Source organism: Roseomonas sp. CECT 9278, from assembly GCF_918698155.1.
GTDB lineage: Bacteria > Pseudomonadota > Alphaproteobacteria > Acetobacterales > Acetobacteraceae > Neoroseomonas.
This window is the reverse complement of record NZ_CAKKLX010000034.1, coordinates 1-54,554: the sequence shown is the minus strand read 5'-3', so window position 1 is coordinate 54,554 and position 54,554 is coordinate 1. Positions and strand designations below refer to the sequence as shown.

The 54,554-nt window shown below is 72.9% G+C and carries 40 protein-coding genes, 1 tRNA gene and 1 pseudogene; 16 read left to right on the top strand and 26 right to left on the bottom strand.

Annotated features, from left to right (window positions below; genetic code table 11):
* The 3 genes and pseudogenes from LQ222_RS19055 to LQ222_RS19045 all read right to left on the bottom strand — a co-directional run.
* Positions 1–642, bottom strand: a pseudogene (locus LQ222_RS19055) (O-antigen ligase domain-containing protein); the annotation flags it as partial.
* Between the two features lie 247 nt (positions 643–889).
* Positions 890–1,819, bottom strand: coding sequence for a hypothetical protein (locus LQ222_RS19050; RefSeq protein WP_230168427.1), 930 nt, complete (start codon positions 1,817–1,819; stop codon positions 890–892).
* On the bottom strand, positions 1,819–3,597 hold the full coding sequence (locus LQ222_RS19045; RefSeq protein WP_230168426.1) for a heparinase II/III family protein: 1,779 nt from the start codon (positions 3,595–3,597) through the stop codon (positions 1,819–1,821). Before LQ222_RS19045 ends, LQ222_RS19050 begins: the two co-directional genes overlap by 1 nt.
* Before the next feature lie 104 nt (positions 3,598–3,701).
* Between LQ222_RS19045 and LQ222_RS19040 the strand changes: the two genes are divergently transcribed.
* Positions 3,702–6,395, top strand: coding sequence for an SLBB domain-containing protein (locus tag LQ222_RS19040; protein WP_230168425.1), 2,694 nt, complete (start codon positions 3,702–3,704; stop codon positions 6,393–6,395).
* A gap of 219 nt (positions 6,396–6,614) precedes the next feature.
* Complete coding sequence (locus tag LQ222_RS19035; RefSeq protein ID WP_230168428.1) at positions 6,615–8,726, top strand: YjbH domain-containing protein; 2,112 nt, start codon at positions 6,615–6,617, stop codon at positions 8,724–8,726.
* A 116-nt stretch (positions 8,727–8,842) separates the two neighbouring features.
* Here the strand turns inward: LQ222_RS19035 and LQ222_RS19030 are convergent, their stop codons facing one another.
* Together LQ222_RS19030 and rsmI are read right to left on the bottom strand one after the other, a co-directional pair.
* Positions 8,843–9,703, bottom strand: coding sequence for a calcium-binding protein (locus LQ222_RS19030; protein ID WP_230168424.1), 861 nt, complete (start codon positions 9,701–9,703; stop codon positions 8,843–8,845).
* Positions 9,704–9,908: 205 nt separating this feature from the next.
* Positions 9,909–10,754, bottom strand: coding sequence for a 16S rRNA (cytidine(1402)-2'-O)-methyltransferase (gene rsmI, locus LQ222_RS19025; RefSeq protein WP_230168423.1), 846 nt, complete (start codon positions 10,752–10,754; stop codon positions 9,909–9,911).
* A 29-nt stretch (positions 10,755–10,783) separates the two neighbouring features.
* Between rsmI and LQ222_RS19020 the strand changes: the two genes are divergently transcribed.
* From LQ222_RS19020 to LQ222_RS19010, 3 genes are read left to right on the top strand one after another with little or no spacing between them, the layout of a single operon-like run.
* On the top strand, positions 10,784–11,932 hold the full coding sequence (locus LQ222_RS19020) for a penicillin-binding protein activator (protein ID WP_230168422.1): 1,149 nt from the start codon (positions 10,784–10,786) through the stop codon (positions 11,930–11,932).
* 23 nt (positions 11,933–11,955) lie between these two features.
* The gene (locus tag LQ222_RS19015) at positions 11,956–13,353 is read left to right on the top strand and encodes an ATP-binding protein (RefSeq protein ID WP_230168421.1); all 1,398 of its coding nucleotides are present in this window, start codon (positions 11,956–11,958) and stop codon (positions 13,351–13,353) included.
* Between the two features lie 49 nt (positions 13,354–13,402).
* A complete protein-coding gene (locus LQ222_RS19010) occupies positions 13,403–13,867 on the top strand; it encodes a GNAT family N-acetyltransferase (protein ID WP_230168420.1) in 465 nt (154 codons plus the stop codon).
* A 93-nt stretch (positions 13,868–13,960) separates the two neighbouring features.
* Here the strand turns inward: LQ222_RS19010 and LQ222_RS19005 are convergent, their stop codons facing one another.
* From LQ222_RS19005 to LQ222_RS18995, 3 genes are all read right to left on the bottom strand, one after another.
* Positions 13,961–15,304: an LLM class flavin-dependent oxidoreductase gene (locus LQ222_RS19005; RefSeq protein ID WP_230168419.1), complete on the bottom strand. Its 1,344-nt coding sequence runs from the start codon at positions 15,302–15,304 to the stop codon at positions 13,961–13,963.
* Positions 15,301–16,884, bottom strand: a complete 1,584-nt coding sequence (locus LQ222_RS19000) for an ABC transporter substrate-binding protein (protein WP_230168418.1) — start codon at positions 16,882–16,884, stop codon at positions 15,301–15,303. The genes LQ222_RS19005 and LQ222_RS19000 overlap by 4 nt, the downstream gene beginning before the upstream one ends.
* A 105-nt stretch (positions 16,885–16,989) precedes the next feature.
* A complete protein-coding gene (locus LQ222_RS18995; protein WP_230168417.1) occupies positions 16,990–20,685 on the bottom strand; it encodes an ExeM/NucH family extracellular endonuclease in 3,696 nt (1,231 codons plus the stop codon).
* A gap of 126 nt (positions 20,686–20,811) precedes the next feature.
* Between LQ222_RS18995 and LQ222_RS18990 the strand changes: the two genes are divergently transcribed.
* Complete coding sequence (locus LQ222_RS18990) at positions 20,812–22,173, top strand: LLM class flavin-dependent oxidoreductase (protein WP_230168416.1); 1,362 nt, start codon at positions 20,812–20,814, stop codon at positions 22,171–22,173.
* Positions 22,174–22,233: 60 nt separating this feature from the next.
* On the top strand, positions 22,234–23,214 hold the full coding sequence (locus LQ222_RS18985) for an adenosine kinase (protein ID WP_230168415.1): 981 nt from the start codon (positions 22,234–22,236) through the stop codon (positions 23,212–23,214).
* Positions 23,215–23,276: 62 nt separating this feature from the next.
* Here the strand turns inward: LQ222_RS18985 and LQ222_RS18980 are convergent, their stop codons facing one another.
* Positions 23,277–23,801: a GNAT family N-acetyltransferase gene (locus LQ222_RS18980; protein ID WP_230168414.1), complete on the bottom strand. Its 525-nt coding sequence runs from the start codon at positions 23,799–23,801 to the stop codon at positions 23,277–23,279.
* An 82-nt stretch (positions 23,802–23,883) separates the two neighbouring features.
* Complete coding sequence (gene ettA, locus LQ222_RS18975) at positions 23,884–25,563, bottom strand: energy-dependent translational throttle protein EttA (protein WP_230168413.1); 1,680 nt, start codon at positions 25,561–25,563, stop codon at positions 23,884–23,886.
* Between the two features lie 96 nt (positions 25,564–25,659).
* Between ettA and LQ222_RS18970 the strand changes: the two genes are divergently transcribed.
* Together LQ222_RS18970 and LQ222_RS18965 are read left to right on the top strand one after the other, a co-directional pair.
* Complete coding sequence (locus LQ222_RS18970) at positions 25,660–26,097, top strand: hypothetical protein (protein ID WP_230168412.1); 438 nt, start codon at positions 25,660–25,662, stop codon at positions 26,095–26,097.
* Positions 26,098–26,199: 102 nt separating this feature from the next.
* Complete coding sequence (locus LQ222_RS18965; protein ID WP_230168411.1) at positions 26,200–28,230, top strand: calcium-binding protein; 2,031 nt, start codon at positions 26,200–26,202, stop codon at positions 28,228–28,230.
* A 10-nt stretch (positions 28,231–28,240) separates the two neighbouring features.
* Here the strand turns inward: LQ222_RS18965 and LQ222_RS18960 are convergent.
* Positions 28,241–28,313, bottom strand: a tRNA-Ile gene (locus LQ222_RS18960).
* A 20-nt stretch (positions 28,314–28,333) separates the two neighbouring features.
* Positions 28,334–29,587, bottom strand: coding sequence for a M20/M25/M40 family metallo-hydrolase (locus LQ222_RS18955; protein ID WP_230168410.1), 1,254 nt, complete (start codon positions 29,585–29,587; stop codon positions 28,334–28,336).
* Between the two features lie 193 nt (positions 29,588–29,780).
* Here LQ222_RS18955 and ppa point away from each other — a divergent pair, with 193 nt between their 5' ends.
* The 3 genes from ppa (at position 29,781) to LQ222_RS18940 (ending at position 33,360) form a co-directional block, all read left to right on the top strand.
* Entirely contained in the window at positions 29,781–30,308 is a 528-nt protein-coding gene (ppa, locus tag LQ222_RS18950; protein ID WP_230168409.1) for an inorganic diphosphatase, read from the top strand.
* The gene (gene blaOXA / locus LQ222_RS18945; RefSeq protein WP_230168408.1) at positions 30,308–31,102 is read left to right on the top strand and encodes a class D beta-lactamase; all 795 of its coding nucleotides are present in this window, start codon (positions 30,308–30,310) and stop codon (positions 31,100–31,102) included. Before ppa ends, blaOXA begins: the two co-directional genes overlap by 1 nt.
* Before the next feature lie 137 nt (positions 31,103–31,239).
* Positions 31,240–33,360 carry a sodium-translocating pyrophosphatase gene (locus tag LQ222_RS18940; RefSeq protein ID WP_374202176.1) on the top strand — a complete coding sequence of 707 codons (2,121 nt, stop codon included), beginning with the start codon at positions 31,240–31,242 and terminating at the stop codon, positions 33,358–33,360.
* Positions 33,361–33,549: 189 nt separating this feature from the next.
* Here the strand turns inward: LQ222_RS18940 and LQ222_RS18935 are convergent, their stop codons facing one another.
* The 3 genes from LQ222_RS18935 to LQ222_RS18925 are packed head-to-tail and all read right to left on the bottom strand — an operon-like array spanning position 33,550 to position 34,998.
* On the bottom strand, positions 33,550–34,389 hold the full coding sequence (locus LQ222_RS18935; protein ID WP_230168406.1) for a hypothetical protein: 840 nt from the start codon (positions 34,387–34,389) through the stop codon (positions 33,550–33,552).
* A 49-nt stretch (positions 34,390–34,438) separates the two neighbouring features.
* On the bottom strand, positions 34,439–34,810 hold the full coding sequence (locus LQ222_RS18930) for a type II toxin-antitoxin system VapC family toxin (protein WP_230168405.1): 372 nt from the start codon (positions 34,808–34,810) through the stop codon (positions 34,439–34,441).
* A complete protein-coding gene (locus LQ222_RS18925; protein ID WP_230168404.1) occupies positions 34,807–34,998 on the bottom strand; it encodes a type II toxin-antitoxin system VapB family antitoxin in 192 nt (63 codons plus the stop codon). Before LQ222_RS18925 ends, LQ222_RS18930 begins: the two co-directional genes overlap by 4 nt.
* Before the next feature lie 209 nt (positions 34,999–35,207).
* Between LQ222_RS18925 and LQ222_RS18920 the strand changes: the two genes are divergently transcribed.
* Together LQ222_RS18920 and LQ222_RS18915 are read left to right on the top strand one after the other, a co-directional pair.
* A complete protein-coding gene (locus LQ222_RS18920) occupies positions 35,208–37,253 on the top strand; it encodes a protein-disulfide reductase DsbD (protein WP_230168403.1) in 2,046 nt (681 codons plus the stop codon).
* A 236-nt stretch (positions 37,254–37,489) separates the two neighbouring features.
* Positions 37,490–38,101: a FecR domain-containing protein gene (locus LQ222_RS18915; protein WP_230168402.1), complete on the top strand. Its 612-nt coding sequence runs from the start codon at positions 37,490–37,492 to the stop codon at positions 38,099–38,101.
* A 65-nt stretch (positions 38,102–38,166) separates the two neighbouring features.
* Here LQ222_RS18915 and LQ222_RS18910 read toward each other — a convergent pair whose 3' ends face one another.
* The 7 genes from LQ222_RS18910 to LQ222_RS18880 form a co-directional block, all read right to left on the bottom strand.
* Positions 38,167–39,420 carry a pitrilysin family protein gene (locus LQ222_RS18910; protein ID WP_230168401.1) on the bottom strand — a complete coding sequence of 418 codons (1,254 nt, stop codon included), beginning with the start codon at positions 39,418–39,420 and terminating at the stop codon, positions 38,167–38,169.
* Entirely contained in the window at positions 39,420–40,808 is a 1,389-nt protein-coding gene (locus LQ222_RS18905; protein WP_230168400.1) for a pitrilysin family protein, read from the bottom strand. Before LQ222_RS18905 ends, LQ222_RS18910 begins: the two co-directional genes overlap by 1 nt.
* A gap of 288 nt (positions 40,809–41,096) precedes the next feature.
* A complete protein-coding gene (locus tag LQ222_RS18900; protein WP_230168399.1) occupies positions 41,097–41,666 on the bottom strand; it encodes a DUF3035 domain-containing protein in 570 nt (189 codons plus the stop codon).
* Positions 41,663–42,160, bottom strand: coding sequence for a signal peptidase II (gene lspA, locus LQ222_RS18895; protein ID WP_230168398.1), 498 nt, complete (start codon positions 42,158–42,160; stop codon positions 41,663–41,665). Before lspA ends, LQ222_RS18900 begins: the two co-directional genes overlap by 4 nt.
* Before the next feature lie 127 nt (positions 42,161–42,287).
* Positions 42,288–45,182 (bottom strand): isoleucine--tRNA ligase, encoded by a 2,895-nt coding sequence (gene ileS / locus LQ222_RS18890; protein ID WP_230168397.1) that lies wholly within the window; start codon positions 45,180–45,182, stop codon positions 42,288–42,290.
* 313 nt (positions 45,183–45,495) lie between these two features.
* Positions 45,496–46,782 carry a hypothetical protein gene (locus tag LQ222_RS18885; protein ID WP_230168396.1) on the bottom strand — a complete coding sequence of 429 codons (1,287 nt, stop codon included), beginning with the start codon at positions 46,780–46,782 and terminating at the stop codon, positions 45,496–45,498.
* Positions 46,783–46,920: 138 nt separating this feature from the next.
* Positions 46,921–47,562 carry a hypothetical protein gene (locus LQ222_RS18880; protein WP_230168395.1) on the bottom strand — a complete coding sequence of 214 codons (642 nt, stop codon included), beginning with the start codon at positions 47,560–47,562 and terminating at the stop codon, positions 46,921–46,923.
* A 75-nt stretch (positions 47,563–47,637) separates the two neighbouring features.
* Between LQ222_RS18880 and pgi the strand changes: the two genes are divergently transcribed.
* Entirely contained in the window at positions 47,638–49,233 is a 1,596-nt protein-coding gene (gene pgi, locus LQ222_RS18875; protein WP_230168394.1) for a glucose-6-phosphate isomerase, read from the top strand.
* Positions 49,234–49,249: 16 nt separating this feature from the next.
* Here pgi and LQ222_RS18870 read toward each other — a convergent pair whose 3' ends face one another.
* The 3 genes from LQ222_RS18870 to LQ222_RS18860 are packed head-to-tail and all read right to left on the bottom strand — an operon-like array spanning position 49,250 to position 51,581.
* On the bottom strand, positions 49,250–49,966 hold the full coding sequence (locus LQ222_RS18870) for a lysophospholipid acyltransferase family protein (RefSeq protein ID WP_230168393.1): 717 nt from the start codon (positions 49,964–49,966) through the stop codon (positions 49,250–49,252).
* Positions 49,966–50,943: a phosphatidate cytidylyltransferase gene (locus LQ222_RS18865; RefSeq protein ID WP_230168392.1), complete on the bottom strand. Its 978-nt coding sequence runs from the start codon at positions 50,941–50,943 to the stop codon at positions 49,966–49,968. Before LQ222_RS18865 ends, LQ222_RS18870 begins: the two co-directional genes overlap by 1 nt.
* Complete coding sequence (locus LQ222_RS18860; protein ID WP_230168391.1) at positions 50,940–51,581, bottom strand: CDP-alcohol phosphatidyltransferase family protein; 642 nt, start codon at positions 51,579–51,581, stop codon at positions 50,940–50,942. Before LQ222_RS18860 ends, LQ222_RS18865 begins: the two co-directional genes overlap by 4 nt.
* A 108-nt stretch (positions 51,582–51,689) precedes the next feature.
* Here LQ222_RS18860 and mutL point away from each other — a divergent pair, with 108 nt between their 5' ends.
* A complete protein-coding gene (gene mutL, locus LQ222_RS18855; RefSeq protein WP_230168390.1) occupies positions 51,690–53,702 on the top strand; it encodes a DNA mismatch repair endonuclease MutL in 2,013 nt (670 codons plus the stop codon).
* 7 nt (positions 53,703–53,709) lie between these two features.
* Here the strand turns inward: mutL and rsmD are convergent, their stop codons facing one another.
* Positions 53,710–54,276, bottom strand: a complete 567-nt coding sequence (rsmD, locus tag LQ222_RS18850; protein WP_230168389.1) for a 16S rRNA (guanine(966)-N(2))-methyltransferase RsmD — start codon at positions 54,274–54,276, stop codon at positions 53,710–53,712.
* Positions 54,277–54,554: the final 278 nt, after the last annotated feature.

Below are 54,554 nucleotides of genomic sequence, written 5' to 3'. Positions count from 1 at the left end.
CGCCAGCGCCGCCAGCGCCGCGCGCCCGCCGGGCAGCAGGGCGGCGGCGCCGAGCAGCGCGACCAGCGCCAGCCACGCCAGGCGCGGCAGCATGGCCGGCGACTCGGTCGCGCGCACCGCCGCCAGCGCCGCGGCCGAGGCGATCGCCAGCCCGGCGATCTGGTATTGCACGCGCACCAGGTCGGGATGCGCGCCGGGCGCGCCGCCCAGCACCACGCGGTCGGTCGCGATGCCCCAGGCGATGGCCACCGCGACGAACACGCCGATGGCCAGCGCCGCGTCGCTCAGCGCGCGCAGCGCCCGCGCATCGCCGGCCACCATGGCGCCCACCGCCAGCATCGCCGGCCCCAGCAGCACCGCATCCACCAGCTTGGCGCGCAGGATGGCGTCGGAGGGGCTCCAGGCCCCGGCCAGCACCAGCCACAGCCACAGCAGCCCGCAGCCTGCGACCGGCACCGCCAACGCGCGGTCCATCCGCCAGCTGCGCGCCGCCGCGAAGACCGGCAGCAACGCCAGCAGCCCGAGCGCCGCCGCCGCCGTCAGGTCGAAGGGCAGGCCCGCCAGCAGCGGCGCGGATTTCAGCGCGCCGGCGAAGTGCAGGATGGCGGCCAGCACGCCCACCGCGGTCGCGAAGGCGGTCACGCGGCGATATCCGGCCGCGGCGCGGATACCGTGCCGCGCCGGCACGTCGCGCCGCGTGCGGCGGTGGCCGGCGCGCCGCGGGGCGGCATGATGCCGCCGCCGGCCGCCCGCGCGATGCGCCCTGGCGCCCCGCCGGCGATGGCGATGCCGGCCCCATGGTCGCCGCACGCCGGCGGCACCATGGCCATGCCTCCGCCCACGGCGCCGATACGGCGCGCGGTTGCGTCGCGCAACGCCACCATCCGCATCATTCGCCCGGCACCGGCGGCAATACCGGCGGGCGGTCGGGCACGCGGCGCGCCAGCATCGGTTCGCGGCGCGCCGGCGCGGCCGCGGCCGCCACCACCGCCACCGGGTCATGGCGCAGCAGCAGCAGCGCCGCGCCCAGCATCAGCACGGCCGCCGGCACCGCCAGCGCGAGCAGCACCAGCAGCAGCGGCCGGTTCGGCAGGGAGGGCCGCGCCTCGACCATCGGCGCGGAGACCAGCCGCGCGGCCACCGCCTCGTCTGCCGCCACCACCAGCCCGGCGCGCTGCTGCTGCGCCAGCAATTCGTACAGGCTGTTGCGCAGGAAGATGTCGCTCTCGCGCGTCAGGCGGCGTTCCAGCGCGGCGACGCGGCGCGCCGCCTGTTCCGCCAGGTCGGACCGCACCTTGGCCTCGGCGAAGCCGTGCAGGCGGCGCAGCATGTCCAGCGCCAGCGCCGGGTCGCCATGCGCCAGCTCCAGCGTCCAGGTCACCGAGGCGAGGGATTGCGTCACCGCCAGGTTGCGTTCCAGCCAGCCCAGCACGTCGTCCGCATCGGCCGGCCGGTCGCCCAGCAGCGCGCGCACCAGGCTGCCCAGGCCCTCGCGCCGGCGGGCGTCGATCCAGGCCGGCAGCGCCGTCTCGCGCGCCAGCATCACCGCCGCCTCGGGGCTGCGCATGGCACCGAGGTAGATCGCGAAATTGCCGGTCGGCCGCGTGTCCAGCAGCCCGCCCGGCGCGAAGGGCGAGGGCGACAGCAGCGACGACACCGCGAAGGAGGTGGTCTCGGCTGGCGCGACGACGGCCTGCGCCACATGCGCGCGCGGCATCGCCAGCACCACCGCCGCCCCGCCCGCCCAGGCCAGCAGCACGGCCAGCACCAGCCCCCGCCGCCACCCCCACAACCCGCGCAGCAGCAGGCCCAGCGGCACTACGGCACCTCCAGCATCGTGGTGATGCGCGTGACCGGCGCGCGCAGCGCGACCTCCAGCACCGGCGCGGGCACCACCACGCCATAGGCGGGGCTCTCCCAGCCCTGCGCCAGGCGCAGGCGCAGCGGCGCATCGGCGGCGATGGCGATGCGCGCCTGCGCGCCGTCCGCACCGGTCGGCGTCAGGGTCCAGTCGCCCGGGGCCAGGCGCCAGCGCAGCGTGAGCGCGGCGAAGCGGCCGGCGACACGGTCCTCCACGCGCAGGCCGCGGTCGCCCAGCGCGAAGCGCCGTTCGTGCCGCCGCCCGCGCCAGTCGCGCAGCGCCGCGCCATCCGGCAGCGCGCGGCAGCGCGGCCAATGGGCGAACAGGAAGCGCGAGACGCGCGGCATCTGCTCCTCCCCATCGAACATGATGGTGTTGTGGCCGGCAGTGCCGGCCAGCGCCTCGGTCCACCAGGCGCAGCCAGGGGGCGGGTTGTAGGCGCCGGTGCCGCCATCGCGCAGCAGCGCGGTCTCGCCGTGGCGCAATTCCAGGTGCAGCAGGTCCGCCTGCGCGGGGCGGAAGCGCAGCGGCGCGCCGGTGCGCAGCAGCACGGCCAGCGCGCCGCGGGTCTCGCCCCGCCAGCCTTCGCCGCGCCAGGCGCCGGGGCGCGGCAGCGTGGCCGCGGGACAGGCGATGCCCAGCACGCCGCAGCCGACATCGTCGCGATGCCCCGCGCTGGCGTCGCAGAACAGGCGCGCCGCGCGTTCGATGCTGCCGCGCGCATCCGCTGCACCGCCGCCCGACAGGTCCGCCACCGCGGAATCGTCGCAGGCGCCCGCGCGCGGCAGCGCGCCGGCCATCGACGCCACGCGGTGCAGCCACAGCGTGGCGGCGCGCGCGCGTTCGGCGAAGGGCGCGGCGAAGGCCGGCGCGCCATGGTGGCGACGCAGCCACTCGGCGATCGCGAGCGTATCCAGCAACAGACGGTGATAGCCCGGCGAGGCCTGCGCGAAGGCACCATCCGCCGCGACCAGCCGCGCCACCGCCTGCGCCAGGCCGTGCGCGCCGCGTCGCGCCAGGGCTTGGTCCTGCATCGCCAGGCCCAGCGCGAACAGCCCGGCGGGCTCGCTGATCGCGTGGTTGTTGTCCTGCGCGGCGGCATAGGCGCGCGTCGCGGCGATGCGCCGCGCATGCGCCGCCAGCAGCGCCCGGGGCACGCGGTCCGCGCCGTGCAGCGCGGCGAACAGACACAGGTGCAGGGCGCGCAGCGCGGCCTCCTGCCCGCAGGCCCAGGCCGGGCCGCGGAAGGGCGGGTTCGCCGCCACCCAGCCCGCCAGCAGCGTATCGGCGGCCGGCGCATCGAGCGTCAGCAGCGGCAGCAGCCGGTTCGCCTCCCAGACCGGGCGGATATCACCGGCGGCAAAGAGGTCGAGGTCGAGCGCATGCACGCGGCCGTCGAAAGGGCCGTGCCAGGGCGAGCCGTCGGCGTGCCCCTGCCCGGGGGGACGGGCCTCGTTCTCCGAGGGGGTGTGGTGCCGTGCGTCCGGCGCGCCGGCGATGGCCTGGACCAGACCAGCGACGGCAGGCGCGGGCGCACGATGTGTCGCCTCGACGGCTGTCGGTACGGTCCGCAGCGCCCGCCGCACCACCCCCAGCCGCACCATCGCCCGGTGCCAGGCGAACAGCGCCACCGCCCGCGGGCCCAGGCGCCAGGCCGCGTCCGCCGCGAGGCGCCAGCGGCCGCCGGGAACCGACGGCCCGGGTGCCGTCCCGGCCAGCATGGCGCTGCGCGTCACATCAGGCTCCGCGAATGAACGCGGACAATAGGCAGAATCACCAATAAGTTGTAAACAGGTGATGACATTACCGCTTCACGTTTCCGGAGGATGCCGCCCCGCCGATGACGGGCCTGTTGCGCCGCTGCCGATGGCTGATCCCCCTGCTGGCCATGCTGCTGGCCGGACCGGCCGTCCTGGCGCAAATGACGCCCGGCGGATCGCCGCTGCTCGCCCCGCCGACCCTGCCCTCGGTGCTGCCCAACGGCGCACCGCTGCCCGGCCTGCCGCCGGGGGTGCAGCAGGATGCGCTGCAACGCCTCCTCGATGGCGGCGCGACGCGCGGCCCGCCGGCCGGCCTGCCGCGCGGCGCGCCGATCCAGACCTTCCAGGCACAGCCCCTGCCGCCCGCCGCGGAGCCGCAGGACCCGCTTTCCGCCGCCGAGGCCTTCTTCGCCGCGCGGCTCGACGGACCGCCGCTGCGCCAGTTCGGCTACGACACTTTCCGCGCCGGCGGCGCCCCCACGCAGGGCTTCGGCGCGCTGCCCGAGGACTACGTGCTCGGCCCCGATGACGAGCTGGTCGTCGCGTTCCGGGGCCGCGCCCGGCAGACCCTGACACTGCGCATCGGGCGCGACGGGATGCTGCTGCTGCCGGACCTGGCGCCCATCCCCGCCGCCGGGCGCAGCCTGAAGGATCTGCGCACGCATCTGGAGGGCCTCGCCACCCGCGACCTGGCGGGGTCGGAGGTCTTCGTCTCGATCGGCCAGGTGCGGCAGATGAACGTGTTCGTCGCCGGCGAGGTGCTGCGCCCCGGCTTCCAGGGGCTGAACGCGCTGTCCTCCGTGCTGGATGCGCTGTCGGCCGCCGGCGGTGTGCGCAAGACCGGGTCGCTGCGCGCCATCCGCATCGAGGGCCCGCGCGGCCGCCGCGTGATCGACCTGTATGCCGTGATCGCGGATGCGCCCGGCGAGGCCGACCTGTCGCTGCGCGAGGGCGATCGCATCATCATCCCGCCGGTTGGCGGCACCGTCGCCATCGCCGGCGATGTCGCGCGCCCGGCCATCTACGAACTGCCCGCCCGCGCCACCGGCGCGCCGCTGGCCGAGATGCTGGCGCTGGCCGGCGGCACCATGCGGCCCGGCGGCAATCGGCTGCTCGGCCAGCAGAGCGACGGTGCGGGGCGGCGGTCCTTCGCGGAGCTTTCGCCGGCGTCGATGATCCGCCGGGGCGATGCGGTGCTGGTGCAGCCCGGCGCCGATGTGGTGGCGAATACCGTGCGGCTGGCGGGCCACGTCGCCATCCCGGTCACCCGCGCCGCCGCCGGCGGGCGGCAGGGGCAGACGCTGCGCGGGCTGATCAGCGACCGCCGGCTGCTGCGCAACGACCCCTATGTGCGGATGGGCGCGGTGTGGCGGGCGGATGCGCGCACCGGGTCGCGCAGCTTCGTGGGCTTCGACCTCGGCCGCGTGCTGGAAGGGCGCGCCAACCTGGCCCTGCGCGAGGGCGACGAGGTCATCATCCTCGGCCGCGGCGACATCGCCTGGCTGACATCGCCGGTGGTGCAGCGGGCACTGCGCGGCGAGGCCCCCGCGAACACACCGCAACAGGCCGGCGCGCCACCCTTCGACTGCCCGGCGCTGACGCCCCTCGCACTGGCCTCGCGCGCCTCGCCCCAGCGCTTCGCGCACATCAAGGGCGCCGGCTTCCCGGAGATCGGCGCGCCGACCTGCCCGCAGGTGATGGTGGACTACCCGGATCTCGCGGCCTTCCTGCTCGACCAGACCGTGGTGTTGACCGGCGAGGTCCGGACCCCCGGTCTGCTGCCCATCGTGGACAATACGGGGCTCGACCAGGCGATCGCCTCGGCCGGCGGGCTGTCGGACGCGGCCGACCTGCGCGTGGTGGAATTCGCGCGCGAACCCTCCGACCAGTCCGGCGCCATCCCGCTGGCCCGCACGCGGCTCGACCTCAGCAGCCGCAACTTCGCGGCGGTGCGGCTGTCGCCCCGCGACACCGTGCGCATCCCGCGATCCTTCGGCGACCGCGACACCGGCCCGGTCATCCTGGTCGGCGAATTCCTGCGCCCCGGGACCTACGACATCCGCCGCGGCGAACGCCTGTCGGAGGTCATCGCGCGCGCCGGCGGGCTCACGCCGCAGGCCTATCCCTATGGCGCCGTCTTCACCCGCGAATCCGTACGCCAGCGCCAGCAGGAAGGCTTCCAGCGCACCGCGCGCGAGCTGGAGACCAGCCTGATCCAGGTCGCCGCCGGCCAGGCCGTGGCCGGCACGCGCGGCGCGCAGACCGACCTCGGTTCCGCCATCAATGCCGGGCGCGAACTGGCGAACTCGCTGCGCGAAGCGCGCGCCGCCGGACGCATGGTGGTGGAATCCAACCCCGTCATCCTCGCCGCGCGCCCCGAACTCGATGTGCTGCTGGAACCCGGCGACATCATCGCCATGCCCAAGCGACCCAACGAGGTCACCGTGGTCGGCACCGTGCTCAACCCCGGCTCGCTGCAATTCCGCACCGGGTGGCGCGCCAGCGACTACGTCCGCGCCTCCGGCGGCACGCAACGCTTCGCCGACCCCTCCCGCGCCTTCATCGTGCTGCCGAACGGCCAATCGACCGCGGCCGGCCTGTCCGCCTGGCAACAAGGCGGCCCGCCCGTCCCACCAGGCAGCCTGGTGGTCGTGCCGCAAGACCCCTCCCCCTACGAAACCTGGGGCTTCATCCGCGACCTGACCCAAGTCCTCGGCCAGGTCTCCGTCTCGGCCGCGGCCCTCGCCGTGATCGCGCGCGAGGCGGGGAGGTAGGGCGCGGTGTTGAGGTCGCAGCCGGGAGGGCCAGCCCTCCCGGACCCTCCCGCGGGGGGGGAACCGCCCTCCAGACCTGGGGTCTTAAATGGCTGGGTTGGGGCAGGGGCTCGTCGGTGCCGCCGACCCAACCGGCGCACCATGCCCCTCCCCCAACCCAGCCATTCAGGTTCTCGCGGGTCCAGGGGCACGTATGCCCCCGGCGGGGGGTTCGGGGGGCTGGCCCCCCGCTGCGCCCTCGCCATCTGCGCCCTCCTCGCCGGCCCCGCACACGCTCAGGGCCTGGGTGGCGATGGGACAGGGTCGGACTGGGGTGGGGTTGGCCTGATCGAGATGCGCAATGCGCGGTTTCGGGCGGATGGGGTGGTTGAGGCGGGGGTGGCGTGGCGGCATCAGCGGCAGTTCTGGTTTGTCGGGTTCCAGGCCTTGCCCTGGTTGGAGACGACGTTCCGGGTGACGGAGCGGCTGAATGGCACGACCGGGTCGGGGATGGTTTCGGATCGGTCCTTCGACATCAAGATCCGGCTGTGGGACGAGCAGGAGTGGCGGCCGGCGCTGGCGGTCGGCATCCAGGACATCGCGGGCACCGGCATCTACGCGGGCGAATACCTGGTGGCGTCGAAGCGGTTCTGGGATTTCGACCTGTCGCTCGGGATCGGCTGGGGGCGGTTGGGCACCTATGCCGATGGCAACAATCCGCTGATGGATATCTGGAGTGGCTTCGGCGAGCGCACGCGCGATGTCGGGCGGGGCGGCACGCTGCGCTGGGGGTCGTATTTCCGCGGCGAGGATATCTCGATCTTCGGCGGCATCGAATGGAATGTGCCGGCGCTGCCCACGCCCTGGGGCGATATCGACGGGCTGCGCGCGAAGGTCGAGTTCAGCGGCGACAGGCTGCGCGACGAGCGCGGCGGGTATCCCGGGCGCACGACGAACCTGCGCGGGTATTCCGCCAGCCGGGTGAATGCCGGGCTGCAGTGGTCGAATGATTGGCTGGACCTTGGCGTGCATTGGGTGAACGGCACCGACCTGCTGCTGCGCGCGAGCGTGCGGATGGATGCGCATGACCCGCCGCGTGCGCCGCTGCCCGCGCCCCCGGCGATGACCGCGCGTGTGGAGGGCGGTTCGGCGGATTCGGCCGCGCTGGCGCCGCGGGTCTTCGCTGCGTTGCGCGAGGCACGCCTGCGCGGGACGGCTTTCGTGCTGGATGGCGAGGAGGCGCGCATCGCTGTCTCCGGCGGCCCCTTCCGCACGCTGGCGCAGGTCGCCGGGCGCGTGGCCCGCGCGGTGCAGCCGGTGCTGCCGCGCGCGGTCGAGCGCGTGCTGATCGCCTGGTCGCGCGACGGCGTCGAGATCGCGCGGCTGCTGGTGCTGCGCTCCGCCATCGAGGCCGCCGCGCGCGGCCATGGCAGTGCGGAGGAGATCTTCGCCACCGCCATCCTGATGCCGCCCGGCGAACCCTTCGAGGATGCCGCGCGCGCGCCGGGGCCCTTCATCGACTGGGGGATCGAACCGCGCCTGCGCGTCATCCTCGGCGACCCGTCGCGCACCGCGCTGTACCAGGCGGCGATCGGGGCGAATGCGCGCGTCGAACTGGGTGCGGGCTTCGCGATCGGCGGGGCGGTGGCGCAGGTGCTGGCGCAGAACATGGACGGCGCCGCGGCGTCGGATTCCGTGCTGCCGCGGGTGCGCTCGGACTACGCGCTCTATGCCGAGCAGGGGCGCAACCTGGCGGTCACGTCGCTCTATGGCGAACGCATGTGGTCGTTGGCGCCCGACGTGTTTGCGCGCGGCACCGTCGGGTATCTGGAACCGATGTTCGCCGGGGTCTCAGGCGAGATCCTGTGGCGCCCGCATGACCGCCCCTTCGCCATCGGGCTCGATGTCAACTACGTCGCGCAGCGCGACTACGACCAGCGCTTCGGGCTGCAGGACTACCGGGTCACGACCGGGCATCTCTCGCTGTATCTCGACCTGCCGTGGTGGAACCTGACCACCACGCTGCGCGGCGGGCGGTATCTCGCCGGCGACTGGGGCGGCACGGTCGAGGTGGCGCGGCGCTTCGATTCCGGCATCGAGGTCGGCGCCTTCGCCACCTTCACCGACGTGTCGTATGCGCGCTTCGGCGAAGGGTCCTTCGACAAGGGCATCTTCATCCGCGTGCCGCTCGACATCTTCGGCGTGCAGAGCCGGTCGAGCATCGGCGCGGTGATCCGCCCGACGCAGCGCGATGGCGGCCAGCGCCTGGCCGTGGAGAATCCGCTGTGGGAGACGACGCGCGACGGGCGCGAGGATTCGCTGCGCCGCGGCACGGCGTGGTTCACGCGATGAGGGGCGCCACGGGGGGCCAGCCCCCCACACCCGGGGTCATTCGGTCTTCGCGGGTCCGGGGGCACGTATGCCCCCGGCGGGTGGGTCCGGGAGGGCAGCGCCCTCCCGGTGCCCCTTCAGCCGAACGAGAAGTCATCCGTCGAGAGCGCCGCCACCGAGACATCCAGCAGCGTGACGCTCCCGCCCGTGAGCGCGGTGCCCCAGGCGATGACGGCATCGCCGTCGATGGTCTGGCTGAAGCGCAGGTCGTCGAAATCGTCCACGCCCTGCACCGCGATCTGGATCTTGTCGTTGGTGACCGAGAAGTCGGTGATGACATCCGCGAAGGTGCGGCCCTCGAAGCGGAAGGTGTCGTCGCCCGCGCCGCCGGTCATCAGGTCGTCGCCGCTGCCGGCCAGGACCAGGTCCGAACCCTCGCCGCCCAGCATGGTGTCGGCACCGGCGCCGCCGTCCAGCGTGTCGTGCTCGGCGCCGCCGTCCATCAGGTCGTTGCCCGCGCCGCCTGCCAGCGAATCGTCCCCATGCTCGCCGAACATGCGGTCGTTGGCGCCGCCGCCATCCAGCGTGTCGTTGTCGGCGCCGGCGAACATCTGGTCGGCGCCCCCGCCACCCAGCAGCAGGTCGTTGTCGCGGCCCGACCGCAGGATGTCGTTGCCGGCGCCGCCATCCAGCGTGTCGTTGCCGATGTCGTCGGTCAGGCGGTCGGCGCCGTCCTCGCCGCGGGCGACGTCATTGCCGATCCCGCCGTTCAGGCTGTCGTTGCCGATGCCGCCATGCAGCGTGTCGTCCTCGGCGCCGCCGAGGAGGGTGTCGTTGCCCGCGCCGCCGAACAGCTCGTCGTTGCCGGCCTCGCCTTCCAGGAGGTCGGCGCCGTCCTGGCCGAAGATCTCGTCATTGCCGGACCGGCCCAGGATGCGGTCGGCCAGGCTGGTGCCGAACAGGCGGTCATTGTCCTCGGTGCCGAAGATGGTGGGCATGGTGATCTCTCCCGTTGTTGGGCCTGCACCGGGAGGGTCCGGATGCGGCTGCCGGGACAACGCGGCGCCAGGGCGGCTTCTTCCGGGCCATCACGCAATGGTGTCCGGCAGGGCAGGGGGCGGCGGCCGGGCGCGGTCAGTGACTGTTGGATAATGCCGGCGCCGGGCTGCTGAATGCGCCGCCCGGCGCATTTTCAAACGTCGCTCAGCCTTCGCCCAGTTCGAGCGCCCGCCGATAGACGTCCCGGCGCTTCAGGCCGGTCGCCTCGGCCGCGCTGGCCGCCGCGTCGCGCAGGCTGAGCCCGGCGGCGAAGGCGGCGCGCAGCGCGGCGTCGAGGTCGGCCTCGCCGGCGGCCTCGGCCGGCGCGGGGCCGACCACGACGCAGATCTCCCCGCGCGCCTCGGCGGTCGCGTAGTGGTCCGCGAGGGTGCCGAGATCGTCGCGCCGCACTTCCTCGAACCGCTTGGTCAATTCGCGCGCGACCGCGGCGGGCCGCCCGGCGCCGAAGGCCGCGGCCATGGCGGCGAGCGATTCCGCCAGGCGGTGCGGGGCCTCGAAGAACACCAGAGTGGCGCCGAGCCCGGCGCGCTCCAGCCCGCGCAGCCGCGCGAGTTCCGCCGTCCGCGGCCCCGCGCGGGCCGGCAGGAAGCCGGCGAACAGAAAGGGGTGCGGCGGCAGGCCCGACAGCGACAGCGCCATCACCGCCGCATTCGGACCCGGCACGGCGGAGACCGCCACCCCGGCCTCGATCGCCGCGCGCACCAGCCGGTAGCCGGGATCGTTCACCAGCGGGGTCCCGGCATCCGACACCAGGGCGAAATGCTCGCCCGCCATCATGCGTTCGACCAGCCGGGGGGCTTGCGCGGCCTCATTGTGATCGTGCAAGGGGATCATGGTAGCCGCCACGCCCTGGCGCGCGAGCAATCCGCCGGTCACCCTGCTGTCCTCGCACAGCACGGCATCGGCGGCCTTCAGCGCGGCAAGGGCACGCGGCGACAGGTCGGCGAGGTTGCCGATCGGCGTCGCGACAAGCACCAGGCCCGGCCGCATGGCCGGACCACCGGGAGGATCCGAGGACCGTGTCCCTTCTGCCGCATCGCCTGCCACGCCGCTTCTCCGCGCTTGCCGTGCTGGCCCTTGTGGGCCTCGCGGCCTGCGGGGAGCAAGGGGCGGGGCCGATCGCCTCCCGCCAGCCGCTGCAGGAACCGGCGCGCAACCGCATCGCGCTGCTGTTGCCGCTGTCCGGGCCGCAGGCCTCGCTGGGCCGCGCGATGGAGCAGGCGGCCGAGCTCGCCATGTTCGAACGCGGCGGCCGCACCGTGGACTTCCTGCCGATGGATACCGGCAGCACGGCGTCCGGCGCGGCCGGTGCGGCCCGCCAGGCGGTCGGCGCGGGCGCGCGCGTGATCGTCGGGCCATTGACCGCCGCCGAGACCTCCGCCGCCTCGGCGCCCGCCCGGGCCGCGCGCATCCCGGTGATCGCCTTCACCAACGATGCCGCGCAATCCGGCCCCGGGGTCTGGACGCTGGGCGTCACGCCGGCCCAGCAGGTGCGCCGCGCGATGGGTGCCGCCATGTCGAACGGGGCGCAACGCTTCGCGGTGGCGGCGCCGGACGACGGCTTCGGCCGCGCCCTGGCCGCGGCGATGCGGTCGGTGGCGTCCGAATGGGGCCTGCCGGACCCGACCGTGGTGCTGCACCCGGCGCGCGCCAGCGGCGGGCAGGTGGCGCAGGAAATCGCGCAGCGCACCGCCGGCGCCGTCGACGCCGTGCTGATCGGCAGCACCGGGGCGCTGGCGCGCGGCATCGCGGCGGGGTTGGGCCCGGCCGGGCTGAATGCGCCGGCGCCGCGCATCCTGGGCCATGCGCTATGGGCGCAGGATGCGACGCTGGGGCAGGAACCCGCCTTGCATGGCGCGCTGTTCGCCGCCCCCGACCCGCGGTCGCGCGCCAGCTTCGATGCGCGCTTCGAAGGCGCCTTCGGCGAACGCCCGCCGCGCCTGGCCGGCATCGCCTATGACGCCGCCGGCGTGGCGGCGCGCGTGGTGCTGACGCCGCGCGGCCAGGCCGGCCCCAATACCGGCGAGGTGTTCGACGGCGTGGACGGCCCGGTGCGGCTGCAGCCGGAAGGGCTGGTGCAGCGGGGCCTGGCGTTGTTCGCGGTCGAGCCGAGCGGCGAGTCGCGCATGGTCGAGCGCGCGCCGGCCCCGGGCGCGGCCGGGTCCTGACGTCGCGCAGCGGCGCGCGCGCCATGTTCGGTGAGGCGCCGCGCGCCGCTCCCTGGTTTCGCGCCACGCTGGTCGTCGCGGGCGCGCCGTCCGCGATGCTGCTGCTGCTGGCGGCCATCGGCGAGCTCGCGCCGCGGCACGCGGCCGCCGCGTTGATCGTCACGCTCGCCAGCGGGGCGGCGGTGGCGCGCATCTGGCTCGGCAGCCTGGGGCGCCTGGCCCGGCAGATCCGCGCCGCCTCGGGCGGCGATGGCATGCCGGATCTCAGCGTGGCGCCGCTGCTGCCCTCGGTGCAGGACGTGGCCGATGGCGTGACGCGCCTGGCCCGCAGCCTGGCCGAGCGCGGCGCGCTGGTCGAACGCCTGCGCCGCGCCGACGCCGCCATCATCGAGGCCCTGCCCGACCCGCTGCTGGTGCTGGCCGCCGACCGCAGCGCGCTGCGCGCCAATCGCGCGGCGCGGGAGATGCTCGGCACCCGGGAGGGCACCGACCCGCGCGCCGGCGCAGCCACGCCGCCCGATGCCGCCGCGCTGCTGCGCCACCCGGCCCTGGCCGAGGCGCTGGACCAGGCGCTGTCCAGCGGCGCGCCGGCGGTGGCCGACCTGGTGCTGCCGGTGCCGGTGATGCGCGACGTGGCGGTGCAGGTGATCCCGATGGACCCGCCGCTGGCCGATGGCGGGCGCGTGATCGTGCTGCTGTCCGACCGCACGCGGGAACGCGCGGTGGAACGCATGCGCGCCGATTTCGTGGCGAATGCCAGCCATGAACTGCGCACGCCGCTGGCCAGCCTGATCGGCTTCATCGAGACGCTGCGCGGCCCCGCCGCCGACGACCCCGCCGCGCAGCAGCGCTTCCTGCAGATCATGGCCGAGCAATCGGACCGCATGCGGCGGCTGATCGACGACCTGCTCGGCCTGTCGCGCATCGAGCTCACGGAACACCAGACGCCGTCCGGCCGTGCCGACGTGGCCGCGGTGGCACGCGCCGAGGCCGATGCGATGGCGCCGATCCTGGCCGGGCGCAAGGCGAAGCTGGTGCTGGAGGTGGTGGATTGCGCCGCCGAACCGGCTGATGCCGACCAGCTGGCGCAGGTGATCCGCAACCTGCTGGACAACGCGATCCGCCACGGGCGCGACCGCGGCAGCATCCGCCTGGCGGTGGCGCCCGGCGCGGCGCCGGATGGCCGCGCCGGCGTGGTGCTGAGCGTGGCGGATGACGGCGCCGGCATTCCGCGCGACCACATCCCGCGCCTGACCGAACGCTTCTACCGCGTGGACAAGGGGCGCTCGCGCAGCGCCGGCGGCACGGGGCTCGGCCTCGCGATCGTCAAGCACATCGTCAACCGGCACCGCGGCACGCTCACGATCGAAAGCGAGGAAGGCGTCGGGACGACCTTCCGCGTCTGGCTGCCCGGCGGGTGACGGGGCGCAGGCTTGCCACCCCGGCGCGGCACCGCGCAGGATCGCGTCCATGACCGCCCCCAGCCCGATCCGCCCGCGCCGCGCGCAACCTGGCGAAGCCGAGGGCCTCCGCCGGCTCGTGGCCGATGCCTACGGGCACTATGTCGCGCGCCTGGGCAAGCCGCCCGGCCCGATGGTGGACGACTACGCGCAGCGGATCGCCGATGGCCAGGCCTGGGTGCTGGAAGCCGACGGCGCGCTGGTGGGCCTGGTCGTGCTGGAGGATGCCGACGACGCGCTGCTGCTCGACAATGTCGCGGTCGCGCCGGCCGCGCAGGGCAAGGGCCATGGCCGTGCGTTGATGACCTTCGCCGAGGCCGAGGCACGGCGGCGCGGCCATGCCGAGCTGCGGCTCTACACCCATGTCCTGATGACCGAGAACATCGCGCTCTATGGCCGGGTCGGCTTCCGCGAGACCGGCCGGGCCAGCGAGAAGGGCTTCGCGCGCGTGTACATGGCCAAGGCGCTGCGCTGACGCGCGCGGCAGGCACCCCGGTGCCCGCCCCCGCCGGCGCGGCGAAGGCATGGGCTGCGGATCCGGCCCGCCCAGGGGCAGGCCCGGCTGGCGTCACCCCGCCGCGAAGCGGTTCGCCGGCGCCGGGATGCCCAGGCTGTCGCGCAGGGTCGGCCCCGGATAGGCCGTGCGGAACAGCCCGCGCCGCTGCAGTTCGGGCACCACCAGCCGCACGAAATCATCCAGCGGCTTGGTGTAGAACGGGAACAGCAGGGTGAAGCCGTCGCAGGCACCCGCTTCGAACCATTCCTGCATGGTGTCGGCCACGCGCTTCGGCGTGCCGATGATGAGCTGGTGGCCGAGCGCGGTGCCGAGGTAGCGCGCCACCTGGCGGATGCTGAGGTTCTCGGCCCGCGCCTTCGCGACCAGGTGTTCCTGCCGCGCGCGCGCGGCGTTGGAGGGCGGCAGGTCGGGCAGCGGGCCGTCGATCGGATAGGCGTGGATGTCGAGGTCGCCGCACAGCCGTGCCAGCAGGCGCATGGCATTGGCTTCGTCCATCATGTCGGCCAGCGCGCCGGCGATGTCGTCGGCTTCCTGCTGGGTTTCGCCGAGGATGGTCATGAAGCCGGGCATGACGCGGACATGGTCGGGGTCGCGGCCATGGGCGGCGGCGCGGGCGCGGATGTCCTGGTAGAAGGCGATGCCTTCCGACAGCACGGATTGCGCGGTGAAGATCATGTCCGCGACGCGCGAGGCGAGCTTGCGGCCGTCATCGGACGAACCCGCCTGCGCGATGACGGGGCGGCCTTGCGGGGATCGCGGCAGGTTGAGCGGCCCGCGCACCCGGAAGAACTCGCCCTGGTGGTTGAGGATGTGGCCCTTGGATGGGTCGAGGTAGCGGCCGGACGCCTTGTCGCGGATGAAGGCGCCGTCCTCGAAGCTGTCCCACAGTCCGGCGCAGACGTCGAAGAATTCCTCGGCGCGTTCGTAGCGGTTGGCGTGGTCGGGGTGGCGGTCGAAGCCGTAGTTGCCGGCCTCGTCCTCGATCTGCGAGGTGACCAGGTTCCACCCCGCACGCCCGCCGGAGATATGGTCCACCGAGCCGAAGCGCCGCGCGATGGTATAGGGGTCGTTGTAGGTGGTGGTGGCGGTGGCGACCAACCCGATGTGCTTCGTGACGGGTGCCAGCGCCGCGATCAGCGTGGCCGGTTCGGGAAACACCTGGCGCCCCATGCCGGGCCGCCACGGCGATGCGCCATCCAGCCCCGCGCTGCCGTTCACCGCCGCGGTGTCCTGGAAGAACACGCAGTCGAGGCAGCCGCGTTCGGCGGTCTGCGCCATCTGCACGTAGTGCGCGAAGGACATGTCGGCTTCGGCGACCGCGAGCGGATGCCGCCAGCCGGCGGAATGGCTGCCCGGCGTGAAGAAGAAGGCGCCGAGGTGAAGCTGCTTCGTCATGGTGCGGGCCGGATCTCCGTGGCCATGGTGTACTGGTCGGCGCGCGGTGTCATGACCAGGCCGCGCTTCGCCCCCCAGGACGCCCCGACATGGAAGACGGGTGCGAGGGGCACGTTGTCGGCCACCCACCGGATCGCTTCCTGGGTCAGCCGTTCGCGCGTCTCGGGATCGAATTCGCTGTCCACGCGGTCGAGCATGGCGTCGAATTCCGCGTTGGAAAAGCGCGTGCGGTTCCACCCGCCATGCGCCCGCGCGGCGTTGGGCGTGCGCAGCAGCGCGGTCAGCCCCTCCGAGGCGATGCCGGACGATGATCCGAACATCGCCAGGTGCGCGGAGAGCTCCGGCGCGCCGCCGGGCGTGAGCGTCGCGCTGCGGCGCAGGTAGATCGGCATGGGCAGCGCCTCGACCAGAGTGCGGATGCCCACGGCGGTGAGCATCTGCCCGATCGCCTGGCAGGTGCGCGCATCGCCGGCGAAGCGGTCCTGCGTGCAATGCACGGTCAAGGTGAAGCCGTTGGGGTAGCCGGCCTCGGCCAGCAGCGCGCGGGCGCGGGCGGGGTTGAATTCGGGCAGGGGCAGGTTGGGCACATGGCCGATCAGGCCGGGGGCGGCGATCTGCCCGGTGGCGGTGGCGCCGCCTTCCATCACGCGGTCGGCCAGCGCCACGCGGTTGATGGCGTGGTTGATGGCGCGGCGCACGCGCAGGTCGCGCAGCGGGTTGCTGGGCAGCGGCTGGCCGTCCGCGCCGGTGATGTTGGGCACCTGCGCGCTCATGGCATCCAGGTAGAAATAGTGGGTGAAGACCGAATAGCCGTTCACCAGCTGGAGGTTCGCATTCTCACGCACGCGCTGGTGCAGGCCGGTCGGGACGTTGTCGATCACGTCGATGTCGCCGGCCAGCAGGGCGGCGACGCGCGCGCTGTCATTCGGCACGAAGCGGATCTGCACGCGCGCCCAGGGCTCGGGCGTGCCGCGCCAGTTCGGGCTGCGTTCGAAGGTGACGTCCTGCTGCGGCGTCCAGCGGCCCCAGCGATAGGGGCCGGTGCCGATGGCAGCGCGGCCGCCGTTGAAATCGGCATCCACCGCACCTTCCGCGGCTCGTGCGTTCAGGATGGCGATGGCCGCCAGGAAGTCCGGCTGCAGGGGCGTGGGCACGGTGGTGCGCACGATCAGCGTATGGGCATCGGGCGTCTCGACGCCGGCCACGTTGCGCACCGCGGCGGCATAGGTGCGCGGGCCGGTGGCGGCGCGCGCGCGCAGGATGGAAAACGCCGCATCGGCCGAGGTGAAGGGCGTGCCGTCATGGAACACGGCGTCGCGGCGCAGCCTGAATTCCCAGGTGACGGGATCGACCGACCGCCAGGATTCCGCCAGCTGCGGGCGTGGGCGCAGCGTCGCGTCCTGCGTCACCAGCGTTTCCCACACATGCAGCTGCGCGTTGCGGTTGGGCGTGAAGGTCTGGTGCGGGTCGGTGCCGTCCATCGACGCCTTGAAGGCGATGCGCAGGGTCTGCGCGCCGGCCGGCGCGGCGGCCGCCAGCAGCAGCGCCGCCGCGGCGAGGGTCGGGCGAAGGCGGGGCATGGGGTCACTCCTGCGCGGCGCGCGGCCCCGGCGGCCGCGACGTGAGCCTCGCATGGTTAGCAACCCGTGTGCCAGGGGCCGGCTGAACCGGCCCCCGGCCTGCTGTCAGACGATCTCGTAGTCGCTGGCGCGCAGCGCGCGCACGCCGTCGAGCTCGAAGGTCTCGCCGCCGATCGTCCAGAGGTCGCCGCCGGCATTGGCCAGCACGGCGTCGTCGGCGAAGCCCTCGAAGACCAGCTGGTCGCGGCCCAGCAGGCCGAAGCGGATGCTGTCGAAGTCGCGGATCACGTCGCCGTCGATCTCGCCGGCGCGCAGCACGAAGGTGTCGCGCCCGCCGCCGCCCGACATCACATCCGCGCCGGCGCCGCCGTCGATGGTATCGGCCGAGGCACCGCCGCGGATGGTGTCGTCGCCCGCGCCGCCGTCGAGCTCCGCGCGCGCGCGCGCCACCAGCCACGACCAGCGATCCTCGACATCGAGGCGGATCAGGTCGTCGCCGTCGCCGGCATCGATGTCGAAGCGGTTGGGGCGCCACAGCGAGCCCGTCTCGCCATCGACGCGGATGGTGTCGTCGCCGGCGCCGGTGGTCACGCTGGCGTGCTCGGCATCGCGGATGCGCAGGTCGATGGCGGCGTCGCGGTCCAGCGCGACATCGACGATGTCGAAGCCCTTCACCGTCAAAGCCTGGCCCACGAAGTCGGTCACCGCGACGGCATCGGCGCCGTGGCGCGCGGTGTCGCGCAGCACCGCCGCGCCGTCTTCGAGCCAGTCGAGCCGCGCCTGCGGGTCGCGCTGGCTGCCGATGGTGCGGCCGTTCTCCAGCTCGACCGCCAGCACGCGCACATCGCCATCGTCGCGGTCGAAGCGGCCGAGCGTCGCACCGGTGCTGTCATCGGCATCCGTGCTGTCCTGCAGGTCGGCGACCGCCGCGTTGCGATACAGCAGCCCGACACCGTCCTTCGGGCCCTGCGACAGCATGAACTCGATCGCCTCGGCCGGGCGCAGGTCGAGACCCACGATCAGCGGGTCGTGGTCCGAGGTGCGGTAGGGCACGGTGCCGTCGAAGATCGCCGCATCGCGCCCGAAATCGAGGTTGTAGTCCAGCGCATCGGCCTCGTCGGCGTTGATGTGCCAGGCCGCCGCGCCGGTCACGCGCCCGGCCAGCGCGTCATTCGCCAGCGCGTGGTCGAGCGAGCCGGTCAGCCCGTCGAACACGTAGGAATAGTCGTCCGGGTCCTCGAGGTTGGTATAGCCGGCGCCTTCCAGCAGCCGGATCGGGTCTTCCTTCGCATAGGCGTTGAGGTCGCCGATGATCAGCACGCCGTCGGTATCGGCCCCGGTCGGGTTGGTCTCCAGCCAGTCGACCAGCTCCTGCGCCTGCTGCACGCGCGTGGCGTTGGACAGGCCCTGGCCGTCGCCGGCATCGGCATCGCCGGGCAGGTCGGCGGCGGACGACTTCGACTTGAAGTGGTTGACCGTGACCGTGAAGGATTCGCCGCTGCCCAGGTGTTCGAAGCTGGCGGCGAGGGGCGCGCGGCCGGCATCGGCGATCAGCCCGTCCTCCAGCACGGCCACCGCGCTGCCGGGTGCCAGGCGCACCGCGTCGTTGCGGTAGATCATGCCGACCGCGATCGCATCGGTGCCGACGAAATCGACGCCCGGATTCACCCAGGACCAGACATCGGCGCCCGCATCGTCGTTCAGCTCGTTGACGATGATCTCGATCGCATTGCCCGCGGCGCCGGGGCGGAAGTCGTTCTCGAGTTCGATCAGCCCGATCACCTCGGCATCCAGCGCCGCCAGCGTGGTCACCAGCTTCTCGAGCTGGCGTTCGTATTCGGCCGTGCTGTTGGCGCCGCGCGGGTCGAAGCCGAGCGCGGTATCGTCGGCCGGGTTGTTCGTGCCGGTGTCGTTGATGGTGTTCAGCGTGGGGAAGAAGTTCAGCACGTTGAACGACGCCACCTGCAGCGTGCCGCCGACATCGGGCGGCGTCTCGGGCCGCGGCGTGCCTTCGTCGAAGCTATTGGCGCCGTCCTCGACCGAGCGCACGCGCCAGGTGGAGCCGCTCGCGCTGTTGCCGGCCCATTGGTAGTCCAGCACGCCGGTCAGCTCGGTGACGGTGTCGCCCATGCGCGGGGCATTGGCGGTGCTGTAGGTCGGGCCGAAGCCGTCCAGGGTGCCGATCGGCTGGTTCTGCGTGTTCAGCCCGTCATCATAGGTGATGGTGCGCGCGCCGACCTCGTCCAGCGAGGCCTGGTAGCCGGCAACGTCGGGCAGGTTGTCCTGGGTGAACTGCGACGGGCGGTCGCCGGCCACCAGCTTGATCTCGTTGAAGCGATCGAGCTGGAACTGCTCGGTCACCGTCAACGTCTGCGGCAGCGTGACCAGCATGCCTTCATAGGCTTCGAGGTCGGGCTGCACGTCGCCGTTCTGGCTGAGCGTGGTGCCGGCGGCGGGCAGCAGGATCTCGGCGGCGGTCGGCGCGGCGTTGCCGCTGTCCACAACTGTGACGGAGGTGGCGGTGATTTCCGTCTGGCCGAAATTCTCGCGCACCGTGCCGGTCACCAGAACCTTGTCGCCGATCGCGACATCGCCGGGCAGCGACCCCTGGAACACGAAGATGCCTTCCGAGGACAGCGCATTGCCATCGGCATCGGCGTCCTCCTCCTGGAGGTAGAAGCCGCCCAGGTTGCGCTTGGTGTCGGCGTCGCCGGTCTGGAAGTCGCCGACCACGATCGCCTCGATGGTGACGGTCTGGCCGACCAGCGTGCTGGCGGCGCCGGTGCCCTGCACGGTGCTGATCCGCACCACCTCGACATCGTCGTTGCGGATGGTGCCGGTGGCGCTGGCGGTGCCGATCACCGCGCCGCCGGTCGGGTCGGACAGGGTCACGGTGAAGCCTTCGCTGGCCTCGACCAGCGTGTCGCCGGCGACCGCGATGGTGATGGTCTTCTCGGTTTCGCCGGCGGCGAAGTCCACGGTGCCGGTCAGCGGGCCGGCGAAGTCATCCGCGCCGCCGGGCGCGGTCAGCGTCCAGGTGGCGCCGGCCTCGCCCTCGCCATTCGTGCGGGTCACGGTGAAGGTGAAGTCGGTGGTCCCCGCATTGCCCTCGGCCTTGTCGGCGGAGGCGGCGGCGATGGACAGGGTCTCGACCGGCCCGCCGCCGGCGCCGCTGGAGGTGACCAGGATGTCGTCGATGCCGACCCATTCGTCATTGCCGGCGGCGTTCGCGGTGATGATCCGCACCTGCACCTGCGGCTGGTTCTCCGCCTCGGCCGGCAGCACCACGCTGACCGGCGTCACCTGGGTCGCGAGCGAGGGGCCCGTGGTGGCATCGGCGATGGCGCCGGCGGGCAGGTTGGTCCAGGCGCCGGTCTCGCCGATGCGGTACTGCACCGCGATCGGCTGCACCGCGTTGTCGGTCGACCCGTCCAGGTCGCGCGCGTTGAAATTCAGGGTCACCGTGTTGCGCCCGGTGGTGTCGAGGAACACCACGAGATACGGCGCATCCGCCGTGCCGGATCCGTTCAGCGCGATGGTGGGGTTGGCGATCTCGAATTCCGCGACGCCCCCGGTCGAGAAGGTGTTCGGCGCCGTCTGGTTGGCGTTGACGTCCACCGTGACCGTGCCGTCGCCGGTCAGCAGCTGCGGGTCGGCACCGGTCGCCGAGGTCACGTCGTCACCACGATAGCCGATGATGGAGGGCACGCCGCTCCAGTCGTCGCTGGCCGCGATCAGCCCGGTATTGCTCCAATCCTGGCTGAGATTTCCAGCGGCGAGGTTGTGGTAGGTCGCGGACATGCGGCTGTCTCCTGGCGCGGCGCCGACTGGGCGGCGTTTCGGGCCGCAAGGTGTTCCTTCAACCACCCCCGCAACAAGGCGGCTGCCCGTTAAGATTCAGCGTCGGCCATGCGACGGAACCGCGACTTGCCGGCGCGCCGCGACGCGGTCACGCTGTCGTCACGCAAGGCGGAGGGCATGATGGCGCAGCGGCAGATGCATCTGGGCGTGTTCGTGCTGGGCACCGGCAACCACATCGCCGGCTGGCGCATGCCCGGCGCCTATGACAGCTTCCAGTCCCTGCCGGTCATCCAGCACATCGCGCGCATCGCCGAACGCGGCTGCTTCGACCTGCTGTTCCTGGGCGATGGCCTGGCGGCCGGCGTCAACGACCACCCATCCTTCACCGCGCGCTTCGAACCGATCACGATGCTGGCCGCACTCGCCGCGACCACCACGCATCTCGGCCTGGGCGCCACCATGTCCACGACCTACGAGGAACCCTTCAACGTCGCGCGCTTCTATGCATCGCTGGACCACCTGACCGGCGGGCGGGCGGCGTGGAATGCCGTGACGTCGTCCAACCCGCGATCCGCGCCGAATTTCGGCCGCCAGCACCCGCCGCATGACGCGCGCTACCGCGTGGCGGAGGAATTCATCGATGTCGTGACCGGGCTGTGGGATTGCTGGGACGACGGCGCCATCGTCGCGGAACGCGACACCGGCCGCTACATCGACGGTGCGAAGGTCCGCGCGCTCGACCACGAGGGCGAGTTCTTCAAGGTGAAGGGCCCGCTCAATATCGGGCGCTGCCCGCAGGGGCGGCCGATCGTGCTGCAGGCGGGGTCGTCGGAACCCGGGCTGAACCTGGCCGCCCGCACGGCGGATGTCGTGTTCTCCGTGGTGCAGGATCTCGATGAAGCCAAGGCCGCCTACGCCTCCCTGAAGGACCGCATGCCGCGCTACGGGCGCGCGCCGCAGGAGATCGCGGTGCTGCCCGGCGTCATGCCCATCCTGGGCCGCACGCGGCAGGAAGCGCGCGACACGCTCGACCAGCTGCAATCCTTCGTCACCTCGACCAACGCGGCGTCGCTGCTGTCGGGGCGGCTCGGCATCGATGTCTCGGGCTTCGCGCTGGACGACAAGGTGCCCGACCTGCCGCTGCCCGACACCTCGCACGGCTTCGCCCGCGCCATGCTGGCCAAGGCCAAGCGCGAGGGCATGACCTGGCGCGACATGCACAACCTGACCGGCGCGGCGCGCGGCCACTGGGTCATGGCCGGCACCGTCGCCGACATCGCCGACACCCTGCAGGAATGGTTCGAAAGCGGCGCGGCGGACGGCTTCAACATCCTGCCCGCCTGGTTCCCCGGCGCCTTCGACGGCTTCGTGGACGAGGTGGTGCCCGAGTTGCAGCGCCGCGGCCTGTTCCGCCGGCAGTACACCGCGACGACGCTGCGCGGGCACCTGGGGCTGGACATGCCGGCGAACCGCTTCTTCCCGCGCTAGTTGCCCCCGGCCGGCGCCGCCGCTATGCGGCATCCCTCATTCCGGCAAGGCGCCCCCCGCATGACCACCCTCGATATCCTCGGCATCGGCAACGCCATCGTCGACGTGCTGGCGCGATCCGACGATGCCTTCCTGGCCCGCCACGGCATGGCCAAGGGCGGCATGGCGCTGATCGGCACCGACCAGGCCGAGGCGATCTACGCCGCCATGGGCCCCGGCATGGAGAGCAGCGGCGGGTCGGCGGCCAATACCTGCGCCGCCGCCGCGGCACTCGGCGCCAAGGTCGGCTACCTCGGCAAGGTGGCGGACGACACGCTGGGCCAGGTGTTCCGCCACGACATCACCGCCGCCGGCGTGACCTTCCCGACGCCGCCGCTGTCCGGCGGTGCCCCCACCGCGCGCTGCCTGATCCTGGTCACGCCCGATGGCCAGCGCACCATGAACACCTTCCTGGGCGCCTGCGTGACCTTCGGGGAGGCCGACCTCGATGCCGCCGCCATCGCCGCCGCGCAGGTCACCTACCTGGAAGGCTACCTGTTCGACCCGCCGGCCGCGCAGGCGGCGTTCCGCGCCGCGGCGCGCATCGCCCATGCCGCCGGGCGCAAGGTCGCTATCACCCTGTCGGATGCCTTCTGCGTGGAACGCCACCGCGACGCCTTCCTGGCCTTCGTGCGCGACGAGGCCGACATCCTGTTCGCCAATGAATCCGAGATCACCGCGCTGTACCGCACGCCATCCTTCGACGAAGCCGCCGCCGCCGCGCGCCGCGATGTCGGCCTGGCGGCGCTGACGCGCAGCGAGAAGGGCAGCATCATCGTGGCGGGCGAGGCGACGCACAGCATCGCTGTCGTGCCCACCACCGTGGTCGACACCACCGGCGCCGGGGATGCCTATGCCGCGGGCTTCCTCGCCGCGCTGGCCGCGGGGCGGCCGCTGCCGGAATGCGGGCGCTGGGCCTCGGTCGCGGCGGCGGAGGCGATCAGCCATTTCGGCGCGCGGCCCCAGGCGGAGCTGAAGGCGCTGGTGGCCGGCGGGGCATAGAGACCGCTCGCAGCGGCGCCGTCCGGCGCATCCTGGGGGTCGGCCCCGGGCGGCGCCGGCGGTCAGCCCAGGCTTTCGAAGATCAGCATCGCCTCGCCCTTGCGCGTGTAGTCGGCGCAGGGGCTCATGCCGATATCGGTCATCACCGCGCGCGAGGCATGGTTCGTGTAGCGCGCCACGGCGATGATGCGCGCCAGCCCTGCCGCATGGCCGAAGGCCAGGGCCGCGCGCGCCGCCTCCCGCGCATAGCCCTTGCCGCGGCATTCCGGCCACAGCGCGTAGCGCAGCGCGATGCCACGCCCGTCGGGGCGTTCCATCAGGCCGCAAATGCCCAGGAAATCGCCGCTCGCGCGTTCGAAGACGCACCAGGTGCCGTAGCCGCGCACCTCCCAGAAATCGATGTCGTCCTCCAGCTCCTCGCGCGTGCGCTCGGGCGACCGCACGCCGTGCAGCATCCATCCGAACACGCGCTCATCGGCCTTGAGGCGGATGAGGTCCGGCAGGTTCTCGCGGCCCGGCGGGATCAGCATCAGCCGATCGGTGTTGACGATGCGGCTCGACTTCAGCGCCTGCATGGCCGCGCTCATCTGCGCTCTCCGGCGCAGGGGCGTGCGCGCCGGATCGCGGCTGGCCCGCAGAACGACAAGGACGGCTCCGGCGTCGCCGGCCTCACCTGGCGAGCGGCTTGTACTTGATCCGGTGCGGGTCGGTGGCGTGTTCGCCGAGTCGACGTCGCTTGTCCTCTTCGTAGGCCTCGAAATTCCCCTCGAACCACTCGACGTGGCTGTCGCCTTCGAAGGCCAGGATGTGCGTGGCGAGGCGGTCGAGGAAGAAGCGGTCGTGCGAGATGATCACCGCGCAGCCGGCGAAATCCATCAGCGCGTTTTCCAGCGCGCGCAGGGTTTCCACGTCGAGGTCGTTGGTCGGTTCGTCGAGCAGCAGCACGTTGTGCTCGCGCTTGAGCATCTTGGCCAGGTGCACGCGGTTGCGCTCGCCGCCCGACAGCGAACCGACCTTCTTCTGCTGGTCGCCGCCCTTGAAGTTGTAGGCCGCGCAGTACGCGCGGGAGGGCACCGACCGCTTGCCGATCGTGATCATGTCCTCGCCGCCCGAGATCTCCTGCCAGACCGACTTGCTGTCATCGAGGCTGTCGCGGGACTGGTCGACGTAGCCGAGCTGCACGCTCTCACCCACCACCAGCGTGCCGGCGTCCGGCTGCTCGCGGCCCATGATCATCTTGAACAGCGTGGTCTTGCCCGCGCCGTTCGGGCCGATCACGCCGACGATGCCGCCGGGCGGCAGCTTGAAGGACAGCTCGTCGATCAGCAGGGCATTGCCGTAGCCCTTGCGCAGCCCCTCCGCGACGATGACGGTGTTGCCCAGGCGCGGGGCGGGCGGGATGGCGATCTCGGTCGGGTCGGGCGCCTTGTCCTGGGACGCGCGCAGCAGGTCCTCATAGGCCGCGATGCGCGCCTTGGACTTCGCCTGGCGGGCCGACGGGCTGCGCCCGATCCAGTCGCGTTCCTCGGCGAGCTGGCGCTGGCGCGCGCTCTCCTCGCGCTCCTCCTGCGCCATGCGCTTGCGCTTCTGCTCCAGGTAGGTGGAGTAGTTGCCCTCATACGGAATGCCGCGGCCGCGATCGACCTCGAGAATCCACGACGTCACGTTGTCCAGGAAGTAGCGGTCGTGGGTCACGATCAACACCGTGCCCGTGTAGTCCTTCAGCGTGCGCTCCAGCCACGACACGGATTCCGCATCGAGGTGGTTGGTCGGCTCATCCAGCAGCAGCATGTCGGGCTTTTCCAGCAGCAGCCGGCACAGCGCGACCCGGCGGCGCTCGCCGCCCGACAGGTTGGTCACCGCGGCCTCGGGCGGCGGGCAGCGCAGCGCGTCCAGCGCGATCTCGACCTGGCGGTCGATCTCCCAGCCATTGGCGGCGTCGATCTTCTCCTGCAGCTCGGCCTGTTCGGCGAGCAGGGTGTTCATCTCGTCTTCCGACATCTCCTCGGCGAATTTCTCGGAGATTTCGTTGAAGCGCGCCATCCAGCCATTCAGCTCGGCGAAGGCCAGGCGCACATTCTCGCCGACCGTCAGGTTGGGGTCGAGTTCCGGCTCCTGGCTGAGGTAGCCCACGCGCACGCCCTCGGCCGCCCAGGCCTCGCCGCCGAATTCCTTGTCCTGGCCGGCCATGATGCGCATCAGCGTGGACTTGCCGGCGCCGTTCGGGCCCAGCACGCCAATCTTCACCCCCGGCAGGAAGGACAGGGTGATGCCTTTGAAGATCTCACGTCCGCCCGGATAGGACTTGGTAAGGTCTTTCATCACATAGACGTACTGGTAGGCGGCCATGGTGCGGGGACCTGCGTCTCGTCTGGGAAGGCGGGGTTCTACAGGGGCAGCCCCACCGCGCCAAGCAGCCCGCGAGACACGGCGACGGAGCCCGCCATGGAGCCCGAGACCTTCGAGGTGATGCTGCTGGCCACCATCCCCGGCGGCGGCATCCGGCACGGCCAATGGTACACCGACAGCGCGCATGGCGGGCTGGAGGCGGCGCAGTGGCGCTTCCGCGAACTCACGCAGGCCCTGGCGGACCCGCGCCTGGTGGTGGTGGTGGTCGCCTCCCGCTACGACGACCAGGCCGGACGGTACCGCGAACGCATCGTGGCGGCGCGGGCGGAGGGGTCGGCGCCGGCGCTCGCGGCCTCGCGCGCCCTGCCGGCCGCGGCCTGGCCGGCGCTGCGCCGGGCCTTCCGCAGGGCACCGCCGCCGGGCCTGTCGCCCCGGACCAGGCCGCGGCCCAAGCCGGTGCCGCGGCGGCGCATCGCGCGCGGGCTGGCCCTGCTGGGCGCGGCCGGCGCGGGGGTGGCGCTGCTCCTGATGTAGCGCCGCGGGCGCTGCGCCCGGCCACCCGGGGCCACACCCTTCCTTGCACAGTATCGTTGCGATGTCGCAGTCTGTCCTCACGAGAACGGGAGACGGCGCGCCATGGCCAATACGATCGTCCTGACCAACCAGGCGGGAACGGCCGCCTCCACGCCGCTGTACACGCTGGGCGCCACCGAATCCGACCGCATGTTCGTGGGCGCCGACGCCACGCTGACCACGACCGGGTCGAATTCCCCCGTCGTGCTGCTGCAGCGCCTGGCGAACGACCTGACCATCCTCGGCACGATCTACGCCGCGGGGGCGGACGGCATCCGCCTCGACCAGATCGGGCCGTCGCCGACGGTGGGCGCGCGCATCGACATCGGCGCCGGCGGCTATGTGCAGGGCGGGGTCGGATCCGGCATCGCGCTGATCGGCCTTGGCCACAGCGTGACCAATGCCGGGGAGATCGTCTCCGGCGGCCTCACGGGTTCGACGGGCACCGGCGCGGTGGTGTTCGGCAACAGCACGCTGGCCAATTCCGGCACCGGCCCGAACGTGCTGGTGAACAGCGGCCGGCTCTCGGGCTGGGAGAACGGCGTGTCGTCGCTGACCGCCAATACCCGCGTCGACAACAGCGGCACGATCAGCGGCAGCCGGTTCGATGGCGTGACCATCGGCGGCGCCGATGCGCGTGTCTTCAACAGCGGCACCATCACCGGCGGCACCGTCGGCGTGGACATCAACGCCGACGCCGCCTTCATCGGCAATGACGGGCGCATCTCGGGCGGCGTGGCGGGGGTGCTGCTGTCCTCCCAGGGCGGCACCCTGTCCAACAGCGGCAGCATCGAGGGCGGCATCCAGGGCGTGCTGGTCTCCAACGACGCGCAGATGACGGTGTTCAACACCGGCACCATCACCGGGCGCGAGAACGGCCTGGTGCTGGACAGCGCGAACAGCGTGACCGTGGTCAACGAGGGCACGCTGTCGGGCGACGGCGCCGGCGGGCGCGGCTTCGCCACCAGCGGGTCCGAGGCGATCGTGCTGATCAACACCGGCAGCATCAACGGCGTCACCATCGATGGCCGCTCCGCCCTGGTGCAGAACGACGGCGACATCGAGCGCGTCTTCATCTTCAGCGGCGCGTCGGGGGCCAATGGCGTCAACGTGCTGAACAACACCGGGCGGATCGGCGGCGAGACCGACGCGGTGTTCGGCACCATCACGATCGAGCAGGTGTTCAACGCCGGCACCATCCTGGGCAATATCGGCCTGGGCGGCGCGGCGGACCTGTATGACGGCACCGACGGCGTGGTGCTGAACGGGCGCATCTTCGGCGGCGACGGCAACGACACGCTGCTGGGGGGGCTGAAGCGCGACGTCATGCAGGGCGACAACGACGCCGACCTGATGCAGGGCGGGGCCGGCAACGACCTGATCGAGGGCAATGCCGGCGCCGATACGCTCGACGGCGGGGCCGGCGACGACATCCTGCGCCCCGGCGCGCAGCCCGACGTGATCGATGGCGGGGACGGGTTGCGCGACCAGCTCGACTACCTGGGATCGGTCCTGGCGGTGAACGTGAACCTCGCGACCCGCGAGGCCTTCGGCGGCGATGCGCTGGGCGACGACTTCGCGAACATCGAATGGGTCGCGGGCAGCGGCGCCAACGATACGCTGACCGGCGACGACCAGGCGAACACCCTGGTGGGGCGCAACGGCAACGACCTGCTGGCGGGCGCCGGCGGCAACGACATGCTGTCGGGCGAGATCGGCAATGACACGCTGACCGGCGGCGCGGGCGCGGACATCCTGCGCGGCGGGGTCGGGGCCGACCTGTTCCGCTTCAGCGCCGCCACCGACAGCGGCGCCCCGGGCCAGGTGCGTGACCGCATCGCCGATTTCTCCCGCGCGCAGCTCGATCGCATCGATGTGTTCCTGATCGACGCGGATGTGGTGGCCGCGGGCAACCAGGCCTTCACCTACATCGGCACCGCGGCGGCCTTCACCGGCACGGCGCAGCTGCGCAGCCAGGTGATCGGCGGGGATACCTACCTGTACGGCAATACCGACGGCGCGGCGGGCACCGCGGAGTTCTCCATCCGCATCGCCGGCAACGTGCCGCTGCAGGTGGGGGACTTCATCCTGTAGCGGGGTCGCATGGGCCCGGCAGGACTCGAACCTGCAACCAAACCGTTATGAGCGGTCCGCTCTGACCATTGAGCTACAGGCCCATGCGCCTGTGTGATTGCCCTCAGCCGGCCAGGAAATCAAACGCCGCGAGCGCCTGCACCCGGGCCACCGCCTCCAGCTCGGCCACATCGGCCCATTCATCGGCGCCGCCCATGTTGTGCGGGGTGGGGCCATAGACCACGGTCGGCAGGCCCAGCATGCGGAACCAGCGCGCATCGGAGCCGCCGACGCGCATGTTCACGGCGACCGGGCCGCCCAGCACTTCCTCGGCCGCGGCATGGGTGGCGCGGACGATGTCGGCGGCGGGGTCGGTATGGTTCGCTTCGAAGCAGCGCAGCACGCGCCACGCAATGCCCGGCAGCGGGCCGAGCCCGGCGGCCAGGGCCGCTTCCACCTGGGCGGCCGCGACGCCGACCGGCAGGCGGATGTCGCAGGCGGCGCGCGCCGCGGCCGGGACCAGGTTGGGCGCCGTGCCGCCGTCGATCCGCCCGATATTCACCGTGACGCTGCCCAGCACCCGCGCCTCGCCGGCACCGGCCAGGGCCTCGCTGATCGGCTGCGCGGCCGCGATGGCGGCGGTGACGGCCGGCGGCGCGGCCACCGGCAGGTCGCGCAGCCCCGCCACGACATCGAGCGCGGCGCGCAGCCGGTCGATCGCGTTCTCGCCCAGATGCACATGCGCGCCGTGGGCGGCGGTGCCGGTGGCCTCCAGCTCGATCCACAGGAAGCCCTTCTCGCCGAAGCGCAGCACGCGGGGCGAGCCGGCATCGCCGATGATCACCGCCTGCGCCTGCGCCAGGCCCGGCACGTGGTCGAGCAGCCATTTGGTGCCGAGCGGGCCCATCGATTCCTCGTCCCCCGCCAGGGTCAGCAACGCCTCCCCCCGCCAATCCGCCCGGTGTTGGGCCAGCAGCGCGAAGGCCAGGATGGCGGCCGCGATGCCGCCCTTCATGTCGGCCGCGCCGCGCCCGAACAGCCGCCCGTCGCGGATCTCGCCACCCAGCGGATCGACCGTCCAGGGCAGCGCCTCGTTGACCGGGTAGGTATCGAGGTGGCCGTTGAAGGCCAGGATGCGCCCGGGCCCGGCGCCGGCGATGCGGGCCACGACATTCGTCACCTCCGCCGAGGTCGCGTGCAGCGACACCTCGGCATCCGGCGCCAGGTCGCGCAGCAGGCTGGCGCAGGCCTCGGCGCAGGCGCGCACGTCGCCCGGCGGGTTCGGGGAGGGCACGGCGATCAGCCGGCGGGTGAGGGCGGCGACCTCCGGCGCGCGGGCATGGGCGGCGGCGGCGAAGGCGGTGCGGGCGGGGGTCATGGCCCGAGCCTGGGCGGCGCCGCGGCGGCGCGCAACCCGGGCGGCTTCCGCCGGCCGGGGCGCTCTGCTAGATCGCGCGCGCCGTCCCGCCGCCTGACCCGCCACGCAACCGCCAGACCCTGCAGCGCGCGATGCCTGCCGCCGGCCGGCGGGCACCGCGCCAAGGGACGCGCCGAACCGGAGAGCCTGCCCCATGCGTATCGACGCCATTCCCATCGGCAAGGACCCGCCGAACGACGTGAACGTCATCGTCGAGGTGCCGATCGGCGGCGAGCCGATCAAGTACGAGATGGACAAGGCCGCCGGCACGCTGTTCGTCGACCGCTTCCTGCACACGCCGATGCGCTACCCGGGCAATTACGGCTTCATCCCGCACACGCTGAGCGAGGATGGCGACCCGATCGACGTGCTGGTGGCGAACACCCGCCCGATCATCCCCGGCGCGGTGATTCGCGTGCGGCCCGTGGGCGTGATGAAAATGGAGGATGACGGCGGCGGGGACGAGAAGATCATCGCCGTGCCGGTGCCAAAGCTGACGCTGCGCTACCAGCATGTGCACAACTACACCGACATGCCGCGCATCACGATCGAGCAGATCCAGCACTTCTTCGAGCACTACAAGGACCTCGAGCCCGGCAAGTGGGTGAAGTTCATCGGCTGGGGCGATGCCGAGGAAGCCCGCCGGCTGATCACCGAGGCGATCGACCGCGCCAAGGTGTGATGCGGCGGCGGCTGGCCCTGCACGCGCTGGCCGCGATCCCGGCGGCGGTGGCCAGGCCGGCCGCCGCCACGGCCGTGACGGTCTGCACGCTGGTGGTGGATGCCGCGACCGGCGCCACGCTGCGCCACCAGGGCGCGGCCGACCAGCCCGCCACGCCCGCCTCGACCTTCAAGATCCCGCTCGCGCTGATGGGCTTCGACGCCGGTGTCCTGCGCGACGCGCATGACCCGGTGCTGTCCTTGCGCCCCGGCGACGCCGACTGGCTGCCCGAATGGCGGCAGCCCATCGATCCCGCCGCCTGGATGCGCCATTCGGTGGTCTGGTATTCGCAACGCATCACCCAGGCGCTCGGCGCGGCGCGCTTCCGGCGCACCGTGCGCGACTTCGGCTATGGCAATGCGGATGTCTCGGGCGATCCGGGGCGGGGGAACGGGCTGGCGCGGTCCTGGATCGGCTCCTCGCTGGAGATCACGCCGGCCGGGCAGGTGGCCTTCCTGCGGCGCCTGCTGCGCGGCGAGCTGCCGGTCTCGGGCCGGGCGCGGGCCATGACCGAGGCGCTGGTCGACCAGGGCGAGTACCCCCATGGCTGGCGCGTCTTCGGCAAGACCGGCGGCGCGCGGCACCGCGGCGCCGCGGAGCCATGGGGCTGGTTCGTCGGCTGGGCGCGGCGGGGCGACAGGACCGTAGTCTTCGCCCGCCTGGCACACGGGCGGCCGCCTGCGCCAGGATCCCCGGGCCCGGCGGCGCGCGATGCCTTCCTGGGCGATGTCTTCGACGGCCTGGACGGTTTATGACCGCCCGGGGCCGCGCTGCGCCGTTGCGCGACCCCTGAGGCCCCTCTAGCCTCCCTCCCCGCCTGCACAAGACGGGCACGAGACGGGCCGCCGCGGCGTCCCGCCGGACCTGTGACCAAGGGGGAGTCCTGAACTTGCTGACCGTTTGGCTGATCATCGTGATCGCGCTGGGGGCGTTGTCCATCGCCTATGGCGTCATCACCGCCAAGGACGTGCTGTCGCGCGATCCCGGCAACGAGCGCATGCAGGAGATCGCCAAGGCGATCCAGGAAGGCGCCAACGCGTATCTGAAGCGGCAATACACCACCATCGCCATCGTCGGCGCGGTGCTGTTCGTGCTGGTGGCCTGGCGGCTGGGCCTGACGGTCGCGATCGGCTTCCTGCTGGGCGCGGTGCTGTCGGGGGCGGCGGGCTTCATCGGCATGAACGTGTCGGTGCGGGCGAACCTGCGCACGGCGCAGGCCTCCACGGTCTCGCTCGCTGGCGGGCTGGATGTGGCGTTCAAGTCGGGTGCGATCACCGGCATGCTGGTGGCCGGCGGCGCGCTGCTGGGCGTGGCCGTGTATTTCTTCCTGCTGGTGGTTCTGGGCGGGCTGGAACCGAATGACCGCACCGTCATCGATGCGCTGGTGGCGCTCGGCTTCGGTGCCTCGCTGATCTCGATCTTCGCGCGGCTCGGCGGTGGCATCTTCACCAAGGGTGCGGATGTCGGCGGCGACATGGTCGGCAAGGTCGAGGCCGGCATCCCCGAGGATGACCCCCGCAACCCCGCCACCATCGCCGACAATGTCGGCGACAACGTGGGCGACTGCGCCGGCATGGCCGCCGACCTGTTCGAGACCTATGCGGTCACGATGGTCGCGACGATGGTGCTGGCCGCCATCGCCTTCGCCGGTTCGCCCTTCCTGAAGGCGGGCATGATCTTCCCGCTGGCGATCGGCGCGGTCTGCGTGGTGACGTCCATCGTCGGCACGTATTTCGTGAAGCTGCCGGCGTCCAACAACATCATGGGGGCGATGTATCGCGGCTTCGCGGTGACCGGCGTGCTGTCGCTGGTGGCCCTGCTGCCGCTGTCCTACATGATCTTCGGCTTCGGCACCGCGACGGCGGCGGGGGCGTCCTTCGGCGCCTTCTCGCTGTTCCTGTGCGGGGCGGTCGGGCTGATCGTGACGGCGCTGATCATCTACATCACCGAATACTACACCGGCACGAACTTCCGGCCGGTGAAGGCCATCGCGGAATCCTCGGTGACCGGCCACGGCACCAACGTGATCCGCGGCCTGGCGGTGTCGATGGAATCGACGGCGCTGCCGGCGCTGGTGATCATCTTTGGCATCCTGATCGCCTATGGGCTGGCGGGGCTGTATGGCATCGCCATCGCGGTGACCACGATGCTGGCGCTGGCCGGCATGGTGGTGGCGCTCGATGCCTTCGGGCCGGTCACCGACAATGCCGGCGGCATTGCCGAGATGGCTGGCCTGCCCAAGGAAATCCGCCAGACCACGGATGCGCTCGACGCCGTGGGCAATACCACCAAGGCGGTGACCAAGGGCTATGCGATCGGCTCGGCCGCACTCGGTGCGGTGGTGCTGTTCGCGGCGTACACGCAGGACCTGACCTACTTCATCACAAATGCGGTCCAGTACCCGTACTTCGCGGGGGTGACGGCGATCGACTTCTCGCTGGCCAATCCCTACGTCGTGGTGGGGCTGCTGTTCGGCGGCATGCTGCCCTACCTGTTCGGCGGCATGGCGATGACGGCGGTGGGCCGCGCGGCCATGAGCGTGGTCGAGGAAGTCCGGCGCCAGTTCAAGGAAAAGCCGGGCATCATGGAGGGCACCGAGAAGCCGGATTACGGCCGCGCGGTGGACATGCTGACCAAGGCGGCGATCAAGGAGATGATCATCCCCTCGCTGCTGCCGGTCCTCTCACCGCTGGTGATCTACTTCGGCATCCAGGCCATCGCGGGCAAGGCGCAGGCCTTCGCCGCACTGGGCGCGATGCTGCTGGGCGTGATCGTCAACGGGTTCTTCGTCGCGGTGTCGATGACCACCGGTGGTGGCGCGTGGGACAATGCGAAGAAGTACATCGAGGACGGCCACCATGGCGGCAAGGGTTCCGACGCGCACAAGGCGGCGGTGACCGGCGACACGGTGGGCGACCCGTACAAGGACACCGCCGGGCCGGCGGTGAACCCGATGATCAAGATCACCAACATCGTGGCGCTGCTGCTGCTGGCGATGCTGGCGCACTCGTAGTCTGCCTCAGGCGCCGGCGCCGCCATCCGGCGGCTTGGCTTTCGCGCCATGCACGGGTGCGCCGGCGGCTGAGGGTAGTCTGGGCGCGGTCGCGCCGTGCGCTCCCGGCCCGAGGCGAGAGCCTCGGGCCGCCAGGGTGCCGTGGTCGGGTTTTGAACGGGGCCGGCCGGAGCGATCCGCCGGCCCTTTTCAATTGCGGTTCAGGCCGTGGACGCGGCTGCCCAGGCGGTCCTTCTCGAAGGCTTCCTGGGCCAGGATGTCGTCCTCCGAATCCTTCGACGACGCGAGCCAGAGCACCGACACGTCGTATTCCTCAGGTGGTCGCGCCAGCTCGCGCAGGCCGAGATTGCCGGCATGGCCGTCCGCATAGGCCGACCAGCGCGCGAGGAAGCCCCCATCGCCATGCGCCGCGCCGACATACTGCGCGCCGGAGGTCCGATGAACGACCAGGTAGACGCCGCGCGCCGCCGCCAGCACCTGGCGCCAGGCTTCCGGCGCCACGGGAATCTCCGCGAGATTCAGGCACAGGCGCGCCCAGCCCGGGAAGGGCGGCTGCGCGCGCGGTACCAGCGCGACGATGGGCTTGGGTTGCCGCCAGGCATGCTGCACCCAGGCTCGGAAGCCCTCCCCCCAGTCGATCACCAGCCTGCCGCGATAGGCATCGAAGGCCGACAGGTGATGCAGGTCATAGACAATGCCTTCGGCCGGGACCTGTGGCTCCCGCGCAAAGGCGTTGAAATTCGGCCCGCGCCCCACGCCGGCCACGCTCCAGACCCCGATGAAGACCGTCCCCATGCCGGGCTCGAAGATGAAGGCGGCGATGTGGGTGGCGTCCCGGTAGGACTCCCCGCCATGCATCGCCTGGTAGCCGAGAAAGGCGGGGTCGAGCCGCAACGCCGCAGCGCGCAGCGCCGCATCGACGGCGCGACCGTGGCGGACCTCGCGGTGGCGCACCAGGCGCAGCCCGCGTGGCTGCAGCCCCCCGGCCACCAGAAGGTCGTTGAACGTCAGGACGGGTGCAGGCGCCATGCAGCGATGCTGGCACGCGTGGGCGGGGTGGGCGAGACGGCGCGGCGGCTCAATCCCGGTCGGGCCACGCCACCCCGATCCGCCCCGCCGCCCCCGCCAGCCGCCGGTCCGCCGACCACAGCCGCGCGCCGGGCGTCAGCAGCACGCTCGCCAGCAGATGCGCGTCGACCCAACCGATGCCCTGCCCGTGCAGCGCGTGGCGATCGATTAATCCCATCACTTCGGCATCCGTCGCGACGACCGCCTTCGGCAACCCGGCCATCCCGCCCAGCACCGCGGCGCGCGCGCGCAGCGTGCCGAGCGCGATCTCGCCCAGCACGCAGGGGTGCATCAGCACCTGGGCGGATTCCAGCAGCGGCGCCAGCGCGGCCTCGGTCCCCCGCAGATGGTCGATCCAGACCGAGGTATCGGCCAGGATCACTCCATGCGCCGGCGCGGCGGCGCCACGATGGCCGGCTCCGAACCCGCCAGGCGCGCCAGGCGCCGGGCGCTCTCGCGTTCGATCAGCGCCTTCAGCGCCTCCCGCACGAGGGCGGATTTCTCGCGCAGGCCGGTCAGGGCCTCGGCTTCCGACAGCAGCGTGTCGTCAAGGGCGAGCGTGGTTCTCATGCACGGGAACTGACATCGAATGATGCGCATTTCAATGCCGAACAATGATCCTGGCTGACGCGGGCGGTCCAAAGGCGGTTCCGGTCAAGCGCGCGGAGCGTTCCCGGCGACGGCCGCGATGCAACGACCAACGGCGGCGCGCCGCGGCCTGCCAGCCAATTTTGTAACCCGGGCTTGCGCCCCCGGCGCGACACGCCTTGATTGACCCCATGTCGAGGCTGCTCGCGGTCCTGTTCGCACTGACGGCGCTCGCCCCCGCGGCGCGCGCGCTGGAATCGTTGCCCGTCGCCTCCCCGCGCGCCACCGTCACCATCGTCTCCGACCACGCGCAGGTCACCCCCGGCCAGTCCTTCCGCCTGGCACTCCGCCAGCGCCTCGCCCCCGGCTGGCACACCTACTGGACCAACCCCGGCGATGCCGGGCAGCCGCCCGAGGTCACGCTCGACCTGCCCGCCGGCGCTACCGCTGCGCCGATGCGCTTCCCCGCCCCCCAGCGCATCCCCTTCGGCCCGCTGGTGAATTTCGGCTACGAGGGCGAACCGGTCTTCATCATCCCGGTCACCGCCCCCGCCGCCATGCGCCCCGGCGATGTCCTGACCATCGAGGCCCGCGGCGAATGGCTGGTCTGCGAGCAGGTCTGCATCCCCGAGGACGGCGCCTTCCGCATCGACATCCCGGTGGAAGCCACGCCTCGGCCCGCCAATACCGCCCTGTTCACCGCCGCCGAGGCCGCCGAACCGCGCCCCGGCCCCTTCACCGCGCGGATCGGCTTCGCCGGCACCACTGGCGCGATCGAGGTCGCGGGGCCGGACATCGCGCCCGGCGCGGTGCGCGACGCCTTCTTCTTCCCCATCGACCGCGACCTGGTCGCCAATGCAGCGCCGCAGGCCCTCAGCGTGACCGACGGCGCGCTGCGCCTGTCCCTCGTGCGCGGGGCGGCGCAGGCGCTGCCGGCGCAGCTCGGCGGCGTCGTCGCCATCACCGATTCGGCGGGGGTGCGCGGGGCCTACCTGGTCTCGGCGGCGCCCGGCGTGGTGCCGGAGGGTGGCGGGCTGCCGCTGTGGCAGACGGCGATCTTCGCGGCGCTGGGCGGGCTGATCCTGAACCTGATGCCCTGCGTCTTCCCGATCCTGGCCATGAAGGCGGTCGGCATCGCGCGGCTGTCGGGCGCGGCGCAGGGGCAGGTGCGGGCCCATGCGGCGTCCTACACGGCGGGCGTCGTGCTGTCCTTCGTCGCGCTCGGCGGTCTGCTGGTGGCGCTGCGCGCGGCGGGCGGCATGGCGGGCTGGGGCTTCCAGTTCACCCAGCCGGCCTTCGTGGCCGGCATGGCCTGGCTGATGCTGGCGGTCGGACTGAACCTGTCGGGCGTGTTCGCCGTGCGCGGCCCGGCCTCGGCAGGGCAGGGGCTCGCGGCGCAGGGCGGGCATGCCGGGTCGTTCTTCACCGGCGCGCTGGCGGTGCTGGTCGCCACCCCCTGCACCGCGCCCTTCATGGCGGCGGCGATCGGCGCGGCGCTGGCGATGGGGCCGATCGAGGCGATCGCGGTCTTCGCCGCGCTCGGCCTGGGCATGGCGCTGCCCTATGCGCTGCTGGGCATCGCGCCGGGCCTGGCGCGGCTGCTGCCGCGGCCCGGCGCCTGGATGGACCGGCTGAAGCAGGGCCTGGCCTTCCCGATGTATGCCGCCGCCGCCTGGCTGGTCTGGGTGCTGGCCGAACAATCCGGGCCGTCCGCCGTGCTGGCCGTGCTGCTCGGCGGGGTGCTGATCGGCTTCGGCGCCTGGGCCTGGGGGCTGTCGCGGGGCGCGGTCGGGCGCATCGCGGGTGCGGTGGCGCTGGCCGGCGCGCTGGCGCTGCTGCCGCTGGTGCAGGGCGCCACGCCGGCGGCCGCGCGCAGCACCGAGGCCACCGGCGAAGCCTGGTCCGAAGCCCGCGTCGCCGCGCTGCGCGCCGAGGGCCGGCCGGTCTTCGTGAACCTGACCGCGGCCTGGTGCATCACCTGCAAGGTGAACGAACGCATGGCGCTGGCGACCGAGGGCGTGCAGCGCGCCTTCGCCGAGCGCGGCGTGGCAACGCTGGTCGGCGACTGGACACGCGGCGACCCGGCCATCACCGCGCTGCTGCGCGCGCACCAGCGCGACGGCGTGCCGCTGTACCTGTTCTATCCCCCGGGCGGCGGCGCGCCGCGCCTGCTGCCGCAGATCCTCACGGAGGGGATCGTGCTGCAGGCCATCTCGGGGCCGCCCGGCACGGGTTGAGGCACCCGCCGCCGAGGCTTCGACCGCCCGCCCGGCAGGCGGCGACGGCGCGCGGCCGGGGCTGCGGTCAGGTGCCTGTGGCGCCTCCTGGCGATGCCGGGTGGCCAGGCAGGCGGCGCCACCGCCCGGCCGCGTTCCGGTGCGCCGGCCTGCGCGTTGGCATGCGCGGGGCAGCGTCGGGCGCGCCCCGTCGCGGCGCTTCCCGGTCGATCCCCGGCGGGATACGGTCCAAGCCCATGCCGTCACGCCGTCACGCGTTGCTGGTTGCGCCCATGCTGCTGGCCCTGCCGCGGCCGGCGCTGGCGGTGCGCCTTCGCGTCGGGGAGGTGACGGCGCTGTCCGGCACCGCCGCCGCGCTGTTCACCGGGGAGCCGCCGCGGGCGCTCTCGCCGGCCGCGCCGATCATGCTGGAGGACCTGCTGACCACCGGCCCGGCCGCGCGCCTGGCGTGCCGGCTGGAAGGCGGGATCGATGTCCGCATGGGGGAGAATGCCGCGTTGCGCGTCGATGCGCTGACCCTGCGGGGCCCGCGACCGGGCGTGGCGCTGCGCGGCTTCGGCGGCGCGCTGCTGCTCGAGGTGCCCCCGGCGGACCGGCGGGTGCCGGTCGATGTGACCCTGCCCTGGGCGCATATCGGCGTGCGCGGCACGCGCTTCTTCGCCGGCGTGGTGGATGGCGTGCACGCCGTGTTCGTCGCGCGCGGCCGGGTGCAGCTGCGGGTCGCCGGCGGCACCGTCCTGCTGGGCGAGGGCGAAGGCGTGGACGTGCCCTCCGATGGCATCCCAGGTGCCGTGCGTTCCTGGGCCGCCCCCCGCATCGCCCGCGCCCTGTCCCTGGTCGGCGCCTGAAGGCCGCGGTCCAGGGGGCCGTCGCCCCCTGGCGGGTGGGTCCGGGAGGGCAGAGCCCTCCCGCGCTACAGCCCCTGCGGTTGCCCCGCCACGATGGTCGCGATCCCCTCCGGCCTGAGCAGCCGCGTTGCGACCTGCGCGGCCTTGTCCCTGCTGACCGCCTGGAGCCGGTCGTTGCGCCCGTCCAGCCAGCCGATCGCGCGCCCGTTGCGCCGCATCGCCAGCAGCGTGGCGGCGATCCGCCGGCTGTCGGTGAATTGCAGCGGCAGGGACCCGGTCAGGAAGGCCACCGCCTCATCAAGCTCGGCCGCGGTCGGCCCGCTGGCGGCGAGGTCGGACCAGACCGACTTCGTGACCTCCAGCGCCTCGGCCACGCGGGCGTTCTCGGTGGCAAAGGCGCCGGTGATGACGCCGCCGCCGAACAGCGTGTCGAGCCCCACGCCGATGCCGTAGGTCAGGCCGCGCTGGACCCGCACGGCTTCCATCAGGCGGGAGGAGAAGCCGCCGCCGCCCAGGATGCGCAGCACGATCTGCGCCGCTTCCCAATCCGGGTCTGACGGGATGATGCCCGGCTGGCCCAGGATGATCTGCGATTGCGGGCTGGGCACCGGCAGCACCTGGCGGCCGAAGGCGGTGAAGGCCGGCAGCGGGGCGGGCGTGTCGGGCGCGCCGGGGGGCAGCGCGCCGAGCAGGTCCGGCAGCAGGGCGCGCAACTGTGCCGGGGTGATGGCGCCGGCGGCCGCGACCAGCACGCCGTCGCGGCGCAGCTGGGCCGCGAGGCCGGCGCGCATGCCATCGATGCTGACCGCGGCCAGGCTTTCCGCCGTGCCGGTGGCGGGGCGCCCGGCCGGGTGGGTCGGGAAGGCGGCCTGCCAGAAGGCGCGCCCGGCCTGGCCGCGCGGCGTTTCCAACGATTGCCGCGCCCCGGCGATGGCGCGCGCGCGCACCCGTTCCAGCGCATCGGCATCGAAGCGCGGCGCGGTCATCGCCAGCCGCGCCAGGCGCAGCGCATCGGGCAGCGCATCGGCCAGGCAGCGGAAGCCGGCTTCGAAGCTGTCGCGCCCGGCGGCGAAGGTCAGGCCGATCGCGTCATCGCGCAGCGCGTCCTGGAAGGCCAGGGCGCGCAGGTCGCCGGCACCTTCCATCAGCATGGCCGCGGCCATCGCCATGGTGCCTTCCTGGCCGGCCGGGTCGCGCGCCGCGCCGCCGGGCCAGGACCACGAGATCGAGACGACCGGTACGGAATGATCCTCGACCAGCCAGGCGGTGAGCGGGCCGGCCTCGACCACCTGGATCGGCAGGGTGAAGGGGGTGGTCATCACACGGCCTCCGGCAGCAGCCAGCCGGTGGTGACCCGCGGCGTGCCGAGCACGGCGCGCGCGGCCTCGGTCACCTCGGCCTGGGTCACGGCGCGCAGCCGGGCGGGCCAGAATTCCACCACGTCGGTCGGCAGGCCGATGGCGAGCACGCCGCCCAGCATGCGCGGCGCGGCGCCGAAGCCATCCAGCGCCAGCAGCGCGCCGGAGGAGAGCTGGCGGCGCGACCGCGCGACCTCGGCCTCGGTCGGGCCATCGGCCAGCAGGGTGGCGATGACCGCGGCGGTGGCCTGTTCCAGCCGTTCCGGCGCAACGCCGCGGCGCGGCACGGCATAGACCATGAACTCCGTCTCGCCCGCCGCCTCGCCGTCATAGGAAGCGCCGGCGGAGACCGCCAGGCCGGTCTCGACCAAGGCGGCGTGCAGGCGCGAGCCCTGGCCGCTGCCGAGCAGATGCGCGAGCACCTCCAGCGGCAGCGCGTGACGGGTCGCCCCGGCGGTCAGCGAGGGCGCCATCCAGGCCTGGAGCAGCAGCGCCTCGCGCGCTGTCGGTTCACGGCGGACCAGGCGGGGTTCGTGCGGGGTGGCGGGGGCGCGGGCACGGTCGCGCGCGGCACCCGGGCGGGCCGGGACGCGACCGTAGTGTTCCTCGGCCAGCGCGCGCAGCGTCGCCTCGTCCACCGCGCCGGAGACCACCAGCGTCGCGTTGTGGGGCGCGTAGAAGCGGTCGTAGAAGGCCACCAGGTCATCGCGGGTGATGGCGCGGATCTCGTCCTCCCAGCCGATGATCGGCCGGCCGGGCCAGGTCTGCGGGCCCCAGAGCGCGGCGCGGAAGGCTTCCTGGAAGCGCGCGCGGGCAGAGCTGTCGGTGCGCTGGCGGCGTTCCTCGATGACCACGGAGCGCTCGCTTTCCACCTGGTCGGCGGGGATCAGCGCGGCGGCGAAGCGGTCGGCCTCCATGCGCATGATGAGCGGCAGGCGGGAGGCCTCGACCTGCTGGTAATAGGCGGTGACGTCGCGCGAGGTGAAGGCGTTGTCGTTGCCGCCCTCGCGCCCCACGCGGCGGGAAAATTCGCCGTTGGCGACGTTGGGCGAGCCCTTGAACATCATGTGTTCGAGGAAATGCGCGACGCCGGAGCGGCCGGCCGGGTCCTCGGCGCCACCGGCGGCGTAGAACAGGTATTGCGCGACGACCGGCGCGCGGCGGTTTTCCGCCAGCACGACGCGTAGGCCGTTGGACAGCTGCCATTGCTTGGCGCCGAACAGCGGGCGGTCGGCCATTGGCGTGACGGGCGGCGCGGGTGGCGCGGCCTGGGCACGGGCGGAGGCCGGTGCGGCGGCGAGCGCGGCGGCGGCGGCGGCGAGGGTGGTGCGGCGGGTCAATCGGGGCATGGGGCGAAGATGGGGGTGCGGCCCGGCGGGGGGAAGCGTCCTTACGGAAGGGTATTGTCGGGAACAGGCGGGGTGGCAAGGGCGGCGCGGCGGCGGGCCTTTCGCTGGACTGCGGAGCGCACCGGGATCAGGCGCCAGTGACCAGGTTCGGATCGTGCGAAGCGCGATCCGGGAGCGCACGGCGCGACCGCGCCCAGACCATCAGCCCTGTCGGGTGCGGCAGCCCATGGCGCGAAGGCAAGCCGGCGGACGCCGGCGCCCGCCGTCTGAGGGCTCAAAACGTCTTTCTCAGAACCCCAGCCACTCGAAGAAGCTGCGCCGCCGCGGCTGGACCACCGGCGTCTCGCCGATATTGCCGTCGCGCCCGAGCGCCGCGTTCTCGCGCAGCCGCTGCGCCTCGCGGTTGGGGTCGACCGGCGTGCCCGGCGGCGGCGGGTCGCGCCAGAAGATCAGCCGGTCGGTCAGCGCGCGGTTGGGCTGATCGAGGCGCAGACTTTCCTCGTCCACCCGCCGGCGGATGTCGCCCGGCGCATCGGGGCCGGCACGCTGCAACAGCGCCGATTCGCCCACCGTGCTGCGCTGGTTCGGCGCGCGCCGGGGGTCGTCCAGCGACAGGCCCGGCACCAGCAGCGCCTCGGCCTGGTTGCGCGCGCTGCGTTCCTGCGGCCGCGGCGACCCCGGGCGCGGGGACGGCAGCGTGGTCATGTCCGGCGGCATGGACAGCGGCGCGCGGGTGGTGACCTGGAATTCGTCCGGCGCATCGCGCACCAGGCCCAGCGAACGGGTGGTGTTCGGCCCGCAGGCCGCGAGTGCCAGTGCCGCCGTGGCGGCCAGGACGGGGGTGTGGCGCATCCTCATGGCCCCTCCTTAGTCTCCGGCTTTGGCCGGAACAAGGCATCGGCGACCAGGGCCAGCACCCCGCAGACGATGGCCGCATCCGCCACGTTGAAGACATACCAGTGCCAGCCCCAGGCGTGGGCGTCCACGAAATCCACCACGGCGCCGAAACGGACCCGGTCGATGACGTTGCCGACCGCCCCGCCGATGACGGCGCCCAGCGCCACGGCGGTCAGGCGGTTCTCGGCCCGCACCAGCCAGCGCAGCAGGAAGCCGGCGATGGCGGCGGCCAGCAGGGCCAGGATGAGGTGGTTCCAGGCCCCCTCGCCCGAGAGCAGCCCGAAGGTGACACCGCGATTCCACACCATGGTGAGGTCGAGGCCGAAGGGACCGGCGGCGAATAGCGGGATCTGGCCGACCTCGGGCAGGCGGGCGACGTCCAGGATCCACCACTTGCTGGCCTGGTCGGCGACCAGGATGCCGGCGGCGATGGGGAGGCCGAGGCGCAGGCTCATGCGGGGGTGGTCCCGGGGGCGCTGCCCGCGAACCCTCGCCCGGGTGGCAGAGGCACGCGCCCTCGCGAGGCGGGGGCTCCGCCCCCACATCCCCGCCGGGGTGACAGTGTCACCCCGGACCCCGCCGTCATGTCAGGGACTCCACGGCGTCGGTGCAACGCAGGCAGAGGGTGGGGTGGTTGGCGGAGGTGCCGACCTCGGGCAACACGCGCCAGCAGCGGGCGCATTTGGTACCGGGAGCCGGATGGAACCGGGCCTTCGGACCCTGGGCCTCGGCATCCGCAACCGGAACCTCGGCCCGTTCATCGAGCAGCGTGAAGTCGGAAACGATGCAGACCTCCGCCCACTGGTCGCGCGTCAGCAGCGCATGATCCTCGCCGGGCGCGAACAAGGTCGGCATGGCCTGAAGGCTCGAGCCGATGGTGCCGCCCGCGCGCGCCTTCTCCAGTTCAGCGGTCACCACGCCGCGCAACTCCCGCACCCGCGCCCACTTCGCCGCCAGCGCCTCATCCTTCCACCCCTCAGGCACGAAGACGAAGTCGAGCAGATGCACGCTGCCCTCTTCCTCCGGAAACCGCGCCAGCCACGCCTCTTCCGCCGTGAACACCAGCACCGGCGCCAGCCACTTGCACAGGCAGCGATGCAGCACGTCCAGCACCGTGCGCGCCGCGCGCCGCCGCGGGCTGTCGGCGCGGTCGCAGTACAGCGCATCCTTGCGGATATCGAAGTAGAAGGCCGACAGGTCCGTCGCGCAGAAGGCGTGGATTTCGGGGTACACGCCCGACCAGTCATGCGTCGCCACCGCGTTCCGCACGCGGGCGTCGATCTCGGTCAGCCGATGCAGCACCCAGCGTTCGAGCTCCGGCAGCTCGGCATAAGGCACCGTCTCGGCCTCGCTGAACCCGTCCAGGCTGCCGAGCAGCCAGCGCAGCGTGTTGCGGATGCGGCGATACAGCTCCGCCTGCTGCTTCACGATCTCGGGGCCGATCCGCAGGTCGAGCGCGGTGTCGGAATTCATCACCCACAGGCGCAGGATGTCCGCGCCGTACTGCTTCATCACGTCCTGCGGCGCGGTGACGTTCCCCAGCGACTTCGACATCTTGCGGCCCTGCTCGTCGAGCACGAAGCCATGCGTCAGCACCGCCTTGAACGGTGCCACGCCATTCGTGCCCACGCTTTCGAGCAGCGAGGAATGGAACCAGCCGCGATGCTGGTCGGAACCCTCCAGGTACAGATCCGCCGGGAAATGCAGGCCGCGCGGCGGCAGCACGAAGGCGTGGGTGCTCCCGCTCTCGAACCACACATCCACGATGTCCATGACCTGTTCGTACTGCGCGGGGTCGCGGCCTTCGCCCAGGAAGCGCGCGGCGGCGCCGGGCTTGTACCAGGCGTCGGCACCCTCGGTGCGGAAGGCCTCGACCACGCGCGCGATGATGGCGGGGTCGCGCAGCGGTTCGCCCGTCGCGCGGTCCACGAACACCGGGATCGGCACGCCCCAGGCGCGCTGGCGGGAGATGCACCAGTCCGGCCGCGCCGCGATCATGGAATCGAGCCGGTTGCGCCCGGCCTCGGGCACGAAATGCGTCTGCGCGATCGCCTCGCGCGCCTTCTCGCGGATCGGGCGCGGATCGGCAGCCTCGTCGGCGGTGAAGGGGCGATCCATCGCGATGAACCATTGCGGCGTGGCCCGGAAGATCACCGGCTTCTTGGACCGCCAGGAATGCGGGTAGCTGTGCGTCAGCTTGCCCGTCGCCGCCAGTGTGCCGGCCGCGCGCATCGCCTCGTAGACCGCGGTATGCGCCTTGAACACATGCAGCCCGGTGAAGCCCGGCGCGTGCTGGGTGAAGGTGCCGTCGTCGTTGACGGTCTCGGGGATCGGCAGGCCGTGGACACGGCCGAGGTTGAAGTCGTCCTCGCCATGACCGGGCGCGATGTGCACGAAGCCGGTGCCGGCCTCGGTGGTGACGAAGTCGGCCGGCAGCACCGGCACGTCGAAATCGTAGCCCTGGCCGCGCAGCGGATGCGCGGCGATGGCATTCGCGAGTTCGGTGCCGGAGAGCTTCGCTTCGAGCCGCAGCATAAAGCCCGTCTCGTCGCCAAATGCTTCTTCGCGCGCGACCGCCAGAACGATCTTTTGGCCTGCCATCGCGAGCAGATGGTCGGGCTTATCCGGGATACGATCGCCGGGTCGTACGACGTGCGCGCCAACGTGGCCCATGACGGTATAGACGCCGTACTCAATCTCAGGCCCGTAAGCGACAGCGCGATTCCCCGGAATAGTCCAGGGCGTCGTTGTCCAGATCACGATCCTGGCACCGTCCAACGCAGCGTGCGAAGCATTCACGATCGGGAAAAGACCCCAAAGCGTCGGCGAGACATGGTCGTGGTATTCGATCTCGGCTTCCGCCAGCGCGGTCTTCTCGACCGGGCTCCACATCACCGGACGCAGCCCGCGATAGAGCGACCCGTTCAGCAGGAACTTGCCGATCTCCCCGGCGATCATCGCCTCGCTGTCGAAGTCCATCGTCGCGTAGCGGTTCGGCCAATCCCCGGCCACGCCCAGGCGCTGGAATTCCTCGGACTGCACGCCCAGCCAATGCTGGGCATAGGCGCGGCATTCGGCGCGGAAATCCAGCACCGGCACCGCATCCTTGTCGCGGCCCTTGGCGCGGTATTCCTCCTCGACCTTCCATTCGATCGGCAGGCCGTGGCAGTCCCAGCCCGGCACGTAGTTCGCGTCATGCCCGGCCATCTGGGACGCGCGGTTGATCACGTCCTTCAGGATCTTGTTCAGCGCGTGCCCGATATGCAGGTTGCCGTTCGCATAGGGCGGGCCGTCATGCAGCACGAAGCTCTCGCGCCCCTTGGACTGCGCGCGCAGCCGCTGCCACAGGCCCAGCCGCGCCCAGCGCTCCAGCATGGCGGGTTCGCGCTTGGGCAAATCCCCCTTCATGGGGAAGGCGGTCTTGGGCAGGAAGACGGTGCCGCGATAGTCGCGGGCGTCGGTCGGGCTGTCGGTCATCGGTGCCTGTCTCGGTGCGCCGGCGGCGGGCTGATGCTGCGGCCCTGGCCGGGTAGTGGAAAGCGCGCGTGAAAAGACCCGGCCCTCAGAGGAGGACCGGGAGGGTAATTCGCGCGGGCGCGTTCCAGGCCATGGCGGGGTTATGGGGAGGGCGGCGGCGGGGCGTCAAGCGGCGCGGCGTCCGGCCCGCCACGCGCGCACGGACCGCCCGGGTCTCGCGCCACCCACGACAGCATCCCGGAATGGCCGGGTGGGCGACAGGCCCGGTGCCGGATGCCAGGATGCGCCGCGCGGCGCATTCCCGAACGATCGCTCAGGCGATCACCACGAACTCCGCGGCCGACAGCGCCGGCGCGCCCTGCAGCACGGCGATCGCGACCGAGGCCGCGCCCCCCGCGCCATCGGCATCCCAGCGCAGCACCCCGGTCGCCGTGACATAGACCAGCTGCGCCTGGCCACCGGCGGCCACATCCAGGCTGAATCGCGCGGCATCCAGCGCGCCCTCGGCCAGGCCGCCGCCGAAGCCGGCGCGCGACAGCGCGACCACATCCTCCGCGGTGAAGTCCAGGATCCGATCGAGGCCCTGGCCGGGTGCCGCGAAGCGGAACTGGTCCGCGCCGGTGCCGCCCAGCAGGCGGTCGGCACCCGGCCCACCGGCCAGCGTATCGGCCCCGCCGGCGCCGGCCAGCGTGTCGTCGCCGCCGCCGCCGGTCAGCCGGTTCGCCGCGCCGTTGCCGGCAATGGCATTGGCGCCCGCATTGCCGTTCGCATTGACCGCCGCGCCGCCGATCAGCGTGGCCTTCTCGACCTCCGCCGCCAGGGTGACCGAGGCCAGCGACATCACGTGGTCGAAGCCCCCGCCCGCCTGTTCCAGCACGCGGTCCAGCCCGGAATTCAGCCGATAGAGGTCGTCGCCGGCCCCGCCCACCAGGCTGTCGATGCCGGGCCCGCCGTCCAGCGTGTCGTGGCCGCCCTCGCCGACCAGCGTATCGGCGCCGTCCAGCCCGAGGATGCGATCGGCGAAGGCGGTTGCGCGCGCGCTGTCGGCCGCGGCGCTGCCCAGGATGTCGGGCACGCCGTTCGGGTCGGCCTGGTGGCCGAACCACACATGGAAAACGCGCCCGCCATAAGGCCCGGCGCCGGAGGAGGTCTCCACCCCCACGCCGATGGCCAGGAACGGCGTGGTCCAGCCGCCGGTCTGCGCGATGACCGCGTTGTGGCCCGGCGATCCCTGCCAGCCGGCCAGCGCCGCGGCGATGGAGCCATAGCCCGCCGCGCTGATCTCATACCCATTGCCGGTATAGCCGGTGCCGATCCGCTCCGGCGCGTCCCACATCACCTGGGGCTGGCTGTGGTTGCCGAAATAGGGCGCATCGGACCACGAATGCAGGTTGGCACCCTCGGGCAGCACCAGGTTGGCGGCCCAGATGTTCTCGCGCGTGTCGAGCACGTGCCGCCCGGCCGTCGCGGTCAGGCCCTTCGACAGCGGGATGGCGGACAGGCCAAGCGTCGCCCGGTAGTCCATCATCAGGTGATAGAGCGCGAGCTCCTCAAGGCTGAGGCCGTCATGCGCGGTGGGCTGGGTGATGTCGACAGGCATGGTGCCGCCATCTCATGCCGTCGGCGGCGGCCGCGCAAGTGGCGCGTGCCGCGGCCGGCGGTGGCGCCGCCACCCCGGCGCCACGACCCGCTGTCGCCGGCATGTTCCCCGCCCCGCGGCAGCGCGCGGCACCGGCCATCAGCAGCCGTGGAAGCCCCCGCCCGGCAGCGGCGCGAATTCGAGGATGCCGCGCACCGCGAAGCCGCCGCCGGTCGGCGCGATCACCAGCGCGCCGCCTTCGGGAAAGGCGCGCCCGCCGACCGCATCCCCCGCCACCATGATGGCGGGCGTGCGGTGGCCCACCAGCACGCGGTTCACGCCGGCCGCGACGGGCATGGTGAACAGCCGCCGATGTTCCGCCAGCACCCAGTCGAGCCGCGCACCGGCGAAATCATCCGCCAGCAGGCTGTCGGTCACCACCACCCGGTCGGCGCCGAAGGCGTGTTCCGCGGTGTCGCGCGCGCGAAAGACCGGGCCCGCCAGCACCGGGCGTTCCAGCGGGATCCGCAGCTCCGCCAGCCGCGCGCCGATGCGCGCCGATTGCGCGCGCCCGGCGGGCGAGATGTTGCGCTGCCCGGCGCGGTCGCCGACGCGGAAGGTGGTGTCGCAAGCCTCCCCGCGCGTATCGGCGTGGCGGAAGAACAGCACGTGGCCGCCGGCGCGCAGGGCCGCGACCAGCGCGGCGCCCTGGGTGCTGTCGGCATCGACCGGGCGCAGCCGTTCGGCCCGCGCCGCGGCGGGCTGGACCAGGGCGGCGAGGATGCCTCGGCGAAGCCACATCCGCCTGGAATGGTCCCGGCTGCGCGGCTTGCCAAGCCTGTGGCAGTCTGGCGCGGGCCACCAACGGGACACGCCATGCCGAACGACGATGCCGATGCCGCCTGGTCCGCGCTGATGGCGCTGGCGCGCCGGCCCGGGGCGCGTGCCATCCGCCCGCTATTCGCGGCCGACCCGGAGCGTGCGGCGCGCTGCACGCATGGCGCGGGGGATGTGCTGCTCGACCTGTCGCGCAGCGCGGTGTCGGAGGATGTGCTGGCGGCGCTGCTGCGCCTGGCCCGCGCCACCGATGTGGCGGGCTTCCGCGACCGCATGCTGGGCGGGGCCGTGGTGAACCCGACCGAGGGCCGCGCCGCGCTGCACGCGGCACAGCGCGGCGGCGGCGATGCGGCGGTGCAGGCCACGCTCGCGCGCATGCAGGATTTCTGCGGCGCGGTGCATGGCGGCGCGCTGCGGGGTGCGACCGGCGCGCGCTTCACCGATGTGGTGAACATCGGCATCGGCGGGTCGGACCTCGGCCCGGCGATGGTGGCGCGTGCGCTGTGGACGCCGGCGGCGCCGATGCGCGCGCATTACCTGGCGAATGTCGATGCCCATGCCTGGGAGGAATTGCGCGCGCGGCTCGACCCCGCGCGCACGCTGGTGCTGGTGGCATCGAAAACCTTCACCACGCAGGAGACCATGACCAACGCCGCGCTGGTGCGCGCCTGGCTGGTCGCGGCACTTGGCGAGGCCGGCACCACGCACCTCGCGGCGCTGTCCACCAACCTGACCGCGGCGGCGGGTTTCGGCATCCCGGCGGAGCGCGTCTTCGGCTTCGCCGACACGGTGGGCGGGCGGTTCAGCCTCTGGAGCGCGATCGGGCTGTCGCTGGCGCTGGCGCTGGGCTGGAGCGCCTTCGCGGCGCTGCTGGCCGGCGCGCGCGCCATGGACGAGCACTTCGCCGCCGCGCCGCCCGCGGCCAGCCTGCCGCTGCTGCTCGCGCTGACCGAGCTGTGGCACGTGAACGGGCTGGGCTATCCGGCGCGCGCCGTGCTGCCCTATGACGAACGCCTGGCGCGCTTCCCGGCGCATCTGCAGCAGCTGGAAATGGAGAGCCTCGGCAAGGCGGTCGCGCTGGATGGCGGCATGGTGGCGCGCGCCACCGGGCCGGTGGTGTTCGGCGAACCGGGCACCAATGCGCAGCATTCCTTCATGCAGCTGATCCACCAGGGGCCGGTGCCGGTGCCGGTCGATGTCATCCTGGTGGCGAACCCCGACCACGCGCATGCCGACAGCCACCGCAAGCTGCTGGCCAATGGGCTGGCGCAGGCCGAGGCGCTGCTGGTCGGCAAGTCGCTGGCCGAGGTGCGGGCCGAGATGGCCGGCGCCGACGCGGCGCGCATCGCCGCCATCGCGCCGCACCGCGTCTTCACCGGCGACCGGCCGTCCAACGTCATCCTGATCCCGCGCCTGACCGCGGGCACGCTCGGCCAGCTGGTGGCGCTGTACGAACACAAGGTGGCGTGCCTGGGCGCGCTGTGGGGCATCAACCCCTTCGACCAATGGGGGGTCGAACTCGGCAAGGTGCTGGCCGGCGGCACGCTGGCCGCGCTGGAGGGGCGCGCGGCCGCGAAGCAGGCGGCGACGGCGGCGAGCGTCGCGGCCATCCTGCGGCTGCAGGGCGCGCCGTAGCCGCGCCGGCGCCGCGTCAGCCGCGCAGGGGCATCAGCGCGCGCACCGCGGCCTCGGCGCGGCGTGCGGTTTCCTCCCAGCCGGCGCGGCCGGCGGGCAGGTCGTGGCACGCAACCGGCGCGCCGATCCGCAGGCGCAGCTTCCCCGGCCTCGGGTAGCGCCGCGTCGGCGGCCAGGCGGCGAAGGCGCCGTCCAGGAAACACGGCACCACCGGCACCGCGCTGCCCGCCACCAGCGCGCCGATGCCGGGCTGGAAGCCGGCCATCACGCCATCGCGGCAGCGCGTGCCCTCGGGGAACAGGATATAGACCAGGCGGTCCTCGACCAGGCGTTCGCGCAGGGTGGCGATCTCGCTGGCCTTGGTGCGCTTGCGCCAGACCGGCAGCGCGTTCACCGCATAGGCGGCGAAGGCGGAGGACAGCGTCGAGGTGAAGAAGGTATCGCCGGCCGCCAGCGCATGGGCGCGCCGCGCCGTATCGCCCCGCAGCACGGCCGACAACGTCAGCGCATCGAGGTGGCTGGCGTGGTTGCCCACCAGCACGAAGGGCGCGGGGGGCAGGTGTTCGCGTCCCGTCACCTCCAGCCGATGGAAGGCCGCGAGGTACGCCCGCACCAGCGCCCGCCAGGCGCTGCCCAGCACCACCGACCCCAGCCCGCGTTCGCGCGAAAGCGACTTCAGCCGGTCGGCAGCGTCCAGCCCATGGTCGCGCGCCGGGCGCAGCTTGAAGTCCATCAGCCCCCCGTGATCAGCCGCCCCGGCTGCCCCATGCCGAAGCCCACGAAGAACTGGATGAAGTGGAAGGCGGCGGGTGCGACCAGCAGCAGCGAGTTGAAGCGGTCCAGCACGCCGCCATGGCCGGGCAGGATGGTGCCCATGTCCTTGATGCCGATGTCGCGCTTGATGGAGGACAGCATCAGGTCGCCCGCCTGCGCGCCGACACCGACGATGAACCCCAGCAGCAGCAGCCAATGCCACTGCGCCAGCGGCGTACCCGCGAAGATGAAGGACGACAGCACCGCGACCAGGATGGTGGTGACGACCAGCGCGCCCACCGCGCCCGAGATCGACTTGTTCGGGCTGGTCTGGGGCACCAGCTTCGGCCCGCCGATCAGCTTGCCGAAGGTGAAGGCCGCGACGTCCGACAGCGCCACCGTGGTCAGAAGCATCAGCAGGATCGGCCGGTAGCCGGGTTCGTTCGCCATGAAGGACAAATGCGCCAGCCCCGCGCCGAACAGCATGTAGGCGAAGATGCCCAGCGCGACACGCTGCACATACCCGGCCGGCCGGTCGCGCGGGATGGTGCCGATGATGATGACACCCACGGTCAGCGGCCACAGCGCCACGAAGAACCCGTACCAGTGGTCCAGCGCGGCGAAATTCGCCGTCAGGATGCCCAGCACCACGATGCCGGCCACCAGCGGCTCGCGGAACAGCCCCGTCGCGCGGTCGAATTCGCGCAGGCACGCCAGGCCGAGCAGCGTCACCGCGCCGATCACCCATTCGCGGCCGAGCAGCACCGGCACCATCATCAGCGGCAGCAGCAGGCACCAGGATGCGGTGCGCAGCCATAATTCGCGGCGCAGTTCCGGCGTGCCGCGGCCGCGCGCGGTCATCACGCCGATCACGCCGAAGGCCACCGCCACCACCAGCACGGCGGCGGCCACGATGCCGATGGTGACCGGGTGGTCGAAGGCGCCGTGGCGGGTCATCGCTTCGCCTCCAGCGCGGCGGCCGCGCGCGCCAGGCGCCGCCAGGCGGTGAACACCGACCCGATCGTGATCACCACCAGCACCACAACCACCGCATCGCCCCCGCCCCAGGCGCCCGGCACCACCACGCACCACAGCGCCAGCGCCGTGACCAGCGCCATGCGATGCTGCTTCGCCATCGGGCCACAGAAATCGGACGGCGCGCCGCCCGCGCGCGCGGTGGTCCGCACATAGGCCGTCAGCATCGCCGCCAGCGCCGCCACCAGACCCAGCGAGACCCATCCCGCCGCGACACCCAGCCCCACCAGCACCGCCGTATCCGACACGCGATCCGGCACCTCGTTGTACAATTCGCCGACCGGCGAGGCGACGCCGTGCCCGATCGCCACCATGCCATCCAGCAGGTTCGCCATCAGCCGCGCCTGCACCAGCAGCGCGCCCAGCACCCAGGACAGCCACGCCGCCCCAGGCAGCCACGCCACCGCCGCGAAGCACAGCCCGGCCAGCAGCCCGGCCGCCATGCCGGCCAGCGAGATCCCGTTCGGCGAGGCGCCACGCGCCACCAGCGCCGCCGCCATGCGCTGCGTGATGCCAAGGTTGCGCGCCGCGATCGGTCGCCGGTCCGCCTCGTTGGTCATGCCCCACCCCTGCCAGGGCGCGCAGCATGGCGCAGCGTGGCGCCGGCCGGAAGGAAGCGCTGCACAGGACGCGATTCCCGCCGCCGCCGAACTGCTCTACCAAGCCCCATGGACTCCGTCCCCCCGGCCGAGTCGCGTGGCGCGCCCCTGTCCCGCCCGGCCATCCGCCGCCTGTCCGAGACCACCGCCAACCGCATCGCCGCCGGCGAGGTGGTGGAACGCCCGGCCGCCGCCGTGAAGGAGATGGTCGAGAACGCGCTCGATGCCGGGGCTGCGCGCATCGCCGTGCTGCTCGAAGGCGGCGGCATGGACCGCATCCTGGTCGAGGATGACGGCTGCGGCATGGACGCCGCCGACCTGGCGCTGGCCATCGAGCGCCACGCGACCTCCAAGCTGCCCGAGGAAGCGACGCTGTTCCGCATCGCCACGCTGGGCTTCCGCGGCGAGGCGCTGCCGTCCATCGGCGCGGTGGCGCGGCTGTCCATCACCTCGCGCCCGGCTGGCGGCACCGCCCACCGCATCACCGTGGAAGGCGGCCATGTCGGCCCGGTCACCCCCGCCGCCGGCGCGCCCGGCACGCGCGTGGAGGTGCGCGACCTGTTCTTCGCCACCCCCGCGCGCCGCAAGTTCCTGCGCCACGCGCGGACCGAGGCCGACCACGCCATCGACGCGGTGCGCCGCCTGGCGCTGGCCTGGCCCGCCGTGGCCTTCCGCGTCGAAAGCGACGGGCGCGAGGCGCTGGTCCTGCCCGCCGCCGACTGGGACGGACGCATCCGCCAGGTGCTCGGCCCCGGCTTCGCGGCGGCCGCCGTGCCGGTCGAACATGTCGGCGCCAGCATCGACCTGCGCGGGCTGGCGGCGCTGCCCTCCTTCACCCGGCCGACCACCATGGGCCAGCATCTGGTGGTCAATCGCCGCCCGGTGCGCGACCCGCTGCTGCGCGTCGCGCTGCGCGTCGCCTATCGCGACCTGATCCCGCAGGGGCGGCATCCGGCGGCGGCGCTGTTCCTCGACATCCCGCCCGAGAGCGTGGACGTGAATGTCCACCCGATGAAGACCGAACTCCGCTTCCGCGAGGGCGATGCGGTGCGCGGCGCGGTGATCTCGGCGCTGCGGCGCGCGCTGGCGGTCGGCGCCGGCGCCGCGGTGGCGGTCGCCGGCCTCGGCGCCGGCAGCGCCACATCCTGGCCGTCCATCGCACGCACCTGGCCCGACGGCGGAGGGCCGGAGGTGGCCGGTGGTGTCGCGGTTCCAAGCCACGACACGGCGGCATCCGAGCGTCGCGACACGCCCGGCACATCGGAAGGCACGCCCGATCACGGGACGCCGCCTTTCGGCGCCGCCGCCTGGCACGTTCCCGGCGGTGATGGCACCGCCTGGCCACAAGCCGGCGCTGCCCCGCACGGCGCCGCCGGCGGCTTTGCCGAGGCGCTTGGCGCCCTTGCCCTGCACGCCGCGGCGCCGGTGCAACGCGCGCTCGGCCTGGTGCCGGCGGCGCCACGCGCCACCGCCACGATCGCGGAGCGCGCGCCCGAGCGCCATCCGCTCGGCCGCGCTCTGGCGCAGATCCTGGACACCTACGTGCTGGCCGAAGCGCCCGACGGCGCCCTGGTGCTGGTCGACCAGCACGCCGCGCATGAACGCCTGACGCATGAGGCGCTGGCGGCCCAGCTGGTCGAGGGCGGCGTGCGCGCGCAGCCGCTGCTGCTGCCCGCCGTGGTCGACCTGCCCGCGCCCGATGCCGCGCGGCTGCTCGACCATGCGCCCGCGCTGGCGCGGCTCGGCCTCGAGATCGAGGGCTTCGGCGGGGCCGCGGTGCTGGTGCGCGCGCTGCCGGCCCTGCTCGGCGCGCCCGACCCCGCCCCGCTGCTGCGCGACCTGGCGGAGGAACTGGCCGAACTCGGCGAGGCGGCCTCCCTGCAGCGGCGCCTGGATGCGGCGGTCGCGCGCCTGGCGTGCCATGGCAGCGTGCGCGCCGGGCGCCGCCTGCTGCCCGCCGAGATGGATGCGCTGCTGCGCGCGATGGAAGCCACGCCGCGCGCGGCCACCTGCAGCCACGGCCGGCCGACCGTGCTGCGGCTGGATGGCGCGGCGCTGGAGCGGATGTTCGGGCGGCGGTAGCGCGCCCTCAGCACCCCTCGCCCGGCGCCCGCAGCACATGCAGCCGTGCCGCCCCGTGGCTGCGCGTGGCGACCGGCGTGAAGCCCGGCAGGTCGAGCGGATCCTCCTCCGCCGTCTCCGCCACCACCAGCGCGCCGGGGGCGATCCAGCCGGCGGCGGCCAGCGCCGCCAGCGCGGTGGGCACCAGCCCCTTGCCATAGGGCGGGTCGAGGAAGACCAGGCCGCAGGGCACGCGCGCCGGCGGTGGGCGAGTCGCATCGGCGGCCAGCACCGCGCTGCGTGGGTCCTCGCGGCAGGCGGCGATATTGGCGCGCAGCGCGGCCAGCGCGGGGCGGCCCTTCTCGATGAAGGTGCAGTGGTCGGCACCGCGCGACAGCGCCTCAAGCCCCAGCGCGCCGGTGCCGGCGAAGGCATCGAGCACCAGCTGGTCCTGGATGGTGGTCCGCCCGCCCCAGGGCGCGTGCCACAGCATGTCGAACAGCGCCTGGCGGGCGCGCTCGGCGGTCGGGCGGGTGGCATCGCCGGGGGGCGCGACCAGCGTGCGCCCACGATGGCGCCCGGCGATGATGCGCATTGTTTATGCCCTCAGGCGGCGGGCGCCGGCCGTCCGGCCGGCTTGCCTGCGCGCCGTGGGCTGGTGCGCCGGGGGCGACGGGCGGGTGGGGCGCGGTCGCGCCGTGCGCTCCCGGATCGCGGCAGGGCCGCGATCCGAAGGATGTGGCGTCTCGCACCGGCCGGCTTGCCTGCGCGCCGGGGGCTGGTGCGCCGGGGGCGACGGGCGGGTTGGGCGCGGTCGCGCCGTGCGCTCCAGGATCGCGGCAGGGCGGCGATCCGAAGGATGCGGCGGTTCGC

Coding starts and splice junctions, on each gene's coding strand:
- LQ222_RS19005 (WP_230168419.1), bottom strand. CDS start 15,304: ATGACGAAGCAGCTTCACCTCGGCGCCTTCTTCTTCACGCCGGGCAGC.
- LQ222_RS18980 (WP_230168414.1), bottom strand. CDS start 23,801: ATGAGCGCGGCCATGCAGGCGCTGAAGTCGAGCCGCATCGTCAACACC.
- blaOXA (WP_230168408.1), top strand. CDS start 30,308: ATGCGGCGGCGGCTGGCCCTGCACGCGCTGGCCGCGATCCCGGCGGCG.
- ettA (WP_230168413.1), bottom strand. CDS start 25,563: ATGGCCGCCTACCAGTACGTCTATGTGATGAAAGACCTTACCAAGTCC.
- LQ222_RS18915 (WP_230168402.1), top strand. CDS start 37,490: ATGCCGTCACGCCGTCACGCGTTGCTGGTTGCGCCCATGCTGCTGGCC.
- LQ222_RS19040 (WP_230168425.1), top strand. CDS start 3,702: ATGACGGGCCTGTTGCGCCGCTGCCGATGGCTGATCCCCCTGCTGGCC.
- LQ222_RS18905 (WP_230168400.1), bottom strand. CDS start 40,808: ATGCCCCGATTGACCCGCCGCACCACCCTCGCCGCCGCCGCCGCCGCG.
- rsmD (WP_230168389.1), bottom strand. CDS start 54,276: ATGCGCATCATCGCCGGGCGCCATCGTGGGCGCACGCTGGTCGCGCCC.
- LQ222_RS18985 (WP_230168415.1), top strand. CDS start 22,234: ATGACCACCCTCGATATCCTCGGCATCGGCAACGCCATCGTCGACGTG.
- LQ222_RS19000 (WP_230168418.1), bottom strand. CDS start 16,884: ATGCCCCGCCTTCGCCCGACCCTCGCCGCGGCGGCGCTGCTGCTGGCG.
- LQ222_RS18865 (WP_230168392.1), bottom strand. CDS start 50,943: ATGACCCGCCACGGCGCCTTCGACCACCCGGTCACCATCGGCATCGTG.
- LQ222_RS19030 (WP_230168424.1), bottom strand. CDS start 9,703: ATGCCCACCATCTTCGGCACCGAGGACAATGACCGCCTGTTCGGCACC.
- ppa (WP_230168409.1), top strand. CDS start 29,781: ATGCGTATCGACGCCATTCCCATCGGCAAGGACCCGCCGAACGACGTG.
- LQ222_RS18920 (WP_230168403.1), top strand. CDS start 35,208: ATGTCGAGGCTGCTCGCGGTCCTGTTCGCACTGACGGCGCTCGCCCCC.
- LQ222_RS18970 (WP_230168412.1), top strand. CDS start 25,660: ATGGAGCCCGAGACCTTCGAGGTGATGCTGCTGGCCACCATCCCCGGC.
- LQ222_RS18910 (WP_230168401.1), bottom strand. CDS start 39,420: ATGACCACCCCCTTCACCCTGCCGATCCAGGTGGTCGAGGCCGGCCCG.
- LQ222_RS19015 (WP_230168421.1), top strand. CDS start 11,956: ATGTTCGGTGAGGCGCCGCGCGCCGCTCCCTGGTTTCGCGCCACGCTG.
- LQ222_RS18955 (WP_230168410.1), bottom strand. CDS start 29,587: ATGACCCCCGCCCGCACCGCCTTCGCCGCCGCCGCCCATGCCCGCGCG.
- mutL (WP_230168390.1), top strand. CDS start 51,690: ATGGACTCCGTCCCCCCGGCCGAGTCGCGTGGCGCGCCCCTGTCCCGC.
- LQ222_RS18885 (WP_230168396.1), bottom strand. CDS start 46,782: ATGCCTGTCGACATCACCCAGCCCACCGCGCATGACGGCCTCAGCCTT.
- lspA (WP_230168398.1), bottom strand. CDS start 42,160: ATGAGCCTGCGCCTCGGCCTCCCCATCGCCGCCGGCATCCTGGTCGCC.
- LQ222_RS18880 (WP_230168395.1), bottom strand. CDS start 47,562: ATGTGGCTTCGCCGAGGCATCCTCGCCGCCCTGGTCCAGCCCGCCGCG.
- LQ222_RS18965 (WP_230168411.1), top strand. CDS start 26,200: ATGGCCAATACGATCGTCCTGACCAACCAGGCGGGAACGGCCGCCTCC.
- LQ222_RS18925 (WP_230168404.1), bottom strand. CDS start 34,998: ATGAGAACCACGCTCGCCCTTGACGACACGCTGCTGTCGGAAGCCGAG.
- ileS (WP_230168397.1), bottom strand. CDS start 45,182: ATGACCGACAGCCCGACCGACGCCCGCGACTATCGCGGCACCGTCTTC.
- LQ222_RS18995 (WP_230168417.1), bottom strand. CDS start 20,685: ATGTCCGCGACCTACCACAACCTCGCCGCTGGAAATCTCAGCCAGGAT.
- LQ222_RS18860 (WP_230168391.1), bottom strand. CDS start 51,581: ATGACCAACGAGGCGGACCGGCGACCGATCGCGGCGCGCAACCTTGGC.
- LQ222_RS18900 (WP_230168399.1), bottom strand. CDS start 41,666: ATGAGGATGCGCCACACCCCCGTCCTGGCCGCCACGGCGGCACTGGCA.
- rsmI (WP_230168423.1), bottom strand. CDS start 10,754: ATGCGGCCGGGCCTGGTGCTTGTCGCGACGCCGATCGGCAACCTCGCC.
- LQ222_RS19010 (WP_230168420.1), top strand. CDS start 13,403: ATGACCGCCCCCAGCCCGATCCGCCCGCGCCGCGCGCAACCTGGCGAA.
- pgi (WP_230168394.1), top strand. CDS start 47,638: ATGCCGAACGACGATGCCGATGCCGCCTGGTCCGCGCTGATGGCGCTG.
- LQ222_RS18935 (WP_230168406.1), bottom strand. CDS start 34,389: ATGGCGCCTGCACCCGTCCTGACGTTCAACGACCTTCTGGTGGCCGGG.
- LQ222_RS18870 (WP_230168393.1), bottom strand. CDS start 49,966: ATGGACTTCAAGCTGCGCCCGGCGCGCGACCATGGGCTGGACGCTGCC.